Source organism: Modestobacter sp. VKM Ac-2986, assembly GCF_026967795.1.
GTDB lineage: Bacteria > Actinomycetota > Actinomycetes > Mycobacteriales > Geodermatophilaceae > Modestobacter.
In genome coordinates this window covers 485,028-539,923 of the sequence record NZ_JAPVBH010000001.1, presented here as the reverse complement: position 1 = coordinate 539,923, position 54,896 = coordinate 485,028, and the positions used below count along the sequence as shown (strand labels likewise).

The window sequence follows — 54,896 nt, the reverse complement described above, 5'->3', positions numbered from 1 at the left end:
GGCTGGGCACCGCCCCCATGTGCCCGACGAAGAACTTGGTCAGGCGCGGGTCGGGGCGACTGAGCTCCAGCCGGACCGTCAGCGGGTCGACGACCACCACGTTCTCGATGGCGTCGAGGTTGCTGTAGGGCGTGTCCTCGGCCGTGCGGCCGTAGTCGAGCCACTTCTTGACCGCCTCGGCGTCGTAGTCCTCGCCATCGGTGAACTTCACGCCGGGCCGGAGGTCGAAACGCAGCGTCTGGGCGTCCTCCCACTCCCACGACTCGGCCATGCCGGGGCGTTCGACACCCTGGGCGTCGCGCTCGATGAGGGCGCCGTAGATCGCGTGCATGTGTGCGCTGACCTGGGCCCCGGCGTTGGCGTACATGGGGTCGAACGTCTCGGGCGCGTAGGCGTAACCGATCGACACCGTGCTCGGCGCCCCCGCGGCGTCCGCGCCTGCGCCCCCGCCACAGGCTGCCGTCATCATCAGCAACCCCGCCGACACGGCTGCTCCGACGCCACGAAGGGCTCGGTTCAGCGGTGATGAACTCGTCGTTGACTTCATCCTCGTCCTCTTTCCGGCGGCGCCGTGAGAGCGCCGAGTGGGCAGTGTGTGTGGTCGAACCGTGCGCGGTGGGGTCTGCGCCCGAGGCGTCGCTCGGGCTCTCGCGGCGTCCCTCGTGATGTGAACTGTATCACCGTGTGCAACGGCGTTGCATGTAGTGAGACGCGCTATTCCGGCGATGCCGCGAGGACGTCCGCGACAGCGCGGACGACCAGGGCGAACGAGACGGCACCCGGGTCGCTCGTCCCGACCGAGCTGGCGCCGTGCGTACGCGCACGCCCCAGCCGGGCCGGGTAGCCGGCCGTCCTCCTGGCGCCGTGATCGGCGGCGGTCGCAGCGGCGTCCCAGGCAGCGGTCATCGGCGCGTCGCCGGCGACGGCCGCCTGCAGCGCCTCGGCGAAGGGCACGAGCGCATCGACCATGGTCTTGTCACCCGGGCGCGCTCCGCCCCGGGCCTGGACGGACTCGCGGAACGCCGCCACCGCGGCCAGCAGGTCCGGCCCGCCGAGCAGACGTTCGTCGCCCACGACCTGCCCCGCCTCCCGCAGCGCAGCCCCCCAGAGCGCGCCGGAGGTCCCGCCACCGACGTCGGACCACGCCTGGCCCGCCACGGCGAGCACGCTGCCGGCGCCGGCGCCGGCAGCCACCGCGTCCTGTGCGGCACGCAGCGCAGCGGTGATCCCCCGGGCCATCCCGGCACCGTGGTCCCCGTCGCCGGCGACTGCGTCGAGCTCACCGAGGGCCGACTCCTCCGCCAGCACCGCTGCCCGGGCGCCGGCCAGCGCCCCGACCAACCGGACCGCCACCGCGTGGGACGCCGGCGACCCTGCCGACACCGACCCCGCCGGCGACTCCTGCGGCTGCAGCACCCGGCGGGGAGCAGCGGCAGCAGCGGGCCCACGGGAGAACGCCGGCGTGTCCGCACCGGCCAGCCAGCCCGACTCGAGCTCGTCGTCGAGGTACATCAGCGACACCGAGAGACCGGCCATGTCCAGACTGGTGACCAGTTCACCGACGACCGGCGCGACGAGGACCATCCCCGCCTGCTCCAGCCGTACCGCGACGCGGGCGAAGACCACGTGGAGCTCGTCGTACTTCGTGGCACCGAGGCCGTTGACCAGGACGGCGACCCGCCGCCCCGCCTCGGGCGGGCGCTCGTCGAACAACCCGTCCACCACCAGGTCCGCGACCTCGTCGGCCGAGCCGAGCGGGCGCTGGGCGATGCCCGGCTCGCCGTGGATCCCCAGGCCCACCGCCACCTGCCCGGCGGGCACCTCGAAGAGCGGACGGTCGGCCCCGGGCAGGGTGCACCCGGAGAAGGCGACCCCGAACGAGCGTGTCGCCTCGTTGGCCCGGCGGGCGATCCGCTCGACCTCGTCCAGCGAACAGCCGCGCTCGGCGGCCGCACCGACCACCTTGACCACCAGGAAGCTGCCGGCGATGCCACGCCGCTGCGCGTGCTCGCCGTCGCCACCTGAGGCGATGTCGTCGGTGACGGCCACCATGCGGGCCGGCACCCCGTCGGCGTCCAGCACGTCCCGCGCGGCACCGAAGTGCAGGATGTCGCCGGCGTAGTTGATGGGGAGGAACAGCACGCCCCCACCCGACTCCGCGGCCCTGGCGACGGAGAGCACCTGCGTCTCCGCCGGGGACGCGAACACGTTGCCGCAGGCGGCCCCGTGCCCCAGGCCCGGCCCGATCCACCCCGCGAAGGCAGGGAAGTGCCCGGACCCGCCCCCCAGCACGATCGCCACCTGCCCGCGGGCCGGCTCACCGGCGCGGACCACCCCGCCGGGCACCGCGAGCACGTGGTCGGGGTGCGCTCCGGCGAAGCCGCTGAGAGCCTGGGCGGCGAACTCCACCGGCTCATTGACCAGTCGCGTCATCGCCCACTCCCGGTGGCCGCAGCGTCGTGCAGCTCTGCCTGCTCGTCCATGTCCACTCCTCGGTCTCTGCGCACGGGCCGGTCAGTGGCCGGCGGGGAGGCCGTTGGTGGGCGGCGTGTCCGGATGGGTCCCGATGCGGTGGTCCCGGTTCATCGCCGCCAGCCGCGCGTGCTCGTCCTCGGTCAGCGTGAAGTCCAGGACGTCGAGGTTCTGCCGGATGCGGTCGGGGTTCGAGGACTTGGGGATCACCACGTGGCCCAGGTCCAGGTGCCAGCGCAGGACGACCTGGGCCGGGCTCTTGCCGTGCCGGACGCCGATCTCGGCGAGCACCGGCTCGTCCAGCAGCTTCCCCTGCCCGAGCGGGCTCCAGGCCTCGGTGACGATGGCGTGCGCCTGGTGGTAGGCGCGCAGTTCGTGCTGCTGCATCCAGGGGTGCAGCTCGATCTGGTTGAGCACCGGCTGCTCGTCGAACTCGGCACGGAGCAGCTCCAGGTGCTTGACCAGGAAGTTCGACACCCCGATCGACCGCGCCCGGCCCTGCCGCTTGATCTCCGACAGCGCACGCCAGGTGTCCTGGATCCGGCCGAGGTGGGCCATCGGCCAGTGGACGAGGTACAGGTCCACGTGGTCGACGCCGAGCCGGGTGACGCTCTTGTCGAAGGCCGCGAGCGTCTCCTCGTAGCCGTGGTCGGTGTTCCAGACCTTCGTGGTGAGGAAGACGTCCTCCCGGTCGACCCCCGACTCGCGGATCCCCCGCCCCACCCCCTCCTCGTTGCCGTAGACGGCGGCCGTGTCGATGGACCGGTAACCGGCCTCGAGGGCAGACCGCACGGAGGCTGCGGCATCGTCGGAGGCGACGCGCAGCACGCCCAGCCCCACCCTGGGGATGGACCGGCCGTCGGCGAGCGCGACCGTCGTGGGGTCCGCCGCGCCGACCGGCGCAGAGGTGTCGGGTGTGACGTTGATGGACATAGGAGAGGTGCTCCCCGAGGTAGGTGGACGGCGCTGTCCCCCGACGAGATGTTGCATCGCATGCAACACCGTCCCGTCTGGTAGATTCGGACCGTAGCGACGCCTCCTCGGTGGTGTCAATCACGTCCGTTCGAGCGGAGGACTCGTGACAGCACTCGAAGTCGCGGACAACGAGAAGCCCGGCCCGCAGACGGCGAACATGCTGCTCAGGGGTCTGGCCGTGCTCGAGTCGGTCGCCCGGTCCGGCAGCCGGCGGGGCGTGAGCGTGACCGAGGTGTCCCTGGACACCGGCCTGGAGAAGTCCACGGCCTCTCGGATCCTGTCGATCCTGCGGGACGCCGGCTACCTACGGCAGGACGGCTACCGGCGCTACCGGCTGACCGCCCGGCTCAGCCAGCTCTCGGTCGGCTACTCCGACATCGAGGACCTGCTGGCGGTCGCCCGGCCACACCTGGAGGCGCTGCACGAGAAGTTCGACGAGGAGGTGCACCTCGCCGTGCTCGACGGCGGGTACATGGTGTTCGTCGACTACATCCCCTCCTCCCAGGTCGTGCGCTCGACCCTGTCCACGACGCAGCGGCTCGTGCACGAGACCGCCGCCGGCCGGGCCGCCCTGTGCCTGCTCGACCGGGAGGCGCGCCACCACGCGCTCGAGCTCTCCTCCGCCGGTGGGGACGTGCAGCTCTCGGACGCCGACATCGACCGGATCATGAGCGAGCTCGACGAGGCCCGCGACCGCGGCTGGGCCGGGTTCGACGCCAACGACGGGGTCACACGGTTCGCCGCCCCGATCGTGGACTCCGAGGGGTCACCCATCGCCGCGATGTGCATCTCCGGGCCGACGTACCGGGTCGTGCCCAGACAGGAGCAGTTCGCCACCGCGGTGATGGCCGCAGCACAGGCGGTCAGCGGCGCGATGTGAGACGGGCGGTCGACGGACCCGATGCCGGCGCGGAGGCCGCGGGGCGGAGAGCCGGCCGGTCTCAGCCGGGCCAGACCGCTTCGACCACCCGCTCGCTGGCGTGCCCGTCCTCCAGCGCGCACCAGCGTGCGACGAAGCGCGCGTGGTCGTCCGCGTGTGCCGCAGCCACGCCCGGCAGGTCGAGCAGCACCTCGGTCAGCGAACCCTGGTCGAGCACGACCGGCCCGGGCGCGCCGGTGCGCAGGTCGAAGGTGAAGCCACGGAGCCGGCCCTCGTAGTGCTCCAGGTCGTAGGTGAACAGCACGATCGGCTTGCCCGTCACCGCGAAGTCGAACATCGACGACGAGTAGTCGGTGACCAGCACGTCGGCGGCCAGGTACAGCTCGGCGATGTCCGGGTGCCCGGACACGTCGCGCACCCGCCCACTGCTGGCCGGCCGCTGCTGGTGCCCCATGTAGTGGTGCAGCCGCAGCAGCAGGACGGCGTCGTCGCCGAGCCGCCCGGCCAGCGCCGCGACGTCCAGCCCGAGCGAGGCCTCGGCGCCCGGCGCCGCCTCGTCGTCCCGGTAGGTGGGGGCATAGAGGACCGCGGTCGTGCCCTCGGTGATGCCGAGCGCCGCCCGCACCCGTGCCCGGTGCGCGTCCCGGTCGGGGGCGAGCAGGACGTCGTTGCGCGGGTAGCCGATCTCCAGGAGCGCACCGGTGTACCCGAAGGCCGAGCGCAGCAGCCGGGTCCCCTCGCCGCCCGGGGTGACCAGCCAGTCCCAGCGGGCGATGTCATCGTCGAGGACGGCCATCACGTCGTCCGGGGGCACCGAGGTGGCGTCGCGGTGGATCCGCTTCAACGGCGTGCCGTGCCAGGTCTGCAGGTACCGCGCACCGGGCGGCTTGCGCCACTCGTCGAGCTGGATGTGCGTGTTGGCCACCAGGACGTCGGCGGACTCCAGCGCCGCCACGGCGGCCGGGGTCCCGATCGGCACGGTCACCGCGTCGGCGGGGAAGGCCGCGGCGTGCCGCGGGTCGGCGAGCCACACGTGCTCCTCGCCGCCCCCGCGCGCCCGCAGCGCCTCGTACAGCGCGCGCGGGTTGTCGGAGTACCGGCCGTTGAACGAGTTCCACACGACCCTCATCGGGAGCCCTCCTCGTCGGGCACGAGCCAGGCGGCGGTGTCGACCGGCAGGACGCCGTCCGGCGCGGGACCGGAGGCGAGCACGACGCGCCGCCCGGCCGGCAGCGGCACGTCGTCCGGGCCGAAGTTCACCCACACGACCGTCGTCCCCCGGGCGAAGGCGAGCACGCCGTCGGGGGCCTCGTGCCACACCAGCGGCCCGGCCATCAGCTCGTGGCGCAGGCCGAGGGCACAGCGGTAGAGCGCCAGCGTCGAGTCCGGGTCCTGCTCCTGCGCGGCCGCGGTGAGCGGTCCCCAGCCCGGCGGCTGCGGCAGCCAGGGCTCGGGGGCACCAGGCGGGGAGAAGCCGTACGGCGGCCGGTCCCCCGACCAGGGCAGCGGCACGCGGGACCCGTCGCGGCCGGGGTCCCGGCCGCCGGAACGGGTGTGGATCGGGTCGAGCCGGCGCTCGGTGGGGATGTCCTCGACCTCCTCGAGGCCGAGCTCCTCCCCCTCGTAGACGTAGACCAGCCCGGGGAGCGCCGTGGTGAGCAGGGCGGCCGCCCGCGCCCGGGTCCGGCCCAGCGCGAGGTCGGGCTCCTCGGTGCCCCAGCGGGCCCGCTCGGACTCGTTGGACCCGCGCTCGGGCCACTGGGTGCGGGCGTAGCGGGTCACCTGCCGGACCACGTCGTGGTTGGTCAGCGCCCAGGCGCTCGGGGCACCGGTGAGCGCGGCGGTGGCCAGCCCGCGCTCGACGACCCGGCGCCACGGCCCCTCCCGCCAGGTCACGTGCAGCGGCTCGAACTCGAAGGCCATGTGCAGCTCGTCGGACCGCAGGTACAGCGGCAGCCGCTCGGGCCGAGCCACCCACGCCTCGGCCACGAAGACCCGCGGCGGGTCGTAGGAGTCCGCGACCTCGCGCCACTCCCGGTAGACCTCGTGCACCTCGTCCTGGTCCCAGCCCGGGTGCTCCTCGGTGCGCCGGTCCCTGCCCAGGGCGTCGGGCAGGCCGGCCTCCTTGACCAGCCCGTGGGCGACGTCGACCCGGAAGCCGTCGACGCCGCGGTCGAACCAGAACCGCAGGACGTCGACGAACTCGGCGCGGACCTCGGGGTTGCGCCAGTCGAGGTCGGGTTGCTCGGGGGCGAAGGAGTGCAGGTACCACTCCCCCGGCCGGCCGTCGGCGTCCGTGGTGCGGGTCCACGACGGCCCGCCGAAGCAGCTCTCCCAGTCGTTGGGCGGCAGCGCACCGCCCTCCCCCCGGCCCGGCCGGAACAGGTACCGGGCCCGCGCCCGGGCGTCGCCGGCCAGCGCGGCCCGGAACCAGGCGTGGGCGTCGGAGGTGTGGTTCGGGACGATGTCCACCAGCACCCGCAGGCCGAGCGCGTGCGCCTCCTGGACGAACGCCTCGGCCTGCCCGAGCCCGCCCAGCACGGCGTCGACGTCCCGGTAGTCGGCCACGTCGTAGCCGTTGTCGACCATCGGCGAGGGGTACCAGGGGGTCACCCAGACCGCGTCGACGCCGAGCTCGGCCAGGTACGGCAGCCGGGCGCGCAGCCCGGCGAGGTCGCCGACCCCGTCCCCGCCCCCGTCCGCGAAGCTGCGGGGCAGGACCTGGTAGACCGCTGCGGTCCGCCACCAGGGGGCAGGGGTCGACGACGACACGTCAGCAGTCGACCTTGTAGAGGTACTCCTGGACCTCGGGGGTCGCGACGTTCTCCGGGGTCGCGAAGACGAACGGCACCGTCTGGTTGCGCTCGACCTCCTCGTCCTTGGACAGGGCCACCGCGGCGTCGACGCCCAGGGCGCCCTCGCGGTACGGGTACTGCACGACGATGCCGTCGACGGCGCCGTCCTCCAGCGCCTGGATGATCGGCTCGGAGGTGTCGTAGCCGACGACCTTCACGTCGCCGGTGCGACCGGCCTCGCGCACACCGGTGATCGCGCCCTCGGTGCTGTTGGTGGCCATCGTGTAGATGCCCTTGAGGTTCGGGTTCGACGAGGCCGCACCGGAGGCGATGGAGGCCGCGGTGGCGGTGGCGTTCTCGTCGTACTGCACGCCGAGGTAGGTGATGCCCGGGAAGGCCTTGAGGCCCTCCGCGAAGCCCTGCTCGCGCAGCTCGCCGATCGGGTTGCCCGGCGTCTGGTTGATCGCCAGCACCTCGCCCTGGCCGTTGAGCAGCTTGCCGAGGTTCTCCGCGGCGAGCCGCCCGCCCTCGAGGTTGTCGGACTGGATGTTCGCGCTGCCGATCGAGGTGTCCTCGAGGTCGCCGTCGATGGTGATGATGTCGACGCCGGCGTCCTTGGCCTCGGTCAGCGGCACGGCCATCGCGGTCGCGTCGGTCACCGAGATCATCAGCGCGTCCGGGGCGTTGGCGACGATGGCGTTGACCACCGAGGTCTGCGCGGCCACGTCGAAGGTCGGCGAGCCCTGGACGCTGAAGTCGACGCCGAGCTCGGCCGCGCGGTCGCGACCGCCGCAGCCGACGGTGCTGTAGAAGGGGTTGCCGGTCAGGCCGGGCACGTAGACGACGGACAGGGCCTCGCCGCCACCGTCTCCGGCGGCGGCGCCGGTCTCCTCCCCGCCACCACCACAGGCGGCGAGGACGAGCGCGGACGCGGCGAGGACGGCGGCCATGGGAGTGCGGTGCACGGGGGCTCCAGTTGTTCGAAGGGGGACGTGCGGGGAGGTCAGGCCTGGTTGCGCCGGCGGCGCTTGAGCTGGTCGAGGTAGACGGCCACCACCAGGACGATGCCGATGGCGACCTCCTGCCAGAACGGCTGGACGTTGAGCTGGATGAAGCCGTTGTTGAGCACGGTCGGGATGGCCATGCCGATCACCGTGCCGATCACCGTGCCGACCCCGCCGAAGAGGCTGGTGCCACCCAGGACGACGCCGGTGATGACCTCGAGCCCGTCGCTGGTGTGCCCGCTGATCGTGGTGGTGGCGAAACGGGTCAGGGACAGCAGCCCGGCCAGCCCGGCCAGCATGCCGTTGAGCGTGTAGAGCCAGAAGGTGTGCCGGTCGACGTCGACGCCGGCCCGCCGGGCGGACTCCTCGTTGCTGCCGATGAGCTGGGTGTGCCGCCCGAACCGGGTCTGGGACAGCACGAACCCGCCGATCAGCGCGACCAGCGCGGCGACCCACACCAGCCAGCTGACGCCCAGGGGGCGGTCGGTGGCGACGCTGATCATCGCCTTGGGCACGGTGCGCACGTCGGTGCCGTTGCTGATCAGGAGTGCCGCACCCAGGGCCGCGCCCATGGAGCCCAGCGTGGTGATCAGGGCGGGCACCTTGAGCTTGGAGATCACCAGCCCGTTGATCGCGCCCCACGCGGCACCGGCGAGCAGCGCGGTGATCGCGCCGAGCAGCACGGTGCCCGCGCCGTCACCGCCCTGGGACTCCATGACCTTGGCGGCGCACACGCCGGAGAACACGAGCACCGAGCCGATGGAGATGTCGAACCCGGCGGCGACCAGCACGAAGGTCGCGCCGACGGCCATGACCAGCAGCACGGCCATGTCGGTGAGCACGTTGCGCAGCGTCACCGGCGTAGGGAAGGAGTCGGGCGCGGCGAAGGAGAACACCAGCACCAGGACCAGCAGGACGGCGGTCATGTAGGCGGGCGAGGAGTTGAGGAGCCGCCGCCCGCGCCGGCCCTTCGCGGTGGTGCCGGTGCGCGCGGCGTCCGGGGCCTTGGCCGGGTCGATGGCGGTCACTGGTGGTCTCCCAGGGTCTCGTCCCGCACGTCCAGCGCGCCGGTCATGGCGCCGACGAGCTGCTCGACGGTGGCCGTCCTGGCCTCGAGGTCGGCGACCCGCCGGCCCAGGCGGAGCACCTGGACGCTGTCGGCGGCCTCGAGCACCTCGGGCATGTTGTGGGTGATCAGGACGACGGCGACGCCGGTGCTCGCCACGCGGCGCACGAGCTCGATGACCTTGCCGGTCTGGCGCACGCCGAGCGCGGCGGTGGGCTCGTCCATGATCACCACCCGCTTGGCCCACATGACCGCGCGGCAGATCGCCACGCTTTGGCGCTGACCGCCCGAGAGTGCCCCGACGGGTGCGTCGAGGTCCTTGACGTCGGTGCCCATGGAGGTGAACGCCTCTTCGGCGCGGGCCCGCATCGTCTTCTTGTCCAGCATCCCGAGGCGGCCGGCCAGGCCCGGGCGCAGCAGCTCCCGTCCGGCGAAGGCGTTCTCGGCCGGCCCGAGCTCGGGGGCGAGCGCCAGGTCCTGGTAGACGGTCTCGATGCCGAGCTCGCGGGCGCGGGTGGGGGAGGCCATGTGCACCGGCTTCCCGTCGATCAGCACCTCGCCGCCGTCGCGCTGCAGAGCCCCCGACAGGATCTTGATCAGCGTGCTCTTGCCGGCACCGTTGTCGCCGATCAGCGCGGTGACCTGGCCCGCGCGGGCGGTGAAGTCGACCTCGCGCAGGACGTCGACGTGGCCGAAGGACTTCACCACGCCGCGGGCCTCGAGGACGATGCTCATGCGGAGAGCGCGTGGGGACGATGGGGCGGTGTCACGGAGGGGCCTCCAGGCAGGGCGAGGTACGTGCTCGGGGTGGCACCGGTCAGCCGACCGTAGCGGCTGGGGACGCCCGGGCAGCGCCGAGCACCCGGCTCCGCACCGGTCGGCAGAAGTATGTCGTAGACAACCGAACGCCTCCGCCCGAGGGTCCACACAGTGGGACGGCCCACCCGGACGACGCGGGGCCCACGGGTCCGCACGGTCGGCGCACCGCCCGACGTCGCAGGTCAGGACGCCGTCGGAGCCGGGCTGCGGCACGGGCGACCGTGGGCGAGGGTGGTCCGGTGAGCTCCCTCCCCACCGTGCGGTCCCTGCCGACGGCCGACCTCGGCGTCACCGAGCGGGCGACCCTGCGCCGCTTCCTGGTCGAGGCCTACGGCGGCCGGTTCGGCGACGAGTCCTGGGCGCACGCCCTCGGCGGGGTGCACGTGCTGGCCACCGTCGACGGCGAGCTGGCCGGGCACGCCGCGGTCGTCCAGCGGCAGCTCGTCACCGGCGGGCACACCCTGCGCACCGGGTTCGTCGAGGCGGTCGCCACCGCTGCCGCGCTGCGCCGCCGCGGGGTGGGCAACGCGGTGATGGCCGAGGTCGAGCGACTGGTGACCGGCGGCCACGAACTCGGCGCGCTGTCGGCCAGCGAGGACGGCCGCGGGCTCTACGCGGCGCGGGGCTGGACGCCGTGGCCCGGTCCGCTGGCCGCGCTCACCCCGGACGGCGTCGTCCCGACCCCGGACGAGGAGGTGTTCGTGCTGTCCACCCCGGCGACACCGGCAGGGCTGGACACCACCGGCCGGCTGGTCTGCGACTGGCGGCGCGGCGAGCTCTGGTGAGCCGCCCGCCCGAGCGAGGACCCTGCTGGCCGTGAACGAGCCCGGGCACGCCCCGGCACTGACGCCGGGCCGCGCCGTCCACGCACCGCGAGGCACGTGGACGGCGCGAGTCGTTCAGGCTGCCTTCTTGGGGACCATCCCGTGCGGGTCGATGACGTACTTCTTGGCCGCGCCGGAGTCGAACTCGGCGTAGCCCTGCGGCGCCTCGTCCAGCGAGATGGTGGTGGCGTTGACCGCCTTAGCGATCTGCACCTTGTCGTGCAGGATCGCCATCATCAGCTGCCGGTTGTAGCGCATCACCGGGCACTGGCCGGTCGTGAACGAGATCGACTTGGCCCACCCGGTGCCCAGCGACAGCGACAGCGCACCGACCTTGGCCGCCTCGTCGATGCCACCCGGGTCACCGGTGACGTAGAGCCCGGGGATGCCGATCGACCCACCGGCGGCGGTGATCTCCATCAGCGAGTTCAGCACCGTCGCCGGGGCCTCCTTGCCCGCGCCCTCGCCGTGCCCGCGCGCCTCGAAGCCCACCGCGTCGACCGCCGCATCGACCTCGGGCACACCCAGGATCTGCTCGATCTGGTCCTGCGGGGCGCCCTTGGACACGTCGACGGTCTCGCAGCCGAAGCTGCGGGCCTGGGCCAGCCGGTCCTCGTTGAGGTCGGACACGATGACCACCGCGGCACCCAGCAGCTGGGCGCCGACCGCCGCGGCGAGCCCGACGGGGCCGGCGCCGGCGATGTAGACCGTCGACCCGGGCTTCACGCCCGCGGTGACCGCGCCGTGGAAGCCGGTCGGGAAGATGTCCGACAGCATCGTCAGGTCCAGCACCTTCTCCAGGGCCTGGTCCCGGTCGGGGAACTTCAGAAGGTTCCAGTCGGCGTAGGGCACCGTGACGTACTCGGCCTGCCCACCGACCCAGCCGCCCATGTCCACGTAGCCGTAGGCGGCGCCGGGACGGGCCGGGTTCACGTTCAGGCAGATGCCGGTCTTGCCCTCCTTGCAGTTGCGACAGCGCCCGCAGGCGATGTTGAACGGCACGGAGCAGATGTCCCCGACCTCGATGAACTCGACGTCGGGGCCCTTCTCGACGACCTCGCCGAGGATCTCGTGGCCCAGCACCAGGTTCGGCGGCGCCGTCGTGCGGCCACGGACCATGTGCTGGTCGCTGCCGCAGATGTTGGTGGTGACCACCTTGAGGATCACGCCGTGGTTGAGCTTGCGGCCCACGTTCGCCGGGTTGACGCCCGGGCCGTCCAGCAGTTCCAGTTTCGGGTAGTCGGTCTCGTGGACCTCGACCTTGCCCGGCTCGATGTACGCAACGCCTCTGTTGCCAGCCATCTGTGAGCTCCTCTGTCCTGGGAACGCCGCCGGGCCGGGGAACTCACCCGGCGGGTGCATGCGCCGGAGGGCATGTGGGCCCGAGTGTGCCCCTGATCACCCCGGCGCGCGCCCGGGCCGGACCTGTGAGTTCAGGCGGGCAGCAGGAGGGTGGCGTACAGCGTCAGGCCGGGCCCGAAGGCCAGCGCGACGACCGGGCCGTCGACGTCCCCCAGCTCCTCCAGGACCAGCAGCACCGTCGCCGAGGAGCAGTTGCCGTGCCGGGCCAGCACCCGGCGCGAGGCGCCCATCTGGTCCTCGGCCAGGCCGAGGGTGTCCCGGACGACGTCGAGGATGCGCGGCCCGCCCGGGTGCACGGCCCAGCCGGCGACGTCCTCGATCCGCAGACCCGCGGTGGCCAGCAGCTCCTCCACCACGCCACCGACGTGCCGGCCCAGCACGTCGGGGACCCGCGGCGAGAGCCCCATCAGGAAGCCCAGGTCGGTGACGTCCCAGGTCATGTGGTCGGCGGTGGCCGGGTCGGTGCGGGCGACGGTGGCCGCGATCCGGCGTCCGCGCCCGGCACCGGGCTCGATGACGACCGCGGCGGAGGCGTCGCTGAACAGCGAGTGCGTCACGACCTGCTCCAGCTCCGGCAGCGCGGGCTGCACGTGCAGGCTGGTGAGCTCCAGGCACAGCAGCACCGCGGGCCGCGACCGGGCGGTCACGAAGTCACCGACCGCACCGAGCCCGGGGAGGGCGGCGTAGCAGCCCATGTGCCCGACCAGCAGCCGCTGCGTGTCCAGGGACATGCCCAGGTCGCTGGCCAGCCGGATGTCCAGGCCCGGGGTGGCGTAGCCGGTGCAGGTGGCGACGGCGAACAGCCCGACGTCGCCCGGCGCGAGACCCGCGCCGTCCAGCGCGCCGGCGACGGCCTGCTTGCCCAGCGGCACCGCCTCGGTGATGTAGCGCTCCATCCGGGCCCCGGTGCCCCACTGGGTCAGGTCCTCGTCGCCCGGGTAGGCCACCGCGTGCCGGCTCGTGACGCCGGCGGCCATGAAGACGCGCTCGGCCGCGCGCACGCCGTCGTACTGCGCGGCGAAGAAGTCGTCCCAGACGTCACGCTGCTGGTAGACGGCCGGGAGCGCGTGCCCCGCGCCGGTGATCACCGCTGCGCTCATGGCCCGACCGTACGTGCGGGGCCGGAGGTGTGCCGCTCGGTCGTGCCCCGCCTGGTGCCGTAGCCGGCGAACAGGACCCCGGTGTAGGACATGGGCCGCATGCGGACGACGTCGCGCCGGCCGCGCCGCCAGCCCACCAGGTCCCGCACGGAGGGGCGCAGCCCCACCAGCCGCAGGTCGAGCCCGGCCCGGTCGGCGGCGGCCAGCAGCTCGCGCCGGTCGACGAACAGCGCCGGGTCGTGGATGCCCGGCGGCGGCCCACCGGGCATCCGCTCGGCGATCGTCACCGCGACCACCCCGGCCAGCCGCGTGCCGGCGATCGAGTCGATCACCAGCACCCCACCGGGCCGCAGCAGCCGGGCGCACTCGGCCAGCACCTGGCCGGGGTCCTCGACGTGCTCCAGGATCTCCCCGGCGGTGACGACGTCGGCGCACCCGTCGGCGAGCGGGACGGCGAGCACCGACCCGCGCACGACGGTCACCCCGTGCTCGCGGGCGGTGCACAGGCCGGCCAGCCCGATGTCGACCCCGACGTGCCGGTAGCCGAGCCGGGCCACGTGCGGGGCCATCAGCCCGCCCCCGCAGGCCAGGTCGACCAGCAGCGCCCCCGGCCGGGCCGGGGGGACGTGCTCGGCACGGGAGGCGGCGATCCAGTGCAGCATCGCGAAGCCGCCCGTCGGCTCCCACCACTGGTCGGCCAGCTGGTCGTACTGGGCGGGGTCGTTGGGGCGCACCCGGCGGACGCTACTTCTTCAGCGGGTCGTGGCCCCAGTTCATGAGGCTGTACCGCCACTTCGAGGTCTCGACGTCCTCGTGCTCGGGCTCCTGGGCCAGGTGCCGCTGCACGTAGCCGTGCACCTTGCGCATGTGCGCCAGGTCGTCGTCGCTGAGGTCGGCCTTCTTGGTGTGCAGCAGCTCGACGATGCGGCGCCCGGACTCGTGGCCGGTGGACTCCGACGCGCCGTCCTTCTTCTGCCCGACCGACTGCGACTCCTCGGTGGCCAGCCACTTCTCCAGCTCACCGGCGGTCATGTTCACCGCCTCGCCGAACTCGCGCCGGATCGTGTCGCTGTCTGTGTCCGCTCCGGACATGTCCGTCCTCCGTGGTGTCTGGCCGTGTGGTCCCCGGGTACCGCGGGGGCATGCTCGGGAAACCGGCGGCCGGGGGCCGCGTGCCGCACGGCCGCCTGGACGGCGAGCTGGTGCAGCGCACCGCCGAGCGCCGGGGCGAGAGCCCCGACCAGGTGCTCGACCGCAACCTCGGCGAGCTGCTGCAGGAGCTGCGGGTGGCCTTCACCGGCGTCCAGCTGCTGTTCGCCTTCCTGCTGACCCTGCCGTTCCAGGCCCGCTTCGACCGACTCGACGACGTCGGGCTCACCGTCTACACGGTCACCCTGCTGTCGACGGCGCTGGCCACGCTGACCCTCATCGCGCCGGTGTCCTTCCACCGCCTGGTGTTCCGGCGTCAGCAGAAGGCCGCCCTGGTCGCGGTGGCCGACCGGCTGCTGCTCACCGGGCTGGCACTGCTCCTGCTGGCGATCACCAGCGCCACGCTGCTCGTGCTCGACGTGGCGCTGGGCCGGCCGTCGGCGGTGGCCGGCGCCGTGGTCGTGGCGGTCTTCGGCGTCGTGCTCTGGTACGTGCTGCCGTTCCGGCAGCGCCGCCTGGGCCCCACCCCGGACCCTGCCGGGGACGCTGCGGTGCGCCCGTAGGCTCCGCGCCCGTGGTGATCACCAGGAGGCCCCCGTGTCCGTGACCGTGGTCGGCAGCCTCAACGAGGACGTCGTGGTGACCGTCGACCGCCTGCCCGGGCGGGGCGAGACCGTGGTGGGCTCGGCCGTGGCCGTGCTGCCCGGCGGCAAGGGCGCCAACCAGGCCGCCGCGGCCGGCCGACTGGGCGCAGGCGTGCACATGGTCGGCCGGGTGGGCGCCGACCCCGCGGCGGGCCGGCAGCTGGCCGCGCTGGCCGAGTCCGGGGTCAACGTGGGCCGGGTGCAGCGCACCGACGGCGTCCCGACCGGGACGGCGACCATCCCGGTGGAGGCCGCCGGGGGCGAGAACCTGATCGTGGTGGTGCCCGGGGCCAACGCCCGGCTCACCGCCACCGACGTCGACGTCGAGTCGGTGCACCGGGCCGGCGTGCTGCTGCTGCAGCTGGAGGTCCCGATGGCCACCGTGCAGGCCGCAGCCGTCGCGACCCGGGGCACCGTGGTGCTCAACCCCGCCCCGCCCCAGCCGCTGCCCGCCGAGCTGCTGGCCCGGGTCGACGTCCTGGTGCCCAACGAGCACGAGCTGGTCCGGCTGGCCGGCGCCGAGCCCGGCGCACGCACCCCGGCCGATGTGGCCGACCTCGCCCGGGGGCTGGCGCCGTCGGTGGTGGTCACCCTGGGCGCGCGGGGTGCGCTGGTCGTCACCGGCGACGGGCTGCCGCTGCTGCAGGCCCCGCCGCCGGTCACCCCGGTCGACACCACCGGCGCCGGCGACTGCTTCTGCGGTGCGCTGAGCAGCGCACTCGACCGCGGCCTCCCCCTGCCCGACGCGGTGCGCTACGCGGTCACCGCGGCCGCGCTGTCGACCACCGGCCCCGGCGCCCGCGGCGCGCTGCCCGACGACGACGCGGTCCGTGCGCTGCTGTCCCGGACCCCGCAGGCGGTTCCGGTCAGCTGATGGTTGCCGGTCGGCGGCCCGGGGCAGGAGGGCGCACATGACCGAGACCACAGGACGTACCCCGCACCCCGAGGAGCCCGCCGAGGGCCAGCCGACGTCGGACGACGTCACCGAGACCGGGCGCACCCCGCACCCGGGTCAGCCCGCCGAGGGCGCCGAGGCCGCCACCGAGGGGGTCGACCCCGAGAACCGGATCAGCGGCGTCTGACGTCCCGTTCCCCCGCCGGGGCCGCCGTCGGTGACGCCGGCCCCGGGGTCGTCGGCTCCGGCGCCGGCGGCTCGTACGTTGCCGGCTCCGGCACGGCGGGACCTGCCGGGTCCGGTGCCGGCGGGTGCGCGGCGCGGCGCGGCGGGGCGGTCGGCGGCCGCACCGACGTCCGCCGGGGTCCGGGCCGCCCGACGACGGGGAGCCGCGCCGGGTCGACGGCGCGGCCGGCGGCCGGTCGCTGGTCCGGGCCGGGTGTGGTCACCGCTGCACCGTCCCACGCGGCCGGCCCGAGGGCGAGCGTGCGGCCCCGGTCGGCGGCCTCCCCCTGCTCCGGCTGTCCGCTCCAGATGATTCGTGATAGACGTCTCATCACCCGATGGGGTCCGGGAGCCCGGAGCGGTATCGCTCACGGTGACGAGCGGGAAAGGTGGAGCCCATGCCACAGGACCAGGACAACCGGCCGAACGACGACACCACCAGCCGCCCGGTCGAGGCCGAGCAGCCCACGGCGGGTGCGGTGTCGCGGATGCTGGCCAACCCCCGCCGCACGCGTCGCGCCTGACCCACCCGTCCGGCCGGCCCCACGGCCACCGTGGCCCCCTCCGCACGGTGGCCCGGGACAGGTCGCCGGACCGTCCCACCCGCCCCACGGAACACCTGAAACCCCAGGTCACACCACCTGTACCGGTGACGGTGCGCAGTCGGTCCGACACGTCGGCGTGCCGCGAACCCCTCCGTCACGAGGTGCTGCACGATCGCCTGCGTGACTGCCGCCGCACTGCCTCTGCACCTCACCGAGGACGCCGCCCCGGCCCGCCGTTCGCGCGCCGAGCGCCAGGAGATCGTCCTGGACACCGCCGAGCGTCTGTTCTCCGCCCGCAGCTCACGCAGCGTCGGCATGGACGAGCTCGTCCGGGAGACCGGGCTGGGCAAGATGACCGTCTACCGGCTCTTCAAGAGCAAGGACGACCTGGTCGGCGCCTACCTCTCGCGCAAGGCGGCGACCGTGCTGTCGGCCATCGACGCCGAGCTGATCCGGCTGCAGGACGACCCCCGCGCCGCGCTGCTGTCGGTGGTCGACGCCGTCGAGCGGGACGTCACCCGCGCCGGCTTCCGCGGCTGCCCCTTCACCAACGTCAGCAGCGAGTACGACGACCCGCAGCACCCGGCCCGCAGCGCGGCCGCCGACTACAAGTACGAGCTGCACATGCGGCTGCTCGCGCTGGCCGGTGAGCTGGTGCCCGACGCCGCCGAGGACCTCGCCGCCCAGGTGCACCTGGTCATCGACGGCATGCAGCTCTCCGGCGGGCTGCTGGGCCCCGACGGCCCGGCTGCGCACGGCCGCCGGCTCGCCGAGCGGCTCGTCGACGACGCCGTCGCCGGCCGCTCCTGACGGACCCCGCTGCCCCCACCACCCGCGCTCGCCGTGGGGCCGACGGGCATGACGGCGGTGCTGCCCCCACGATGGGCACGTGACCGACCGCTCCCGCCCCGACCTCGACGACGACGTCGTCTCCGCCCTCGGCAAGCTGTCGGAGGCCCTGGAGACCGTCGAGCAGGCCCGCGGTCTGCTGTACGGGTTCCACCAGCTCACCGGCAAGGCCGACCGGCTGCTGCAGGAGGCCGTCGAGGGGTTCCGCGCCACGGGGGAGACCGAGCTCGCCGACCAACTGGACCGTGACCTCGTCGGCCGCAACGTGATCGCCGACCGGTGGACCTTCCAGGTCGTGGAGGACTTCGACGCCGGCTACTGGTCCGCCTTCCGCGCTGCCGACCAGCAGGCCCGCGACCAGCTCTCCGGCGGCGACCGGCACGTGCTGGAGGCGCGGATGAAGCAGCGCGAGCGCACCGTCGGCCACCCCGCCCACGAGGCCGGCCCCGCCCTGGACTGACCGCCGACGCATGGCCCGCCCCCTCCCCGGGCAAGGCACGGACGACGACGTCCACCGCGAGGAGAGCGCCATGACCGAGACCGGCGGCAGCGGCCGCATCCAGCAGGACATCCTGACCGCCTCGGGCACCGGGGACAACGGCGACAGCGGCACCGACTCTTTCAGCGACGTCCCGCTCACCGCCGACGAGGCGATCGAGCGCGACGAGGCCTCCGGCGACCAGCCGGCCCGGACGTCGGCGCAGCCCGAGCTCGACGAGCGCGCCGCCAACTCGCTCGACCACTGACCCACCAGGAGGAGCGACCATGACCGAAGGCAGCGGCACCGGCTACGGAGAGCCCCTCGACGACGGGAACACGCCGTCCGAGGGGAACATGATCGACGGCACGCCCGGCGAGGACCGGCCCGACGGCGGCGAGCAGGACACCGTCCTGGTCACCGACGACGAGGCGCAGCGCGACGACGACGTCACCCGCCCCGGCAACTCCGCGGGCTGAGGAAGGACCCCCTCCCCCGGTTAGGCTCGTCGGGTGCTGCTGACCGCTGCCCCGACGGCCCTGGCCGAGGCGGAGTGGACGGCGCGGGAGGCCGCGTACCAGCAGCGGATGGACACCTGGGTCCTCCCGCACCAGGAGCGCCGCCGTACCGGGGTCGCCCACCCGGTGCTGGACTTCCTCTTCACCTACTACTCCGAGTCGCCCGGCCGGCTGCGGCGCTGGCACCCCGGCGTGGGCACCGTCCTGCTGGGCGAGGCCGCCCGCGAGCGGCTGACCTGGCCGCTGTACGCAGAGGTCGACGTCCGCACCGGGGACGGCGGCGTCGTCCCCGGTGTCGGGGTGGACCTGCCGGCGTTCCTGGCCAAGCGGCGGGCCGCGGCGGGCTGGGTCGAGGGCCTGCTGGGCGCCACCGCGAGCCGGGCCGGGCAGTTCGGCTGCTTCGGCATGCACGAGTGGGCGATGCTCTACCGCCCCGAGCCCGGCGACGTGCGCCACGAGCTGCCGCTGCGGCTGGGCCAGGACGGCACCGACGCCGTGGTCGAGGCGCACAAGGTGCAGTGCAGCCACATCGACGCGTTCCGCTTCTTCACCCGGGCCGGCGTGCCGCGCAACGCGCTGCGGCCCACTCGGGAGACCCAGCAGGAGCTGGAGCAGCCTGGCTGCCTGCACGCCACGATGGACCTCTACAAGTGGGCCTACAAGCTCAGCCCGGCCACCCCCGGCGAGCTGCTGGCCGACTGCTTCGCCCTGGCCGCCGACGTCCGCGAGCTGGACATGCGGGCCTCCCCCTACGACCTCTCCGCCCACGGGTACGCCCCCGTCGCCGTGGAGACGCCGGAGGGCAAGGCTGCCTACGTCGCGGCCCAGCGCGGCTTCGCCGCCCGCGGCGCGGTCCTGCGGGAGCGGCTGCTGGCCGTCTGCCGCGACCTGCTCGACGCCGGCTGAGGCCCTACGGTCGGGAGCGTGAGCACCGACCGCTGGCTGCACCTGGACGGCACGGCCAACACCCGCGACCTGGGCGGCCTGCCCACCACCGACGGCGGGACGACGGCGTCCGGGCAGGTGCTGCGCAGCGACAACCTGCAGGACCTCAGCCCCGCCGACGTGCACCGGCTGGTGGCGGAGGTCGGCGTCACCGAGGTGGTCGACCTGCGCACCACCGCGGAGATCCTGCTGGAGGGCCGTGGCCCGCTGCGGGACGTCGCCGCGGTGACCCACCGCCACTTCGGACTGCTGCCCGAGCGTGGGCACCGCACCGACGTGTTCGCCGCCGAGCTCGACGACGAGGAGCTGCGGGCGCAGCTGCCCGCCGGCTGGGGCGAGTCGGTGCTGCCGCGCCAGGTGGGCCCCGGCGACGAGGCCGAGCCGCCCGCCGTCCGGTCCTACCTCGGCTACCTCACCGACGGCACCGACCAGGTGGTGGGCGCGCTGCGGTCGCTGGCCACCGGTGGCCCCGGCGCGGCGGTCGTGCACTGCGCCGCCGGCAAGGACCGCACCGGCGTCGTCTGCGCGCTGGCCCTGGCGGTGGCCGGGGTGGACCACGAGACGATCGTCGCCGACTACGCGCTGACCGCCGAGGTCATCGACGGGGTGGTGGCCCGGCTGGCCGCCACCGACACCTACGCCGAGGACATGGCCCGCCCCGTCGAGCAGCACACCCCGCGGGCGGAGACGATGCGCCGGGTGCTGGAGCTGGTCGACCAGCGGTGGGGCGGTCCGCTGGGCTGGCTCGAGCAGCACGGCTTCGGCCCCGACGACCAGGCCGCGCTCCGCGCCCGTCTCCGCTGACCCCACCGCCGGCAGCGCCCGCTCCACCGACGTCCGCCTCGTCCGGCCGGCTCTTGCGGTGTTGCGCGCGCTCCTGCGCAGCTACGAGGACGCAGGAGCGGGGGGAAGACCGCACGAGCGGGCCACGGCAGGGGCGGGCGCGGCCGGCGCGACGGGCGCGCGGCAGGGCCCGGACAGCAGAGGACCCCGGCTCCCGCTGGGAGTCCGGGGTCACAGTGCGTACCTGTGCTCGCCCTCAGGGGAGGGCGACGGCGTTCAGCGCAGGATGTTGGTGAACTGGGTGCTGTTCGCCATGGTCAGCAGCTCGTCCCGCATCGCGGGGCTGCTCGTGCGTGCGACGGCCTGGGCCAGGGCGCGGCGCGTACGCGACGCCTGCCGACGCTGACGCCAGCTGGTGGTCACGCTGCTCATGTCACTGCCTTCTTCCGGTGGTCCCGAGTGGTTGTTACGCCTGTATTAAAGCAGGCACAACGGCTTCTATTCCAACGGATCGAAGGGCGTGTCGCTGAAGTGGCCGACGGATCGATCACCCCGAGGAGTGAAGCGCCATGGATCCGTCATCCGCACGACACCTGCACAGCCGGCCCGTCACCCGGTGGACGCACGAGAGCCCCGCCGGTCTCCATCGACCGGCGGGGCTCTCGTCTCGAGCGGACCCGACCCAGGGTGGCCAGCGACACAGCGCCGGCGGTGGCGGGCTCAGGACTCGGCGAGCGCCTCCCGGGCCGCGGTCCGTGCGGACTGCGGGTCGGCCGCGGCCAGCGCGGCCTCGGCGGCACGCTGGCAGGCGGCCAGGTCCACGGTGGCGAGCCGGGCACCGACCCCGGCGATCGAGGGCGTGGCGCAGGACAGCGAGCTGATCCCCATGCCCACCAGCACGCAGGCCAGCAGCGGGTCCGCCGCGGCCTCGCCGCAGACGCCGACCGGCTTGCCCACCCGCTGCCCGGCGGCGGCGGTGGCCGCCACGAGCGCCAGCAGGGCCGGCTGCCAGGGGTCGGTGAGGTCGGCCAGGTCGGCGCTGAGCCGGTCGGCGGCCAGCGTGTACTGCGAGAGGTCGTTGGTCCCGATGGACAGGAAGTCCAGGTGCTCGAGGAACCGGTCGGCGAGCACCGCGACGGAGGGCACCTCGACCATGACCCCGGGCTTGAGCCCGCGCTCGCGCACCTGGGCGGCGAACTCCGCGGCCTCGGTCACGGTGGCGACCATCGGCGCCATGACCCACGGGCTGGACCCGGTCTCCTGCGCGGCCTGCGCGATCGCGTCGAGCTGCCGGACGAGCATGCCGGGGTCGCGACGGGAGGTGCGCAGCCCGCGCACGCCCAGCGCCGGGTTGGCCTCGTCCGGCGGGGTGGCGAACGGCAGCGGCTTGTCCGAGCCGGCGTCCAGCGTGCGCACCACGACCTTGCCGTCGGGGAAGGCGGCGAAGACCCCGGAGTAGATCTCCACCTGGTCGGGCGCCGAGGGCTCCTCGGTGCGGCCGAAGAACGCGAGCTCGGTGCGCAGCAGCCCGACCCCCTCGCCCGCCGCCGCGGCGGCGGCACGCGCCCCGGCGCCGTCCTGGACGTTGGCCAGCACCTGCACCGGGTGGCCGTCGCGGGTCGCGCCCGGACCGCGGTACCCGGCCAGTGCGAGCGCGGCGGTCTGCGCGGCCGCCACCTGCTGCTGCGCCTCGTCGGGGTCGGGGTCGACGGTGACGGTGCCGTGGTCGCCGTCGACCAGCACCAGCGCGCCCTCCGGGACGTCGTCCAGGCCGACGACCGCCACGACGCAGGGGAGTCCGAGCTGGCGGGCGATGATGGCCGTGTGGCTGGTGGCCCCGCCGAAGCGGGTGGCCAGCGCGATGATCCGGGTGGGGTCGAGCCCGGCGGTGTCGGCGGGGGCCAGGTCGTCGGCCAGCAGGACCGACGGCGTCTCCGGCGAGGGCACCCCCGGCTCCCCCTGGCCGGTCAGCTCGGCCACGATGCGGTCGCGGATGTCCCGCACGTCGGTGGCCCGCTCGGCCATGACGCCGCCCAGCCCGGAGAACAGCTCGACGAACTGCTCGGCCGCGCCCACGGTGGCGACCTCGGCGGTGGCCCCGGTGAGGATCCGCTGCTCGACGGTCGACAGCAGGCCGCGGTCGCGGGCCAGCTGGGCGGTGGTGTTGAGGACCTCGGCGCTCACCCCGGTGGCGGCGGCGGCCCGCTCGGCCAGCCGCTCCGCGACCGCCCCGGCCGCCGCGCTGAACCGGTCCCGCTCGGCGGGACGGTCGGCCTCCGCCACCTCGGGCCCGGGCGCGGCCGGCAGCTCGACGGTGCCGACGGGGCGCACGACCGGGCCGAAGGCGACACCGGGGACCACCGGGGTGCCGCTCAGTACGGTCGGGCCACCGAGCACCGGCCCGGCGGTCGCGGTGGAGGAGAGGGACGACATCGAGGACCTCGCGTTCGAGTAGGGGCCACGGGGCGGGCTGCCGCGGCGGGACACGCTCCCGGTGCACCCCCGGGCCTGCTGGTGACCAGGCTCACGTGCAAGTCTTGACTTGTCAATTGATCGCAGATAAAACAACGGACAACCAGCCTCAAGACCACATGATCGGGCATGTCCCGGGCACGCGTCCGCCGCCCATCCCACCAGCCGACCTCATCACCACACCACCCGGGAAGGTGTCCGTGTACGCAGAGGAACGCCAGCAGGCCATCGTCGGGCTGGTCACCCAGCGCGGGCGGGTCGCGGTCACCGCGGTCGCCGAGCGCTTCGGGGTGACCACCGAGACGGTGCGCCGGGACCTCGCCGTCCTCGAGCAGGTGGGCATGCTCCGCCGCGTGCACGGTGGCGCGGTCCCCGTCGGCGCGCTGACCGTCGTCGAGCCCGGCCTGGGCGAGCGCCGCAACACCCGCACCGACGCCAAGCGCCGGATCGCGGCGTGCGCGCTGCAGTTCGTCCCCGGCGGGCACGGCAGCCTGGTCCTGGACGGCGGCAGCACCACCGCCGCGCTGGCCGAGGTGCTGCCCGGCGACCGCGACCTGCTCGCCGTCACCAACTCGGTGCCGATCGGCGCGCGGCTGGCCGGGGTGGCCGGCATCACCCTGCACCTGCTCGGCGGCCGGGTCCGCGGCGTCACCCAGTCCGCGGTCGGCGAGTCCACCGTCCACGCGCTCGCCGACCTGCGCGCCGACGTGGTCTTCCTGGGCACCAACGGGATCAGCGCCCAGCACGGCTGCTCCACCCCCGACGAGGCCGAGGCCTCGGTCAAGCGGGCCATGGCCCGGGCCGGCCAGCGGGTGGTCGTCCTGGCCGACAGCAGCAAGCTCGGCCGCGAGCACCTGGTGCGGTTCGCCGGGCTGGAGGAGGTCGACGTGCTGGTCACCGACGACGAGGCCGACCCCTCCCTGGTCGCCGACCTCGAGGCGCAGGGGATCGAGGTGCTGCAGGCATGACGACCTCCTCCGGCCCGCAGGTGGTCACGCTGACCGCCAACCCGAGCCTCGACCGCACGCTGACCCTGCCCGGCCCCCTGCACCGGGGCGGCGTCGCCCGGCTCGCGGCCAGCACCACCGAGCCCGGCGGCAAGGGCGTCAACGTGGCCCGCGCCGTGGCCGCGGCCGGCGTCGACGTCCTGGCCGTGCTGCCGGCGGCGACCGACGACCCGTTCGTGCGGGAGCTCACCGCGATCGGGCTGCCCCCGGCCGTCGTCCCGGTGCCCTCGCCGGTGCGCACCAACTACACGCTCACCGAGCCCGACGGCACCACCACCAAGCTCAACGAGCCCGGCGCCGCCCTGGACGACGACGTCCGCACGGCGCTGGGCTCGTTGTTGACCGCCGCCGCCGGCACCGCACGCTGGGTGGCGCTGTCCGGCTCGCTGCCCAAGGGCACCCCGGTCGACTGGTACGCCCAGCTGGTGCGCCAGCTGCGGGCCACCGGCGTCCGGATCGCGGTGGACACCTCCGAGGCCCCGCTGCTCGCGCTGATGGCGGCCGGGCCCGAGGCGGCCCCGGACCTGGTGAAGCCGAACACCGAGGAGCTGGCGCAGCTGGCCGGCACCACCGAGGCCGCGCTGCTCGCCGACCCCGGCGCCGTCCGGGCCGCCGTCGACGACCTGCACCGCCGCGGGGTCGCCGAGGTCCTGCTCACCCTCGGCGCCGACGGCGCGATGCTGTCCACCGCCGCCGGGTGCTGGTCGGCCGCGCCGCCACCGACGACGGTGCGCAGCACGGTCGGGGCCGGGGACTCCAGCCTCGCCGGCTACGTGCTCGCCGACCTGGCCGGCGCTGCACCGGAGCAGCGGCTGGCCACCGCGGTCGCCTACGGGTCGGCCGCCGCGGGGCTGCCCGGCTCCGCCGTCCCGCGCCCCGACCAGGCCGATCCCAGCGCCGTCTCTGTCCAGCCGACTGCCTGAGCCGGGAGCACACTCGGTCCAGCACGTCCTGTCCACCAGCTCAGCGCCGAGCTACCGGGGGTCACATCCGATGTCCACGCTCATCACGACCGACCTGGTGGCGCTCGACGCCGACCTGGGCACCGACAAGACCGCGGTGGTGCACCGGCTGGCCGCACTCGTCGCCGGGGCCGGCCGGGCCACCGGCGCCGACGCCCTGGCCCAGGACGCGCTGGCCCGGGAGGCGAAGGCGCCCACCGGGCTGGCCGGGGGCATCGCCATCCCGCACTGCCGGTCGGCGGCGGTCACGCAGGCCTCGCTGGCCTTCGCCCGGCTCGCGCCGCCGGTCGGCTTCGGCGCACCCGACGGGCCGGCGGACCTGGTCTTCCTGATCGCCGCCCCCGAGCACGGCGACGCCGACCACCTCACCCTGCTCACCGCCCTGGCGCGGGCCCTCGTCCGGCCGGAGTTCGTCGCCTCGCTGCGGGCGGCCCGCACCGCGGGCGAGGTGGTCGACCTGGTGCAGGACGTGGTCTCCCCCGCTCCCGCGCCCACCGCGGCCGGGGTCGGGGCCGGGGCCGGCGCCACCGCGACGACGTCCGGCGCCACCCCGCCGGCCGCGACGGGCACCGGGAACACCCGCAGCCTGGTCGCGGTCAGCGCCTGCCCGACCGGGATCGCGCACACCTACATGGCCGCCGACAAGCTGGCCGCCGCGGCGAAGGAGATGGGCGTCGACCTGCAGGTGGAGACGCAGGGCTCGTCGGGCTCCACCCCGCTGGACCCCGGCGTGATCAGCCGGGCCGGCGCGGTCATCTTCGCCGTCGACGTGGGCGTCCGGGACCGGGACCGGTTCGCCGGGAAGCCCCTGGTGCAGTCGGGCACCAAGCGCGCGATGAACGAGCCCGAGGTGATGATCCGCGAGGCGCTCGCGGCGGCCGACGACCCGGACGCCCGGCGGGTGCCGGGTGCGGCCGGCGACGGCGGACGGGCGGCCGACACCGGTGACCGCCCCGGTGCCGGCTCGGAGGTCCGCCGCTGGCTGCTCACCGGGGTCAGCTACATGATCCCGTTCGTCGCCGCCGGCGGACTGTTGATCGCCCTGGGCTTCCTCTTCGGCGGCTACCAGATCGTCAACCCCGACCCGAGCACCGACGGCGCACAGAGCTTCGCGCTGAACTGGGCGCTCAACAACACCTTCTTCGACCTGCCCACCACCGCTCCGCTCGAGGGGCTCAACGACGGCTTCTGGGGCTATCTGGGTGCGCTGTGCACCGTGCTCGGCCAGGCCGCGTTCGGCTTCCTGGTGCCCGCACTGGCCGGCTACATCGCCTACGCCATCGCCGACCGGCCGGGCATCGTCCCCGGCTTCGTCGTGGGTGCGGTGTCGCTGACCGTCGGGGCCGGCTTCCTGGGCGGCGTGGTCGGCGGCATCATCGCGGGCTTCGCCGCGAAGTGGATCGCCGGCTGGGCACTGCCGGCGTTCGCCCGCGGGCTGCAGCCGGTGGTGATCATCCCGCTGCTCGCCACGCTCATCTCCAGCGGCCTGATGCTGGTCGTGCTGGGCCGGCCGCTGGCCGCCGCACTGACCGGGCTGGGCAACTTCCTCACCGGGCTCACCGGCAGCTCGATCATCGTGCTCGGGTTGATCCTGGGCCTGATGATGTGCTTCGACCTCGGTGGCCCGGTGAACAAGGCCGCCTACGTCTTCGCCACCACCGGCATCGGCGTCGCCGACCCGACACCGGCGAACCTGCAGATCATGGCCATGGTGATGGGTGCGGGGATGGTCCCGCCGCTGGCCATGGCGATGTCCACCGCGGTCCGGTCCCGGCTGTACACCCCGGCCGAGCGGGACCAGGGCAAGGCCGCGTGGTTGCTCGGCGCCTCGTTCATCTCCGAGGGCGCCATCCCCTTCGCCGCCGCCGACCCGCTGCGGGTCATCCCCTCGATGATGCTGGGCGGTGCCACCACGGGAGCGCTCATCGGGGCCTTCGGCACCGAGCTGCGCGCCCCGCACGGCGGCGTCTTCGTCTTCTTCGCGATGAACAGCTTCTGGTTGTTCCTGCTCGCCGTGCTGATCGGCGCGATCGTCGGTGGGCTGGCCGTCACGGTGGCCAAGGGCATCGGCCGACCGTCCGGCAGCACCCCGGGTGCCGCGTCGGAGGAGGCCATGGCCGGCGGTGCAGCCCCCGCGCGCACTGCCGGGGCTGCCGCCCGCACCGCTTCCTGAGACGATGATCGTCAGCTCGCCCTCTCCAGAAAGCAGGCACCGATGCCCTCGAAGACCGTGACCGTCGGCTCCGCCGTCGGTCTGCACGCCCGCCCGGCCGCACTGATCGCCGAGGCCGTCGGCCAGTCCGGGGTGCCCGTGACGCTGGCGACCCCCGGCGGCAACCCGGTCGACGCCGGCTCGCCCCTGATGATCATGACGCTCGGCGCCAAGCAGGGCACCGACGTCGTGGTCAGCTCCGACGACGAGGCCGTGCTGTCCAAGATCGCCGACATGGTGGCCAGCGACCTCGACGCCGACTGACCTCGGGCCCCGTCCACGCCGCCCTCTCGGGAGCGGCCACCGGACCGGCGGGGTGCGCACGACGGCGCCCGTCCTCCACGAGGACGGGCGCCGTCGTCGTCTGTCGGGTCAGCCCCGCGCCGGGCTCCAGCGGGCCGATCCCAGCACCTCCGGACGGTGGGCGGTCCGCTCAGCGTGCCGCGAGCAGGGCGGCGGCGAGGCTCCCCCGCACCGGCAGGCCGGGCAGCAACAGCATCTGCGCCAGGTGGTAGGCGTCGGGCTGACCGGTCCAGGTGCCGGAGCCGACCTCGCCGGTGGGGGTCAGCTCGTGGTGCCAGCTGCCGGTCGAGGGGTCCAGGAACAGCCGGTCGCCCAGCTCCGCCCAGGTGCGCTGCAGCGTCGCCGTCCGCGGGTCGCCGGTCACCGCGTACCGCACGGCCGCGGCGGCGACGGCCTCGCAGAGCACCCAGTGCATCCGGGCGCCCACCACCGGGGCGTCGTCCCAGTCCAGCGTGTACGGGAAGCCCTCGTGCCCGTCGGCGGCCCAGCCGCGCTCGGCGGCGGCGACGAAGAGCCGGTCGGCGTCGGCGGTCAGCCAGCCCGGGGCGTGCTCCCCCAGCGCGGCCGCCAGGTGCAGGCACAGCCGCGACCACTCGAACTGGTGCCCGACGGTGACGCCGTAGGGCCGGAACGGGTCGGCGGGGCGGTCCCGGTTGAGGTCCGGCAGCGGCTCCCAGTCGCGCGTGAAGTGCTCCGGCAGCCGCCAGTCCCGCTCGCGGGTCCAGCCGTGCACGACCCGCTCGGTCGCGCGCAGGGTGTGCGTGCGCAGCCGGGCCGCCGTGCCGGGGTCGGTGGGGGCCAGCGCGTCGGCCGCGGCCAGCATCGCCTCGACGCCGTGCATGTTGGCGTTGGCGCCGCGGTAGTCCTCGCCGACCGCCCAGGTGCGGTCGAAGGACTCCCGGGCCAGGCCCTGCTCGTCGTCCCAGAACCGGCCCTCCCAGACGGCCAGCGCCTCGTCGAGCAGCGCCCGCCCGCCCTCGACGCCGGCCGCGGTCGCGGTCGCACCGGCCAGCACGACGAACGCGTGCACGTAGGCGGCCTTGGTGTCGTCGCCGGTGCTCGACCGCCAACCGCCGTGCTCGGCGTCGTGCAGCGGGCCGGTGCGCAGCGCGGCGACGCCGTGCGCGGCGAGCCCGGTGGCGCCGGGGTGGCCCAGCAGCGACCCCAGCGCGAAGACGTGCGTCATCCGCGTGCTGATCCAGGTCTCGACCGGGCGGTCGAGCAGCTCGCCGTCGTCCCCCAGCCAGCCGAAGCCACCGGGCACCGCCGAGCGGGCGGCGAACGCGAGCAGGGGCGCCAGCTGGGTCTGCATGGTCAGAACGTAAGAGCAGTGCCCGGGTCGTGCAGCAGGGCGCCGACGTCGGCGAGGAACCGCGAGCCCAGCTCGCCGTCGATGACGCGGTGGTCGAAGGACAGCGCGAGCGTGGTCACCTGCCGCGGCACGACCCTGCCCTTGTGCACCCAGGGCATCGCGCGGACCGCGCCGAAGGCCAGGATCGCCGACTCGCCGGGGTTGAGCAGCGGCGTGCCGGTGTCGACGCCGAAGACGCCCACGTTGGTGATCGTGATCGTGCCGCCGCTCATGTCGGCGGGCGTGGTGCGGCCGGCCCGCGCGGTGGCGGTCAGGTCCGCGAGCGCCGTGGCCAGCTCGGGCAGGGTGAGCGCACCGGCGTCCTTGACGTTGGGCACGACCAGCCCGCGCGGGGTGGCCGCGGCGATGCCCAGGTTGACCCGGTGCTTCACCACGATCTCCTGCGCCGCCTCGTCCCAGGAGCTGTTCACCATCGGGTGCCGCCTCGCGGCCAGCAGCAGCGCCTTGGCCACGAACAGCAGCGGGCTGACCTTGACCCCGGCGAGCTCGGGACGGGCCATCAGCCGCTGCCGCAGCTTCATCGTGCGGGTGACGTCGACGGTGAGGAACTCGGTGACGTGCGGCGCGGTGAACGCGCTGGCCACCATGGCCGCGGCGGTGTGCTTCCGCACGCCCCGGACCGGGATCCGCGTCTCGTCCGGCGCGACCTCGGTGCGCCCCGCGGCGGCGCCGGCCGGCGCACGGACGGCGTCCACGTCGGCGCGGGTGATCACCCCGCCCGGACCGGTGCCGGTGACCGTGGCCAGGTCCACCCCGACGTCCCGGGCGTACTTGCGCACCGGCGGCTTGGCCAGCGGGCGCAGCGGACCCGAGCCCGGCACCGTCGAGGTCGGCGCGGCGGCCTGGGTGTCGGCGACGGTGGCGCGCGCCTCGGCGGCCCGCCCGGCCTCCAGGCCGCCGTGGCGGACCGGCTTGACCGTCACGTCGGGCGCGCTGGTGAGCAGTGGCGGACGCTCGGTGCCGCTGCCGTAGTCGGCCTCCGGGAGCACCTGCGGGGTCGCCGACCGGCGCGGACGGCGGGTCGCCTCGGTGGTGCGCGGCCCGTAGCCGACCAGGACGGCGGTGCGCTCCGGAGGAGCCGGAGCGTCGCCAGCTCGGCTGCCCCCACCCTCCCCACCGACGTCGATGGTGATGATCGGCGCGCCGACGTCGACCGTCGTCCCGGCCTCGAAGAGCAGGTCGGTCACGGTGCCGGCGTAGGGGCTGGGCAGCTCGACGGCGGCCTTGGCCGTCTCGACCTCGCACAGCGGCTGGTTGACCGTGACGGTGTCGCCCACCGCGACCAGCCAGGTGAGGATGTCGCCCTCGGTGAGCCCCTCACCGATGTCGGGCAGGGCGAACTGGCGCAGGTCGGCCATCAGAACCCCAGCGATCGGTCGACGGCGTCGAGGACGCGGTCGAGGTCGGGGAGGTAGTCCTCCTCCAGCTTGGCCGGCGGGTACGGGGTGTCGTACCCGCCGACGCGCAGCACCGGCGCCTCCAGGGAGTGGAAGCAGGCCTCGGTCACCCGGGCGGCGATCTCCGCGCCCAGGCCCAGGGTCACCGGCGCCTCGTGCACCACGACGCAGCGGCCGGTGCGTCGGACGGAGTCGTACACCGGGTCCAGGTCCAGCGGAGAGAGCGCGTGCAGGTCGACGACCTCCAGCGACCTGCCCTCACCGGCGGCGACCTCGGCGGCCTGCAGCGCCGTCTTCACCATGGGGCCGTAGGCCAGCACGGTGACGTCGTCGCCGCCGCGGACGACCCGGGAGCCGAACAGCGGGCCGGGCGTGGCGTCGGGGTCGACGACGCCCTTCTCCCAGTACCGCCGCTTGGGCTCGAGGAAGACGACCGGGTCGGGGTGGGCGATGGCCTGCTGGATGCCCCAGTAGGCGTCGGCCGGGGTGCTGACCGCGACGACCTTGAGGCCCGCGGTGTGCGCGAAGTAGGCCTCCGGGCTCTCGCTGTGGTGCTCGACCGCGCCGATGCCGCCGCCGAAGGGGATGCGGATGACGATCGGCATCGGCAGCCGGCCCCGCGAGCGGGCGTGCAGCTTGGCCACCTGGGTGACGATCTGGTTGTAGGCGGGGAAGACGAACCCGTCGAACTGGATCTCGCAGACCGGCCGGTAGCCGCGCATGGCCAGCCCCACGGCGGTGCCGAGGATCCCGGCCTCGCCCAGCGGGGTGTCGACCACGCGCTGTTCGCCGAAGTCCTTCTGCAGGCCGTCGGTGATCCGGAAGACCCCGCCGAGGCGACCGATGTCCTCGCCCATGAGCACGACCTTGGCGTCGTCCTCCATGGCGCGGCGCAGGCCGAGGTTGAGCGCCTTGCCGAGGGTGGTCGTGTCGGCCATGTCAGGCCTCCTCGAACGAGGCGTGGTACGCCACGAACTCGGCGCGCTGCTGCGCGAGCTCGGGCGTGGTCTCGGCGTAGACGTGGTCGAAGATCTCCGTGCCGGCGGGCTCGGGCATCCCCCGGGTGCCGGTGCGGATCCGCACGGCCAGCTCGTCGCCCTCGGCGTCCACGGCGTCGAAGAAGTCGCGGTCGGCGACGCCGGTGCGCGACAGGTGCGCCTTGAGCCGGGCGATCGGGTCGCGCAGCGCCCATTCCTCCAGCTCGCCGGCCAGCCGGTAGCGGCTCGGGTCGTCGGAGGTGGTGTGCGCGCCCATCCGGTAGGTGAACGCCTCGATGAAGGTGGGGCCCGACCCCTCGCGGGCGGCGGCGAGCGCGGCCCGGGTCACGGCCAGGACGGCGAGGACGTCGTTGCCGTCGACCCGGACGCCGGGGAAGCCGAAGCCCGACGCCCGCTGGTACAGCGGCACCCGGGACTGTCGCTCGATCGGCGCGCTGATGGCGTACTGGTTGTTCTGGCAGAAGAAGACGACGGGCGCGGCGAAGGTGGCCGCCCAGATCATCGCCTCGTTGACCTCGCCCTGGCTGGTGGCGCCGTCACCGAGGAAGGCCAGCGCCGCGGCGTCCGCGCCGTCGCGCTGCAGGCCCATCGCGTAGCCGGTGGCGTGCAGGGTCTGCGCCCCGATCACCACGGTGTAGAGGTTGAAGCCGGTCGCCACCGGGTCCCAGCCGCCCTGGTCGACGCCGCGGAACATGCTGATCACGTGCAGCGGGTCGACCTCGCGGGTCCAGGCGACCCCGTGCTCGCGGTAGGTCGGGAAGGCCATGTCCCCAGCGGCCATCGCCCGGCCGGCCCCGACCTGGGCGGCCTCCTGGCCCTGAAGCGAGGCCCACAGCCCCAGCTCGCCCTGCCGCTGCAGCGCGGTCGCCTCGACGTCCCAGCGGCGCACCAGGACGAGGTCGCGGTAGAGGGCGCGCAGCTCCTCGGCGGAGACGTCCAGGGCGTAGTCGGGGTGCTCGACCCGCTCGCCCTCGGGGGTCAGCAGCTGCACCAGGTCGGGCTGGGCGGGGAGGTGGGGGGCACCGTCCCCCGGTACCGGGTCGACCAGCTCCGTGGTCCGGGACAGCACGCTCACAGGGGTCTCTCCTCGCCGTCTCGCGCCAGGGACGCCGGATGTCCTGTGGCTGGGACCGGCACCGCACTGGTTGTGGTGCAGCTCACCATTCTGGCACGCCGACCGTCCATCAGGAGATCATCGACTGGTCGTTCTGCGCAACCACCGTGCCCTGTGGTGCGCATCGCGGCCTTACTAGGACGTCCACGCATGTCAGACTGAGCAACGTGACCGCCCGGCTGGACGCCACCGACGCACGGCTCGTCCTCGCCCTGTCCGAGGACCCGCGGTCCACGGTGCTGGCCCTCGCCCAGCGGCTGGGCCTGGCCCGCAACACGGTGCAGGCCCGGCTGGCCCGGCTGGAGTCCGCCGGCGTCCTGGACCCCTTCGAGCGCCGGGTCCGCCCCGAGGCGCTGGGCTACCGGCTCGGTGCCTACATCACGGTGCAGGTGGTCCAGCGCGGCCTCGACGACGTCGCCGCGTCCCTGGCCGCCATCCCCGAGGTGCTCGAGGTGGTCGGGCTGTCCGGGGTCATGGACCTGCTGGTGCAGGTGGTGGCCGTCGACGCCGACGACCTGTGGCGGATCACCGAGCAGGTGCTGGCCGTCCCCGGCGTCCAGCGCACCGACACGAACCTCGCGATGCGCCGGTTCGTCGACCACCGGATGACCCCGCTGCTGGAACGCGCCGCCGACACCGCCCGCGCCGGGGACTGACCCCCTCAGCGCGGCCGGCGGATCCGCACCGGCCCGTGGGCGGTCGCGACGTCGACCACCTCGCCGCGCTGGGTGACCTCGGCCCGGCCGGCCGCCACCAGCCGGCCCGCCGCCGCCCGCGCCGCGGGCATCAGCTCCCGCCAGCCCTCGGGGTCGACCGCCCGGGCGGCCTCCGACGGGCAGATGGTGGTGCCCGGACGGCGCTGGTCGAGCAGCTCGTCGATGGTCCGCTCCAGCACCCCGTCGACGTCGTCCACCCCGCGAGCCTGCCCCGCCGCGCGCCGGCGCGCAGCAGGTGCTGGCGCGACCGCACCCGGGAGGAGGAGGCTGCGCCGCGTGCGCCGCCTGGTGGTCCTCGTGCTCGGTGCCCTCGTGCTGCTGACCGCCGGCTGGGTCGTGGCCCCTGCGGCGTGGGCCTGCAGCTGCGTGCCGGCGTCGACGGCCGAGCAGGTCGCGCGCGCCGACGTCGTCTTCACCGGCACGCTCGTGTCCCGGGAGGTGCTGCCGCCCGCGCCGGGGACGTGGACCAGCGAGGCCCCGGCCGTGCACGTCTTCGCCGTGCAGACCCTGCTCAAGGGGACGGCGTCCGCGCAGCAGGAGGTGGTCTCCGCCGACTCCTCGGCCTCCTGCGGGCTCGCGTTGAGCGGGGACGGACCGTTCCTGGTCCACGCCACCGACCCGCCGGAGGGCCCGGAGGGGCGGCTGACCGCGACGCTGTGCGGCGGCACCGCACCCGCCGACGCCGAGCTGGTCGCGGACGTGCAGGCGCTGGCCGGCGGCGACCCTCCCGACCGCACGCTCGACGTGCCCGCCGGCACCTACGAGGACCCGTCCGCGACCACCTTCCTGCTCCTGCTCGGCGGCCTCCTCGCGCTCACGCTGCTGGTCGGGGGACTCGCCGCGCGGGAGGGCCGGCGCGCCGACCGCCGCGCGCTCACCGTCGTGGTCCTGACCCGCGACTGACCGCACCGTTTGCCCGGCGCCACGCCCCGGGTAGGCGGCGGTCATGGCTCAGCAGACCGTCCTCGGGACCATCGGCAAGGGGAAGCGCGGCATCAGCACGTGGGGCTGGGTGCTGCGCGGCGCGGCCGCCGGCGCCGCGGGGACGACGGCGCTCAACGCGGTCACCTACCTGGACATGACGTTCCGCGGCCGGGGCACCAGCTCCACGCCGGAGCAGACCGTCGAGGCGCTCGCGGAGAAGGTGCACGTGCAGGTCCCCGGGGACGAGGAGACGCGCTCCAACCGGGTGCAGGGGCTCGGCCCGCTGACCGGTCTGGCCGCCGGCATCGGCGCCGGGGTGCTCGCCGGCCTGGCCCGGGCCGCGGGGTTCCGGCCCATGTTGCTGGTCGGCACGCTGCAGAGCACGCTCACCGTCCTCCTCGGCTCCAACGGGCCGATGACCGCCCTCGGCATCACCGACCCCCGCACCTGGTCGACCACCGACTGGGTCAGCGACGTCGTCCCGCACGCGGCCTACGGCGTCGTCACCCACGCCACCCTGGCCGCCTTCGACCGTCCCTGACGGAGGACCCCCTGCCCCCCACCACTCGCACACTCGTGGCGGGGCCCTGCAGGGGGGCCGATGGGCGAGACTGACGGCGTGGACGAGATCACCACCGAGGCCGAGCTGCGCGAGCTGCTGGGCGAGCCGGCGCCGCGGGCCGCGACCAAGGACCGTCCGTGCCTGGACGAGATCGACCGGCAGTGGCTGGCCGCCTCCCCGTTCTGCCTGGTGGCCACCTCGGCCGCCGACGGCAGCTGCGACGTCTCCCCGAAGGGCGACCCGCCCGGGTTCACCGTCGTCCTCGACGACCGGACGATCGCGCTGCCCGAGCGGTCCGGGAACCGCCGCGCCGACGGGTTCCGCAACGTGCTGACCAACCCGCACGTGGGGCTGGTCCACCTGGTGCCCGGGCGCACCGACACCCTCCGGGTGCAGGGCCGGGCCCGGCTGGTGCGCGACGCGGACCTGCTGGACCGGATGGTGGTCCGCGGCAGCCGGCCGCTGCTGGCGATGGTGGTGGAGATCGAGTCGGTCTTCTTCCACTGCGCGAAGGCGTTCCTGCGCTCGCAGCTGTGGGACCCGGCGACCTGGCACCCGGAGGAGCTGCCCTCCCGCGCCCGTATCGCCCACGCGCAGGAGGCCGCCGCGACCCCGCTGGCCGAGCTCGAGCAGTACTACGGCGAGAGCTACCGGCAGGGCCTCTACCCCGCCGGTTGACCGGCCAGCGACGCGGTGACCGCCGCCTCGACGTGCAGCCGGGTGGTGGGGAAGACCGGGACCGGGCTGTCGGCCGCGCCGACGAGCAGCTCGATCTCGGTGCAGCCGAGGACCACGCCCTGGGCACCGGCCTCGACGAGCCGCCGGACCACCCCGCGGTAGACCTCCCGTGACTCCTCGCGGACCACGCCCAGGCACAGCTCGTCGTAGATGACCCGGTGCACCTCGGCCCGGTCGTCGGCCGGCGGGACCAGGACCCGCAGCCCGTGCCCGGCCAGCCGGTCGCGGTAGAAGTCCTGCTCCATCGTGAACGCGGTGCCCAGCAGCCCGACGGTGTCCAGACCGGCGGCGGTCACCGCGTCCGCGGTCGCGTCGGCCAGGTGCAGCAGCGGGATCCCCACCGCGGCCTGCACCTGGTCGGCCACCTTGTGCATCGTGTTGGTGCAGATGAGCAGCAGCTCGGCACCGGCGGCCTCGAGCCCCCGGGCGGCCTCCGCCAGCAGGTCACCGGCCTGCGCCCACTCACCGGCGACCTGCAGCCGCTCGACCTCGGCGAAGTCCAGCGAGGCGAGCACGCACCGGGCGGAGTGCAGGCCGCCCAGCCGCTCGCGCACCAGCTCGTTGGCCAGCCGGTAGTACTGGGCGCTGGACTCCCAGCTCATCCCACCGAGCATCCCGATCACCCGCTGCCTGGCCACGGCGGTCATGACAGCAGCTGCCAGCCGCCCTCGTCCACCCCTCCGGGCACCGGCGCCTCGGGGTCGTAGGGCGTGCGGGTGAACACGAAGGTGGCCAGGTCGAGGTGGTCCGGGGCGATCCGCAGGGTCTCCCCGGCGTAGTAGCCGTCCAGCCCGACCCACGTGCCGTCCGGGCGCGGGGCGAACCGGCTGGCCCGCCCGCCGCGGCCGGGCAACGGGCCCAGGTGCAGCAGACCGCCGGCCTGGGCGCGCAGCACGTGCGGTGCCGGACCCCAGAACCAGACGCCGAGCAGGTCCAGCGGCAGCGGCGGGGCCGACGGCGTCCACGCCTCGACCACGCGCGGCTCGGCGGCGCGCAGATCGGCCAGCAGCCCGGGCACCAGCGGGTCGAGGCCGCTGGTGGTGTTGGCCAGGGTGACCGCACCGGCCTGCTCGACCCGGTCGACGAAGACCCCGGCGAGGAAGCCCGGCATCGACCCGCCGTGCCCGACCAGGACGTGCCCGTCGACGCGGAGGACCTGCAGGCCCAGGCCGTAGGCCGACCAGCCGGGGGCGGAGGGGTCGACGCCGGCGGGCACCGTCATCTCCTCCAGGGTCGCCGGTGACAGCACGTCCCCGGTGTCCCCGAGCAGGAGGACGCTGAGCCGGGCCAGGTCGGCCAGCGTCGCCCACAGCTGCCCGGCCGCGGCCATCACCCCGGCGTCGTGCTCGGGCTCGGGCAGCACCACGTCGGCCCACGGGTGCACCGCCGCCCCCGTCGCCGCCCGCCCGCTGGGCCGGGGCGTCGTCCGGGTCATGCCCAGCGGGCTGAGCACCTCGTCCCGGACGACGTCCTCCCACGGGCGCTGCCGGTGCCGGGCGACCAGCTCGCCGAGCAGGCCGTAGCCGAGGTTGGAGTAGTGGAAGCGCCGCGCGGCCCCGAGGACGACGTCGTCCCCGGTCAGCCGCAGGTCCTCCAGGGAGCCGCCGGGCACCCGCTCCCACCAGCCGCCGGGGCTCTCCGACCCGGCCCCGGCCAGGTGGGACAGCAGCTGGCCGACGGTGCGGTCGCCGAGCGGGGTGCCGGGGACGTGCTGGTCGAGGAGGTCGTCGAGCCCGAGCCGGCCCTCGTCGCGCAACCGCATCACGACCAGCGCGGTGACCGTCTTGCTGATCGAGCCGAGCCGGTACTGGACGTCGTCGTGCGGCTCGGCGACGTCACCGCGCCCGGTGGACCAGGCCAGTCCGCCGTCCCGGACGACGCCGGCGAGCAGGCTGGGCGCCCGGCCGTCGCGCTGCACCCGCGCGGTGCGGGCCAGCAGGGTGCGGGCGGTGGACGGGAGCACCGGTTCGACCATGTGCGGAGGCTAGCCAGCCGAGGGGGTCCGGGTCTCCTGCGCGGGCAGCCGGCCGGTGCGCTGCGCCCAGCGCTCGAACCAGACGGTGCACAGCGGCGGCACCGAGGCCGCCAGCGCCAGGACGGCGGTCTGCGGCGTCCAGCGGAGCACCCGCCAGGCCAGCAGGGCGACCGCGACGTAGACGACGAACACCGCGCCGTGCACCGGCCCGGCCAGCTGGACGCCGACCTCGGAGGTCTTGAGCACCCACTTCACGAACATCCCGGCCAGCAGGAGCACCCAGGTCACCGCCTCGGCGACGGCGACGACGCGGAACACGCGGGCGACGGTGCGCGGATCGGTCAGTGCGGCGGGCACGGGACTCCTCGGGTCGTGCGGTCGGTGGTGCCCATCCTGCCCGGGTTCCCTGTGCGCCCCGGACGCACCGGTGCCCCGGTCGCCGAGAGGCGGCCGGGGCACCGGGGTCGTGCTGGCTGCGTCAGCCGACGCGGCGCATGGCGGTGATGGCGCCCACCGCGTCGATGGGGGCGACCTTGACCACGTCACCGGACGTCGGGGCGTGGACCATCTGGCCGTTCCCGATGTAGATGCCGATGTGGTACACGGGGCTGCCGAAGGCGATCAGGTCGCCGGGCTGCAGGTCGCCGCGGGAGACCGCGCGACCGGACGCCGCCTGCTGGCTGCTGCTGCGCGGGAGGCTGACCCCGGCGGCGGCGTAGGCGTACTTGACCAGCCCGGAGCAGTCGAAGGAGCCCGGGCCGTTGCCGCCCCACACGTAGGGCTTGCCACGCTGGGCCATCGCGGTGGCGACGGCAGCCTGGCCGGAACCACTGCCACCACCGGCCGGCGCGGCGGCCGCGACCGGTGCCGGGGCAGCAGCGGCGGCCGCGGGTGCGGACGCGGCGGCGGGCGCCGGGGCGGCGGCGGACCGGGTGGCGCGGGAGGCAGCCGGCGCCCGGCGCTCGGCCGGCGCGCTGGAGGTCGCAGCAGCAGCAGCCTGCTCGGCGGCAGCGGCCTCGGCGGCGGCCTGCTGGGCGCGGGCGGCCGCGGCAGCGGCGGCGGCCTGCTCCTCGGCGAGCCGGCGGGCCCGCTCCTGCTCCTCGGCGGTCAGCCGCTCGAAGTCGGCCTTGTAGGCGGCGATCTGCGCCTCGAGGTCGGCCTGCTTGCGGGCCACCTCCTCGACCTGCGCCTGCGCGGCGACGGCCGCGGCGTCGGCGGCGGCCTTGGCCTGGGCGGCGGTCTGGGTGGCCTGCTGGGCCGCCCCGAGGACCTCGTTGTTGTGGTCGGCGATGGTGTCCAGCGTGCCGACGCGGTCGATCATCTCGTCGGCGGAGGAGCTGGTCAGCATGGCCTGCAGGGTGTCCAGCCGGTCGCCGGTGTAGGCGCTGCGGGCCACCTCGGTGACCTTGTCCTGCGCGGTGCCCACCGCGGCGTCGGCCTGGACGACGGCGGCGGCGGCCTGTGCGGCGGCCTGCTGCTGCGCGGCCAGCGCGTCGGTGGCCTGGTGGACCTTCTCGGTGACGACCTCGAGGTCGTTGCCCCGGGCGGCGACGAGGGCCGCGGCCTCCTGGGAGGTGGTGGGCGTTTCAGGTGCGGCCCACGCGGGAAGGGAGGTGAGGGAGACGACACCGGCAGCGGCCAGCGAGATCAGGACGGCGGCCGTGGAACGGCGGCGGGCAGAGCTGAGCGAACTCGCCATGTGAGGCGGGTTTTTCCTTTCTTCCACTGGCCGCCTACCGAGTTAGCTGACGGGTTCGGGCGGGAAGACGCCCGGCACCACACGGCCCGTACGGGTCGCGCGGAGCTTCACCCCAGTGCTGCGGTGGGTCCCCGGTCCACTGGCCCGCAGTGCTGCACGGGCCGCTGTGGTTCGGCGGCGGTCCAGGCGGTCGCTCCCCGGGAGGGGGCTGAGGTGCCCGTCCGGACCGTCGCCCACCGTAAGCGTGTGACGAGGAGATGACAAACGGTCGGACGCAATTTGTGGAGAAACTCCTGGCGTGTGCTGGGACACGCTCACCGAGCGTGACAGGCTCGCCGGGTGCACGGCCTGGGACGGCGGGAGTTCTGCCTCGTGCTGCTGCGCCGGATGGCCGACTCGCGACCTGACCTGGTCCTCGACGCGCTCCCCCGGCTGTCCGCGGACCGCGCGCAGGCCCGTGAGGCGCACCGCCGCTGGCAGGCCCTGCGGCACTCGTCCCCCGGCGTGTCGTGGCACAGCGCCGTCCTGGGTCCGCCCGAGGAGTGTGAGGAGCGCCGCTACGGCGACGTGCCCCTCGCGGTGCGCCGGTGGCCGCTGCCGCTGTGGCCGCACCTGCGCTGGGAGGTGGTCTCGGTGGACCGGGGCCCGGTCCTGACCGAGCAGCTGGTCCGCGCCGCCGGCTCCCCGGTGCCCGCCGCCACCCCGGACGGACTGCGGGTCTGGGAGCACGTGGTCGGGGACGTGGCCGTGCTGCCCGGCGCGCAGGGCGTCGACCCCGGCGTCACCTCCCGCTGGGAGGTGCACCTGCCCGGGCTGCGGGCGCAGTTCGTCTGGGGGCTGCTGCAGCAGGTGCAGCCCCGCCCGCGATGATCGGTGCCGTGCCGAGCCTCTCCCCCGCCGCCTGGGACGACCCGGTCGTCCAGCAGCTGACCACCGCCCAGCAGGACGAACTGCGCACCCGGTACGAGGGCAAGGGCGAGCCGGGCGTCCCCCCGTCGGCCGACGACGTCGCCGTCGTCCTGGTCGTCCGGGACGACGACGGGACGCCGGTCGGCTGCGGCGCGCTGCGGGCGCTGGAGCCCGGCGCGGCGGAGGTGAAGCGGATGTACGTCGTCCCGGCCGCCCGGGGCCGGGGGATCTCCCGGCTGGTCCTGTCCGGGCTGGAGGCCGAGGCGCTGTCCCGCGGCTGGACCACGCTGCGGCTGGAGACCGGGCCCCGCCAGCCGGAGGCGATCGGGCTGTACACCGCGGCCGGGTACTCCCCGGTCGGCGCCTTCGGTCACTACCTCGGCGAGGACGCCGTGGGCTCGCTGTTCTTCGCCCGGTCCCTGACCTGAGGCGACCCCGACCGGGCGCGATCGGGCCGGACCTGATCACATGAGCGGGTGCAGGTGGCGAAGGAGGCGCGCGGCCTGCTGGTGACGATGCGGGACCGGCTGCGGGGCCGGGACACCGCGCTGATCGCCGCCGGGCTGACCTTCTACGCCGGGATCGCCGTCGTCCCGGCGCTCGTCCTCTCGCTCGGCCTGACCAGCTGGGTCGCCGGCGCCGACCAGGTGCGCACCCTCACCGGGCAGCTGGCGTCGGTCCTGCCGGCCGAGCTGGGCGCCCCGACCGCGGTGGCCCGGCTCGCCGAGGCCGGCACCGGGCTGAGCCTGCTCGGTGCGGTGCTCACGCTGCTGCCCATCTCCCTCTACGGCGAGGGGGTGCGCCGGGCGCTGCTGCGCTTCAGCCCGGCGCACGACCGGTTCACCGCCTGGCGCGGCCGGCTGGCGTCGCTGCCGCTGCTGGTGCTCGCACCGCTGCTGCTGTACCCGCTGCTGCTCGTCGCGCGGCTGCTGGCCCGGCTCGCCGACACACCGGGGTTCAGTGCGTCCCTCGGCGGGTTCGCGGCCGGCTACTACTCGGTGCTGTTCGCCCTCACCCTGCCGCTGGTGTGGGTGTTCCGGGTGGTCGCGGCCGGGCGGCTGCGGTGGCGGGCGGTCGTGGTCGGCGCGCTGTTCACCGCCGGCTCGCTGTCGGGCTTCCTGCAGGGCTTCGTGCTGTTCCTGGCCCTGCCGCTGGACCTGGGCGCACCGTTCGGCGGGCTCACGGTCGTCGGCGGGGTGGTCGCCGTCGGCTTCTGGCTGTTCCTGCTGCAGTTCGTGCTGATCGGCGGGTGGCTGTTCACCGAGGCGATCGACGAGCGGCTGCGCCGGGGAGCGCCCGCGCTCAGTCGCTGAGCGGGTGCTCCTCGATCAGCCGGTCGCGCTGCTCGGCGACGTCGTAGCCGGGCTCGGGCAGCCGCGGGTCCAGGTCGGTGAGGGTGTCCAGCAGCAGCCGGCCCACGGCCCAGTTGCGGTACCACTTTCGGTCGGCCGGCACGACGTACCAGGGCGCGGCGTCGGTGCTGGTGCGCTCCAGGACCGTCTCGTACGCGCGCTGGTAGTCCGACCACAGGGCGCGGTCGTCGAGGTCGGCGGGGTCGAACTTCCAGCGCTTGGCCGAGTCGTCGAGCCGGGCGAGCAGTCGCTGCTTCTGCTCCCACGGGGAGATGTGCAGCAGCACCTTGACCAGGGTCACGCCGTCGTCGACGAGGTGCTGCTCGAACCGCACGATCTCCCGGTACCGCCGCTCGATCACCGGCGGCGGGGCCAGCTGCCGGACCCGGCCGGCCAGCACGTCCTCGTAGTGCGAGCGGTCGAACACGCCGAGCAGACCGGGCCGGGGGACGGCGCGCCGCACGCGCCAGAGGAACCCGTGCCGCAGCTCCTCCGGCGTCGGCCGACCGAACCCGGTGACCGCCACGCCCTGCGGCTGGACCGCGCCCACGACGTGCCGGACGACGCCGCCCTTGCCGCTGGTGTCCATGCCCTGCAGGACGAGCAGCACCCGCCGCTGCCCGCCGGTGACGCCCTCGGCGTAGAGCCGCTCCTGCAGCTCCGCCAGCCGGCGTCCCTCGGCGGCGGCCACCTCCCGGGTGTGCTCCTTGTCCCCGGGCACCAGCGGGGTCGACCGCGGGTCGATCTCGCGCAGCCGGACCGGGGCCGCAGGAGCACGCAGCGTCTCGCGCAGGGAGGGGGCCATGCCCGCCAGCCTAGGGACGCCGGTCCCGCGCGGCGTGCACCGAGGGGAGCACGGCCGCCGCCAGCAGCTGCACCACCACCAGCCCGCCGAACAGGGCTCCGGCCTGCGGGGAGCCCTGCCGGCCGAGCAGCACCGCGGCACCACCGAGCACGAGCAGCTGGACGGCCAGCCGGCGGCCCGGCGAGGCGCGGTCGGCCCGGGGTGCCGCGAACCGGGCCCACAGCACGCCCGCGGCCACCGGCAGCGCCACGGCCAGCACGACGCCGGGCAGCGCGCCGCCGCCCAGCCGGTACCCGCCCCAGGCCAGGACCCCGACCGCGACCAGCTCCAGGACGAACGCCAACACCGCGACGGCCCAGGCCGCTCCGGTCCGCACGGGCTCGCTCAGCCGGCGAGCTGGTCGGGCAGCGGCTCGCGGTGGAGGACGACGAGGCTGCTCACCGCCCGGGTGAGGACGACGTAGAGCCGGTGCAGCCCGCGCGGCTCGGCGGCCACGATCGCGGCGGGCTCGACCACCACCACGTGGTCGAACTCCAGGCCCTTGACCAGCGTCGCCGGCACCACCGCGACCCGGGCCGGCTCCGACCCGTCGTCGGACAGCGCGGCGACGTCCAGCCCGGCCGCGGTCAGCATCGCCACCAGCTCGGGCACCGCGGCGTCCGCGCAGACCACACCGGTCGAGCCCTCCGTCGCCGCCAGCTCCGCCACCACCGCGGCCAGCGGCCCGGCCAGCGTGCCGACCGGGCGCAGCTGCAGCGCGCCGGGGTCCCGGCGGACGGCGGTCGCCGCGCCCAGCCCCGGCGCGATCGTCGGCAGCAGCCGGTTGGCGAGGTCGAGCACCTCCCCGGGCACCCGGTAGCCGCGGGTCAGCGGGCGCACCGAGGTCCCCGGACGGCCCAGGGCGGCCAGCGTCTGCGCCCAGTCCTGCGCCGACCAGGGACTGGTGGCCTGGGCCAGGTCACCGAGCACCGTCAGCGACCCCGCGCCCAGCCGGCGGGCGACCGCGCGGCACTCCATCGGGGAGAGGTCCTGGGCCTCGTCGACCACCACGTGCCCGTAGCCCGGCGTCCGCTCCAGCATCCCGGCGACCTCGTCGACCAGCACCGCGTCGGCGAGGGTCCACCGCGCGCTCCTGACCGACCGGGGCAGCACCGGCCACCGCAGCAGCGCCTGCTCCTCCTCGGTGAGCACCCCGCGGGCGGCCCGGGCCAGCGCCTCGGGGTCGGTGAACAGCGACGCGACCAGCCCGGCGGCGTCCACGGCGGGCCAGACGGCGTCACAGAAGGCGCGGACCTCGGCGCTGCGGGCGGTGCGGCGGGTCTCGGCGTCGGTGGGGCTGCCCCCGCCGGCCTCCTTGAGCCGGCGCGCGTACTCGGCCAGCGACATCGCCAGCCGTTCCCGGCCCGCGGCGTAGTGCACCAGCTGGGCCTCGTCGACGCCGCTGGTGCCGGCCCGGCGCAGGTCGTCGACGAAGCGCTTGAGCCGCTCCTCACCGATCCGGTACTTCTTGCCGGACAGGCTGACCTGCACCGAGTCCACCGGCTTGCTGATCCCGCCCCACAGCGCCCGGCGCAGCACCTCGGCCATCCGCGGGTCGCCCTTGAGGACGGCGACGTCGGGTGCGTCCTGCGCGCGGACGGTGACCCGGGCGGTCAGGTCGGCGACGGTGGCCTGGTCGACCTCCACCTCCCCGAGTGCGGGGAGCACCTGCTCGATGTAGCGCAGGAACGCCTTGTTCGGGCCGACGACGAGCACGCCGGTGCGGGCCAGTTGGTCGCCGTGCGTGTAGAGCAGGTACGCCGCCCGGTGCAGGCCGACGGCGGTCTTGCCGGTGCCCGGCGCCCCCTGCACGCAGATCGACTCGGTCAGCGGCGCCCGGACGATGTCGTCCTGGTCGGGCTGGATGGTGGCGACGATGTCGCGCATCGGGCCGCTGCGGGGCCGCTCGATCTCCGCCCGCAGGAGCTGTCCCCCACCGCCGTCGTCCTCGCCCTCGGCCAGCCGCTCGTCCTCGTAGCTGGTGAGCTCGCCGGCGGCGAAGCCGAACCGGCGACGGCGGGCCACGCCCTGGGGGTCGGCGGCGCTGGCCTGGTAGAACGGCCGGCTCATCGGCGCCCGCCAGTCGATGACCACCGGGTCGCCGGCGTCGTCCCGGACGTGCCGACGGCCGATGTGGAAGGTCTCCGGCGCCCCGTCCGGCCCGGCCTCGGCGGTGCCGTCGGTGCGGCCGAAGAAGACCGGCACGCCGGGGTCGGCGGCCAGGGAGAGCAGCCGCTGGGCGCGGGCGGCACCGAGGCGCTCGGAGGCCCAGGCGTCGACGCCGGCGTCGGTCACCGAGACCGCCGCGGTGCGCATCTGGCCCAGGCAGACGGCCGCGCGGGCCAGGTGCGCGCGCTCGGCGGCGAGGACGGGGTCGGGGACGGTGGTCTCGGGTGCGGCGGGAGGAGACACGGTCGGAGGACGCTACGCGGCCCCACCCCGTCGCTCAACCGACATCTGCCCGACGCGCGGTCCGATGTGTAGACGGGGCGATTCCGGATCAATCACAGGCATGGCCAGTGACCCGACTCCGCCCCCAGTCATCGGGGCCACCGCAGACGACCGGAACGGACGGCCGGTGGGCACGATCACCACGGTCTTCCTCGACGACGTGACCGGTCAGCCCACGTGGGTGGGTCTGACCAGCGGTCAGCACGCTGCCCCGCAGAGCGACGAGGTGCCGGTGATCGCGCCGGTGACGGGCAGCGAGCTGTCCGACGGGCGGCTGCGGCTGACCGTCTCGGCCGACGCGGTGCAGTCCGCGCCCCGGATCGCCCAGCCCGACCGGCTCACCCCGGCCGAGGAGACGATGCTGCGGGAGCACTACCGCGGCACGTCGACCCAGGGCACGTCCGCCGGGCTGGTCGACGACCACGCGGCCCACGACCTCCCGCGCACCGCCGTCGGCACGCTCGACGACACCGGCATGACCCTGTCGGAGGAGCAGATCCGGGTCGACACGGTCGTGGAGCCGTGGACCCGGGCGGTGCTGCGCATCGAGGAGTTCACCGAGGAGGTCATGGTCCCGGTGACCGTGACCCGGCAGCGCGCCCGGATCGACCACCTCCCGATCACCGCGCACACCGGGGGCACGACCGGCGGCCTGCCCGACGGCGACGTCCGCAGCAGCGACCGGTCGACGAGCACCAGCGGCTGGGTGACGCTCTACACCGAGGAGCCCCAGGTCACGATGCAGCGCGTGCCGGTCGAGCGGGTGCGCCTGGCCACGTCCTGGGTCACCGAGGACTCCGTCGTGACCGACCAGGTGCGCCGCGAGCACGTCGAACTGACCACCTCCGACACCGTCTGAACCGAGGCGGGCCGCTCTGAGGCCCGGCGTCCACGCCGGGCCTCAGAGCCGGTGGGTCAGCGGCGGAGCAGACGCGGCGACAGCAGCCCCAGCACCGTCGTGGCCGCCCCGACCGTCACCGCACGCACCGGGTGCAGCGTCGCGGCGACCGTCCAACTGCCCTTCCGGTGCCAGCCCACGTGGGAGCCGCGCTCCTGCCCGCCGTACCCGGCGTGCCAGAGGGCGCTGTCGGCGCGCGGGACGGCCTCCCTGTTCGGGTCGAGCTGGGTCGGCCACATGTACCAGGACATGATCCAGTCGACCGTCCGCGGGACCAGGGCACCGGCGAGCTGCACGGCCTTGGCCTGCGCGCCGACGTAGACGTCGCGGACCGGCTGCGCAGCCGCCCCCAAGATCGCCTCGGCCACCGCCTCCGGCGGGTAGATCATCCCGCGGTGCGCCGGCTGAGCCTCGGTGTAGGCCTGCGCGTGCTCGTTGTACGGGGTGTCGATGCGGCCCGGGTGGACGAGCGTGACCGAGATCGGGTCCCCCTCGTGCCGCAGCTCCACCCGCAGCGCATCGGTGAAGCCGTGCACCGCGTGCTTCGCGCTGGCGTAGGTCGACTGGATCGGGGTGGAGCGGTCGCCGAACAGGCTGCCGACGTTGACGATCGCACCGGCCTCCCCGCGGGCCCGGTAGTGCTCGACCGCCTGGAGGCAGCCGTACACGACGCCCCAGTAGACGGTGTCGAAGACCCGGTGCATGTCCTCGATCGAGACCTCCGGGATCTCCCCGAAGATCGAGACGCCGGCGTTGTTCACCCAGGTGTCGAACCGGCCGAACTCGGCGATCGCGGCGGCGGCGATCCGGGCGACGTCCTCCTGCCTGCCGACGTCGGCGACCACGGCCACCGCCCGCCCACCCTGGCCACGGACCTCCGCGACCAGCTGGGTGAGGGCGTCGGCGTTGCGGGCGGCCACGACGACCGCAGCGCCACGCTGGGCGGCCATGCGGGCGGTGACCAGCCCGATGCCGCTGGAGGCACCGGTGATCACCACGACCTGCTGGTCGATCGGACGGAGGGGGACGGACACGGGCAGCTCCTGAGGACGCGCCGGCCGGGCCGGCAGCGGGGCGCCTGTGCTGAGCACCGTCCACTGGCTGCCCCGGACCACCGTGGGCGACACCTCAGCCGGCGGCGCGTCCGCCCGACCACCAGTCCAGCGCCGTGGTGACCAGCTCCGGGGTGACCACGTGGCCGCCGTCGAACGGGTGCCAGCGGACGTCGTAGCCGTCGTCCCGCAGCTGTGCCGCGACCCGGCGTCCGCAGCGGTCGATCGGGAGCACGCGGTCGTCGGTGCCGTGGCCGATCCAGAAGTGCGGCCGCCCGAACCGGCCCGGGGCCGCGACGAAACCCGGGGAGAAGGCCAGCACGGCGTCGGCCAGGTCGCCGTTGGCCACGCCGAGGCTGAGGGCGTACGAGGCGCCGTCGGAGAAGCCGCCGAGCGCCACCCGGCTCACCGCACAGCCGGCGAACACCGCGTCCAGCGCGGCGTCCAGGACGGCGACGTCCCGCCCCAGCCCGCCCGCGATGAGGTCCCAGGTGGCGGCGGCCGAGGTCGGCGCGAGCACCAGCGCCCCGCGGGCGGTGGCCAGGTCGCCGACGGCGGCCAGCGCGTCGGCGGCCGAGCCCCCGGCACCGTGCAGGAACACCAGCAGCGGGCGGGGCACCGGGTCGCCGGGCGGGACGGCCAGCAGCACCTCCGCCCCGAGGTCGAGCCGGGTCACCCCGGGCGGGGGCGGCGCCGCGGTGCGGACGTCGTGCGGGCGGCTGTCGAGGCGGCCGTCCGCCGCGCGGGAGGTGGACATGACCGCTCCCTACCCCGTTCCTGCAGTCCCAGCGGTGCGTTCTCGGCGCGGTGGGACTCCGCTACGGGCGGTCGGCGGGCTCGACGACGTGCACCCGGACGGCGCGGAACTGGTCCGGGGTCTCCAGCAGCACCGCCTTGGTGGGCTCGCCGACGTCCAGCGCGGGCAGCGGGGGCAGGGCCGCCAACGCGCGCAGCCGCGGGTCGCTGAGCACCTCGGCGACCATCCCCCGGTCCCCGCCGCAGGCCAGCCCCACGGCGGCCGCGGCGTGCGGCAGCAGCACCCGCGCGGCGGTGTCGACGGCGTGGCTGACCACGGCGTCGGCCTGGTTGCCCCGGCGTCGGGCGAACCGCTGCTGCGACTGGCCGCCGGCAGCCGTGCGGCCCTGCACCTGCCGGGCGTCGACCTTGGACACGACCAGCTCCGCCCCGTCGAACACCCCGACCGCCCACCGCCCGCGCCGGACCAGCAGGACCGCGGTGCGCCGGGGCGTCCGCGCGGCGGCGAGGAAGTCGGTGAGCGGGGCGGGGCCAGGTGTCCAGCCGTAGGGGGCGGTCAGCCGCACCGTCGTGGTGTCGGCGCAGGTCAACGCGAGCTCCGCGCCGTCCACCTGGACGTCGAAGGCCCCGTGCCGCTGCGCCACGCCGTCCAGCCACCGGTCCAGCCGCTCCGGGACGACGCCGAGCACCCGTCCTCCGCCGGGACCGGGCCGGGGACGGGTCACCGGCTGCGGATGGTCAGCAGCCGGTCGAGGACGTCGCCGGTGCGCAGCCCGTCGTGCTCGAACTCGTTGGTGACCCAGGCGCGCACGTTGCCCACCGCCTCCGCGGTCTCCAGCGACAGCCCGGCGTCGACGTACATGTCGTCGAGGTAGACCGCCGCGTCGACCGGGACGTCGTTGGCCGCCAGCCGCACCGGGTCGTAGAGGGCGGGGAACTCCTCGACCTCGGCGAGCGCCCGGGCCGCCGGGCCGAACGCCCGCAGCGACGCGATCTCCTCGAACATCCAGGGGAACACCATCTCGCCGGTGAACGGCAGCGGCCGGACCGAGGGGTCGAACGCGACCGGGCGCTCGGCCTCCGCGGCCCAGCCGGTCGCGCCCGGCCCGCCGGCGTAGATGACCTCCTGCAGCGTCATGTACAGCGGGTTGTCCCAGTAGGAGGTGCGCCGGGCGACCTCGTCGAGGAAGCCGTCGGCGAGCTCCCCGTCCTCGTCGAGGGCCTCGTCGACCAGCCAGTGCAGCTCCTCCGGCCCGGACTGCGTGCCGAGGGCGTGACCGAGGGTCTGCAGGCGCCGCACGGTCAGCCGGTCGCCGTCGGGCAGCAGCACCGGGGCGGCGTCCAGCCGGTCGGCCACCGCGGCGAGCCGCGCGGCGTCGGCGGGGTACCGCTCGTGGAACCGCCGGGTCTTCGCCGCCACCCGCGGCCAGGTGCGGCGGTAGACCTCCCGGGCGTCGGCGTGCAGGCCGGCCAGCCCACCGGTGACCAGACAGCGCTCCAGCCCCTCGGGCGCCTGCGACAGGTAGGTCAGCGTGACGAACCCGCCGTAGCTCTGGCCCAGCGTCGTCCAGCGGCGGCCGCCGTAGACCGTCGTCCGCAGGTGCTCGGCGTCGGCGACGACCGAGTCGGCACGGAAGGCCAGCAGGTGCCGGGCCGCGGCGGCGGGGTCGGGGAACCGGCTGATCGAGCGGCCGGTGACGCGGGAGCTGCGGCCGGTGCCGCGCTGGTCGAGCAGCACCATCCGGAAGTCGCGCAGCGCCCGGGCGACCCAGCCGCCACGGGTGGGCCGGGGCGACTTCCCGCCCGGGCCGCCCTGCAGGAACAGCAGCAGCGGCAGGTCGTCGTCCCGGCGGTCGGGGGCGACCAGCTCGCGGGCGAAGACGGTGGTCGTGCCGGCGTCGGGCTCCGACCAGTGCAGCGGCACCGTGACCTCGTGCTCCCGGACGACGGCGCCGGGGACCTCGTAGCCGGTCACCGGGCCAGCGCCGGGGTGGCGGCGTGCTCGGCCGGGACGTGCAGCACCTTCTGCCCCAGCCCGACGGCGACCGCGGCCACCCCGGCGGCGACCGTGGCGACGGCGAAGCTGGCGTTGGCGCCGACGGAGTCCACGGTCTGCCCGGCGGCCGAGGCGCCGACCGCGACGCCGAGGGCGAGGGCGGTGCCGATCCAGGTGAACGCCTCGGTCACCGCGGAGCGGGGCACCAGCACCTCGGCCAGGGTGAAGGCGCTGATCAGGGCCGGGGAGACGGCGATGCCGGCGATCACGACCAGCGGCAGCATCAGCCAGTAGCCGGTGGCGAACAGCAGCGGCACGGTCAGCACCGTCAGCGCGACCAGCACGCCGACCAGACGGTGCCGCAGCGGCACCTGCCAGTGCACCGTGCCCCAGGCGATGCCCGCGCCCATCGACCCCGCGGCCAGGCCGGCGATGAGCAGGCCGGACAGCGAGCGGTACCCGACCTCGTCGGCGAAGGCGACGAGGGAGATCTCCAGCGTGCCCAGGATGGCGCCGACCGCGGCACCGACGACGAACAGCACCCGCAGGCCCGGCACCCGCATCGCCGAGGCGCCGCTGCGGTGCTCGCGCTCGGTCGGGGGCGGGTCGGTGCGCCGCTGGGCGACGAACAGCAGGGTGCCGACAGCGGCCAGCGTGAAGGCGGTGACGACGCCGGAGGTCGTGTGCCCGGTGGTGGACAGGAAGGTGACCAGGACCGGGCCGACGATGAAGACGAACTCGTCGACGACGGACTCCATGGCCAGCGCGGTGGGCAGCCGGGGTGTGCCGCGCAGCAGGTGGGTCCAGCGCACCCGGATCATCGAGGAGACCGGCGGGAGGCTGGCCCCGGTGAGCGCCGCGGTGGCGAAGACCGTCCACAGCGGCCAGCCCTCCCGCACCGCGACGAGGAACCCGGCGCCCGACACCACGAAGACGGCCAGCACCGTCAGCAGCACCCGCCGCTGGCCGTTGGCGTCGGCCAGCCGGCCCACGACCGGACCGGAGATCGCCGCGGCGACGGCACCGGCCGCGGCGACCGCCCCGCCCAGCCCGTAGGACCCGGTCTCGGACTGCACCAGCAGCACGCTGCCCAGGCCCACCATCGACAGCGGCAGCCGGCCGATGAAGGCCGCCAGCACCATGGGCAGGGCGTGCGGCGTCCGCAGCACGTGCAGGTACGGGTTGGGCACGGGCGGACTGGCCTCCGTCAGCGGGATGGACGCCTCGTCACGCTAACCGAACGGACTGTGACCCGCGGGACGAACGGCGGCGGGGACGGCGCCCGTCTCACCCCGCTCCGAGGCGGCTGCGCAGCGTCTCGAGCTCGTCGGACATCACGCTGGGCAGCTTCTCGCCGAAGGTGGCGAACCACTCGGCGATCTGCGGGAGCTCGGCCCGCCACTCGTCGGCGTCCACGCGGAGCGCCTGCTGCACCTGCTCCCGGGTGAGGTCCAGCCCGGACACGTCGAGGGAGTCCGGGGTGGGCACATGCCCGATCGGGGTCTCCTCGGCCGCCGCGGTGCCCTCGAGGCGCTCGACGACCCACTTGAGCACCCGGCTGTTCTCCCCGAACCCCGGCCACAGGAAGCCGCCGTCGGCGTCCCGGCGGAACCAGTTGACGTAGAAGATGCGCGGCAGCCGGGCGGCGTCGTGCGCCTTGCCGGTCTCGACCCAGTGCCCCACGTAGTCGCCGGCGTGGTAGCCGATGAAGGGCAGCATCGCGAACGGGTCGCGGCGGACGACGCCGACGGCGCCGGTGGCCGCCGCCGTGGTCTCCGAGGACAGCGTGGCGCCCATGAAGACGCCGTGGTTCCAGTCCCGGGACTCGGTGACCAGCGGGACGGTGGTCTTGCGGCGGCCACCGAACAGGATCGCCGAGATCGGCACGCCCCGCGGGTCGTCGTACTCCGGCGCCAGCACCGGGCACTGGGTGATCGGGGTGCAGAACCGGCTGTTCGGGTGGCTGGACAGCTCGCCGGAGTCCGGCGTCCAGTCCCGGCCGCGCCAGTCGGTGAGGTGCGCCGGCGGCTCCTCGGTCATCCCCTCCCACCACACGTCGCCGTCGTCGGTGCGGGCCACGTTGGTGAAGACGGAGTTGCCGTGGGCGATGGTGCGCATCGCGTTCGGGTTGGTGTCCCAGCCGGTGCCCGGGGCCACGCCGAACAGGCCGTGCTCGGGGTTGAGGGCGTAGAGCCGGCCGTCCTCGCCGAAGCGCATCCAGGCGATGTCGTCGCCGAGGGTCTGCACCTCCCAGCCGGGGATCGTCGGCTCGAGCATGGCCAGGTTCGTCTTGCCGCAGGCGCTGGGGAAGGCTGCGGCCACGTAGTGGGTCCGGCCCTCCGGGTTGGTGAGCTTGAGGATCAGCATGTGCTCGGCCAGCCAGCCCTCGTCCCGGGCCATCACCGAGGCGATCCGCAGCGAGTAGCACTTCTTGCCCAGCAGGGCGTTGCCGCCGTACCCGGAGCCATAGGACCAGATGGCCCGCTCCTCGGGGAACTGGACGATGTACTTGGTGTCGCTGCAGGGCCACGGGACGTCGGCCTGCCCGGGCTCCAGCGGCGCGCCCAGGGAGTGCAGCGCCGGGACGAACCGGGCGTCGGTGCCCATCGCCTCCAGCACCCGGGTGCCGATGCGGGCCATCACGCGCATCGAGACCACCACGTACTCGGAGTCGGTGATCTCCACGCCGAACATCGGGTCGGCGGCCTCGACCGGGCCCATGCAGAACGGGATGACGTACATCGTCCGGCCACGCATGCAGCCGGAGTACAGCTCGGTCATCAGCGCCTTCATCTCGCCCGGGTCCCGCCAGTTGTTGGTGGGCCCGGCGTCGGCCTCGTCGACCGAGCAGATGAAGGTGCGGTCCTCGACCCGGGCGACGTCGCTGGGGTCGGAGTTGCAGGAGAACGAGTTCGGCGTGGCCGTCAGCCGGGTGAAGGTGCCGGCGTCGACGAGTCGGGTCGTGAGCCGGTCCCACTCCTCGTCGCTGCCGTCGACCCAGACCACCTGGTCCGGCGTGGTCAGCGCGGCGACCTCGGTGACCCAGGCGCGCAGCCGGGCGTGGGCGGTGGGGGCTTCGGTCAGGGCGGGCATCACGGCGTCTCCTGGGGGGCGGCAGCACGACTTGCACCGGCGGTGGTCCCCCGGCCGCCACGCTGCGGCCGGGGGATCGGGTCAATCTACCGACGAACGTGCATACGTCCAGGACGTCTTGTCGGATGTGACGCACATCGCCCGGGGAAGCCCGGCACCTGCCGGCCCGTTCACCCCGGCGTGACGACTCCCCAGCTGCTCCAGCCCCTGACCCTGCGCGGGGTGACCCTGCCCAACCGCCTGGCGGTCGCCCCGATGTGCCAGTACTGCGTCACCGACGGCGTCGTCGGCGACTACCACCTGGTGCACCTGGGCCGCTTCGCCCTCGGCGGGTTCGGGCTGGTGATGGTCGAGGCGACCGGGGTGACCGCCGACGGCCGGATCAGCCCCGGGGACGTCGGCCTGTGGGACGACGGACAGGTCCCCGGCCTGGCCCGCATCGCGGCCTTCCTGCGCGCGCACGGCAGCGTGCCGGCGATCCAGCTCGCCCACGCCGGCGGCAAGGCCAACACGCTGCGCCCCTGGGACGGCAACGGTCAGGTGACCGCCGAGAACGCCCGGCCCGGCGACGAGCCGTGGACGCCGGTGGCCGCCAGCGCCGTGCCGATGGGCGAGGGCTGGAGCGCGCCGCACCCGCTCACCGTCGAGGAGATGGCCGGCGTCCGCGAGGCGTTCGTCGCCGCCGCCCGGCGCGCGCTCACCGCCGGCTTCCAGGTCGCCGAGGTGCACGCCGCCCACGGCTACCTGCTCAACCAGTTCCTCTCCCCGCTCACCAACCGCCGGGACGACGAGTACGGCGGCTCGCGGGAGAACCGGATGCGCTTCCCGCTCGAGGTCGTGGCCGCCGTCCGCGCGGTGTGGCCCGAGGACCTGCCGCTGGTCGTGCGCGTCTCCGCCGTCGACGCCACGGCCGAGGGGACGACGCTGGCGGACACCATCGCCTTCGCCCGCGCGCTGAAGACGCTGGGCGTGGACGCGATCGACGTCTCCGGTGGCGGGATCGGCGGGGGCTGGGAGCACCCGCTCGGCTACGGCTACCAGGTGCCCTTCGCCGCGGCGATCCGCGAGCAGGCCGGCATCCCGACCATGGCCGTGGGCCTGGTCGTCGACCCGCAGCAGGCCGAGGCGGTCGTGGCCACCGGCCAGGCCGACCTGGTCGCCGTCGCCCGCGAGGCGCAGGACGACCCGAACTTCGCCGTCCACGCAGCCCGGGCGCTGACCGGCGGCTACGACACCTACCCGGTGCAGGCCGGCCCGCGGCTGGCCTCCCGCGAGCGGCTGATGGAGCGGCTCGGCCCGTGGACCGGGCCGGACCCGGTCCGGGTCGAGCAGCCCGCCGCCCAGGCCTGAGCCACCGGACCGACCGTCGGGCCGCGTTCCGGCGCGGCTCGACGGTCGGCGGGGCGGCTCAGCCCCGCCCGTAGGCCGGGCCGACCTCGGCGAGGAAGTCCTCCCAGGCCGGGGGCACCGGGCCTCCGGCGACCTCCGCGTCCAGCTTGTCCAGGTACCAGTGCCAGCCGAGTGCGTAGTCGACGACGTCGGTGCCCGGGGGGAAGAGCTGGGTGAACGTCAGCACCGCCTCGTCGCCCTCCTGGTCGAGGTCGAGATCCACCCGCCAGCCGCCCTCGGTGTCCCACTCGACCACCAGCCGGACCGGAGCGGCGCACGCGACGACCCGCAGCGGCTCACCCACCACCTGCTCCTCGTGGGTCATGGTGAAGGTGCCCGCGCCCCCCGGCTCCCGCACCCCGTCGTAGGTACCGATCCAGCGGGGCAGCCGGTCCGGCCCCGTGAGCGCGGCCCAGACGTCGGCGACCGGCAGCGGCCACCGGCGCCGGAACCGCAGCCGCACCCCCTCGGCCAGCTCGTCGACCTCACCCGTCCGCTCGTCGCCTGTCATCGCCGTCCTCCTGTGCCGGGTGCCCCAGCCTGGCCTCCGGCGGGGCGGTTCGCCAGGGCCCGGCGCGGGCAACGTCGGCCCATGACCGTCACCGACCCCGACACCCCGGACCCGCTGAACGACCCCCGCACCCTGCAGGCCGACCCCGGCGCGCTGGGCGAGGGCGAGGACCTCGCCTCCACGGAGGACGACGAGGTCTCGACCGGCGAGGACGAGCTGGCCAGCTCGCGCACCGAGGCCGACGAGGCCGGCGGCGGGGACGTCACCGGCGGGTTCGCCGGCGCGATCGGCGAGGCGCCGACCGCCGACCGGACCTGAGACGGACCGGTCCGTTTCCGCCCGGCGATCGGCGGGAACGTGACCGGGCACACGCGCCCGGAGGCCCAGCCCCGGCCCGGTGGGCGCCTGTCGTGAGGAGCACCCATGGCCACCGGTGAGACCGGCTTCGCCGACGTCACGTTCGACCTCATCTCCGTGCAGTACCACTCGCTCAAGGCCGGGCACGACTACGGCCAGTACGTCCGGGACGCCGAGAACGCCGGCCTGGACGACGTCGCCTCGTTCTTCCGCGAGGTGATGGAGCAGGACAGCCAGCGCGCGAAGCGGGCCCACGACCTGTTGCGCCAGCTGGCCGGCACCGAGGCCGGCGGCCCGGCCACGAGCTGACCCGCCTGCGGGAGGACACCTGGCAGGCCGGCGGCCCGGCCACGGGCTGACCCGCCTGCGGGAGGACACCCGGCGCACAGTCGAGGGCTGCCCCCACCTGGGGGCAGCCCTCGACTGCCTCCGGGTCCACTGCCTCCGGGTCCACTGCCCCCAGGTCCACTGCCCCCAGGTCCACTGCCCCCAGGTCCACTGCCCCCAGG

At 74.9% G+C, this 54,896-nt stretch carries 60 protein-coding genes and 1 riboswitch (1 of these 61 only partly in view); of the genes, 27 read left to right on the top strand and 33 right to left on the bottom strand.

The annotated features are described in order from the left end of the window. From O2W14_RS02590 to O2W14_RS02580, 3 genes are all read right to left on the bottom strand, one after another. On the bottom strand, positions 1-466 hold the 5' portion of the coding sequence (locus O2W14_RS02590; RefSeq protein ID WP_269174532.1) for an ABC transporter substrate-binding protein. The gene continues 1,013 nt to the left of window position 1, outside the view; 466 of the gene's 1,479 nt are visible here — the first part of the coding sequence; the start codon lies at positions 464-466; the stop codon falls past the left edge of the window. A gap of 248 nt (positions 467-714) precedes the next feature. Next, positions 715-2,433: a dihydroxyacetone kinase family protein gene (locus O2W14_RS02585; RefSeq protein ID WP_269174531.1), complete on the bottom strand. Its 1,719-nt coding sequence runs from the start codon at positions 2,431-2,433 to the stop codon at positions 715-717. An 81-nt stretch (positions 2,434-2,514) separates the two neighbouring features. Further along, the gene (locus tag O2W14_RS02580) at positions 2,515-3,405 is read right to left on the bottom strand and encodes an aldo/keto reductase (RefSeq protein ID WP_269174530.1); all 891 of its coding nucleotides are present in this window, start codon (positions 3,403-3,405) and stop codon (positions 2,515-2,517) included. 145 nt (positions 3,406-3,550) lie between these two features. On the opposite strand from O2W14_RS02580, the gene O2W14_RS02575 reads away from it, so the two are divergent. Next, on the top strand, positions 3,551-4,327 hold the full coding sequence (locus tag O2W14_RS02575; protein WP_269174529.1) for an IclR family transcriptional regulator: 777 nt from the start codon (positions 3,551-3,553) through the stop codon (positions 4,325-4,327). A 61-nt stretch (positions 4,328-4,388) separates the two neighbouring features. Here the strand turns inward: O2W14_RS02575 and O2W14_RS02570 are convergent, their stop codons facing one another. Genes O2W14_RS02570 through O2W14_RS02550 form a run of 5 tightly spaced genes read right to left on the bottom strand, consistent with a single transcriptional unit; the run spans position 4,389 to position 9,927 of the window. Beyond that, a complete protein-coding gene (locus O2W14_RS02570; protein WP_269174528.1) occupies positions 4,389-5,456 on the bottom strand; it encodes a CDP-glycerol glycerophosphotransferase family protein in 1,068 nt (355 codons plus the stop codon). After that, a complete protein-coding gene (locus tag O2W14_RS02565) occupies positions 5,453-7,099 on the bottom strand; it encodes a glycoside hydrolase family 13 protein (protein ID WP_269174527.1) in 1,647 nt (548 codons plus the stop codon). Before O2W14_RS02565 ends, O2W14_RS02570 begins: the two co-directional genes overlap by 4 nt. Position 7,100: 1 nt before the next feature. Continuing rightward, positions 7,101-8,087: an ABC transporter substrate-binding protein gene (locus tag O2W14_RS02560; RefSeq protein WP_269174526.1), complete on the bottom strand. Its 987-nt coding sequence runs from the start codon at positions 8,085-8,087 to the stop codon at positions 7,101-7,103. 38 nt (positions 8,088-8,125) lie between these two features. Next, positions 8,126-9,154 carry an ABC transporter permease gene (locus O2W14_RS02555; RefSeq protein ID WP_269174525.1) on the bottom strand — a complete coding sequence of 343 codons (1,029 nt, stop codon included), beginning with the start codon at positions 9,152-9,154 and terminating at the stop codon, positions 8,126-8,128. Next, complete coding sequence (locus tag O2W14_RS02550) at positions 9,151-9,927, bottom strand: ATP-binding cassette domain-containing protein (protein ID WP_269174524.1); 777 nt, start codon at positions 9,925-9,927, stop codon at positions 9,151-9,153. Before O2W14_RS02550 ends, O2W14_RS02555 begins: the two co-directional genes overlap by 4 nt. Before the next feature lie 323 nt (positions 9,928-10,250). On the opposite strand from O2W14_RS02550, the gene O2W14_RS02545 reads away from it, so the two are divergent. Then, the gene (locus tag O2W14_RS02545) at positions 10,251-10,796 is read left to right on the top strand and encodes a GNAT family N-acetyltransferase (RefSeq protein WP_269174523.1); all 546 of its coding nucleotides are present in this window, start codon (positions 10,251-10,253) and stop codon (positions 10,794-10,796) included. Between the two features lie 114 nt (positions 10,797-10,910). Here the strand turns inward: O2W14_RS02545 and fdhA are convergent, their stop codons facing one another. The 4 genes from fdhA to O2W14_RS02525 form a co-directional block, all read right to left on the bottom strand. After that, positions 10,911-12,137 carry a formaldehyde dehydrogenase, glutathione-independent gene (gene fdhA / locus O2W14_RS02540; RefSeq protein ID WP_269174522.1) on the bottom strand — a complete coding sequence of 409 codons (1,227 nt, stop codon included), beginning with the start codon at positions 12,135-12,137 and terminating at the stop codon, positions 10,911-10,913. A 131-nt stretch (positions 12,138-12,268) separates the two neighbouring features. After that, positions 12,269-13,297 carry a type III polyketide synthase gene (locus tag O2W14_RS02535; RefSeq protein WP_269174521.1) on the bottom strand — a complete coding sequence of 343 codons (1,029 nt, stop codon included), beginning with the start codon at positions 13,295-13,297 and terminating at the stop codon, positions 12,269-12,271. After that, positions 13,294-14,031: a methyltransferase domain-containing protein gene (locus tag O2W14_RS02530; protein WP_269174520.1), complete on the bottom strand. Its 738-nt coding sequence runs from the start codon at positions 14,029-14,031 to the stop codon at positions 13,294-13,296. The genes O2W14_RS02535 and O2W14_RS02530 overlap by 4 nt, the downstream gene beginning before the upstream one ends. A gap of 10 nt (positions 14,032-14,041) precedes the next feature. Further along, complete coding sequence (locus O2W14_RS02525) at positions 14,042-14,389, bottom strand: DUF3140 domain-containing protein (RefSeq protein ID WP_269174519.1); 348 nt, start codon at positions 14,387-14,389, stop codon at positions 14,042-14,044. Positions 14,390-14,439: 50 nt separating this feature from the next. Between O2W14_RS02525 and O2W14_RS02520 the strand changes: the two genes are divergently transcribed. The 10 genes from O2W14_RS02520 (at position 14,440) to O2W14_RS02475 (ending at position 20,349) form a co-directional block, all read left to right on the top strand. Continuing rightward, positions 14,440-15,009: a DUF6328 family protein gene (locus O2W14_RS02520; RefSeq protein WP_269174518.1), complete on the top strand. Its 570-nt coding sequence runs from the start codon at positions 14,440-14,442 to the stop codon at positions 15,007-15,009. Positions 15,010-15,043: 34 nt separating this feature from the next. Next, positions 15,044-15,964: a ribokinase gene (locus O2W14_RS02515; RefSeq protein WP_269174517.1), complete on the top strand. Its 921-nt coding sequence runs from the start codon at positions 15,044-15,046 to the stop codon at positions 15,962-15,964. Between the two features lie 37 nt (positions 15,965-16,001). Next, a complete protein-coding gene (locus tag O2W14_RS02510; RefSeq protein WP_269174516.1) occupies positions 16,002-16,172 on the top strand; it encodes a hypothetical protein in 171 nt (56 codons plus the stop codon). 436 nt (positions 16,173-16,608) lie between these two features. Next, positions 16,609-16,734 carry a hypothetical protein gene (locus tag O2W14_RS02505; RefSeq protein ID WP_269174515.1) on the top strand — a complete coding sequence of 42 codons (126 nt, stop codon included), beginning with the start codon at positions 16,609-16,611 and terminating at the stop codon, positions 16,732-16,734. Between the two features lie 201 nt (positions 16,735-16,935). Further along, the gene (locus tag O2W14_RS02500; RefSeq protein WP_269174514.1) at positions 16,936-17,565 is read left to right on the top strand and encodes a TetR/AcrR family transcriptional regulator; all 630 of its coding nucleotides are present in this window, start codon (positions 16,936-16,938) and stop codon (positions 17,563-17,565) included. A 79-nt stretch (positions 17,566-17,644) separates the two neighbouring features. Next, the gene (locus O2W14_RS02495) at positions 17,645-18,064 is read left to right on the top strand and encodes a hypothetical protein (RefSeq protein ID WP_269174513.1); all 420 of its coding nucleotides are present in this window, start codon (positions 17,645-17,647) and stop codon (positions 18,062-18,064) included. Positions 18,065-18,134: 70 nt separating this feature from the next. Continuing rightward, positions 18,135-18,350 carry a hypothetical protein gene (locus O2W14_RS02490; protein WP_269174512.1) on the top strand — a complete coding sequence of 72 codons (216 nt, stop codon included), beginning with the start codon at positions 18,135-18,137 and terminating at the stop codon, positions 18,348-18,350. A gap of 19 nt (positions 18,351-18,369) precedes the next feature. Then, entirely contained in the window at positions 18,370-18,561 is a 192-nt protein-coding gene (locus O2W14_RS02485; RefSeq protein WP_269174511.1) for a hypothetical protein, read from the top strand. Positions 18,562-18,594: 33 nt separating this feature from the next. Further along, positions 18,595-19,506: a 3-methyladenine DNA glycosylase gene (locus O2W14_RS02480; RefSeq protein WP_269174510.1), complete on the top strand. Its 912-nt coding sequence runs from the start codon at positions 18,595-18,597 to the stop codon at positions 19,504-19,506. 18 nt (positions 19,507-19,524) lie between these two features. Further along, positions 19,525-20,349 carry a tyrosine-protein phosphatase gene (locus O2W14_RS02475; protein WP_269174509.1) on the top strand — a complete coding sequence of 275 codons (825 nt, stop codon included), beginning with the start codon at positions 19,525-19,527 and terminating at the stop codon, positions 20,347-20,349. 255 nt (positions 20,350-20,604) lie between these two features. Here the strand turns inward: O2W14_RS02475 and O2W14_RS02470 are convergent, their stop codons facing one another. Together O2W14_RS02470 and O2W14_RS02465 are read right to left on the bottom strand one after the other, a co-directional pair. After that, positions 20,605-20,760, bottom strand: a complete 156-nt coding sequence (locus tag O2W14_RS02470; protein ID WP_269174508.1) for a hypothetical protein — start codon at positions 20,758-20,760, stop codon at positions 20,605-20,607. A gap of 288 nt (positions 20,761-21,048) precedes the next feature. Further along, entirely contained in the window at positions 21,049-22,761 is a 1,713-nt protein-coding gene (locus O2W14_RS02465; protein ID WP_269174507.1) for a putative PEP-binding protein, read from the bottom strand. 239 nt (positions 22,762-23,000) lie between these two features. Here O2W14_RS02465 and O2W14_RS02460 point away from each other — a divergent pair, with 239 nt between their 5' ends. The 4 genes from O2W14_RS02460 to O2W14_RS02445 all read left to right on the top strand — a co-directional run bounded on the left by O2W14_RS02460 (position 23,001) and on the right by O2W14_RS02445 (position 27,245). Continuing rightward, positions 23,001-23,768: a DeoR/GlpR family DNA-binding transcription regulator gene (locus tag O2W14_RS02460; RefSeq protein WP_269174506.1), complete on the top strand. Its 768-nt coding sequence runs from the start codon at positions 23,001-23,003 to the stop codon at positions 23,766-23,768. Next, on the top strand, positions 23,765-24,730 hold the full coding sequence (locus tag O2W14_RS02455) for a 1-phosphofructokinase family hexose kinase (RefSeq protein ID WP_269174505.1): 966 nt from the start codon (positions 23,765-23,767) through the stop codon (positions 24,728-24,730). Before O2W14_RS02460 ends, O2W14_RS02455 begins: the two co-directional genes overlap by 4 nt. Before the next feature lie 70 nt (positions 24,731-24,800). Continuing rightward, positions 24,801-26,942: a PTS fructose transporter subunit IIABC gene (locus O2W14_RS02450; protein ID WP_269174504.1), complete on the top strand. Its 2,142-nt coding sequence runs from the start codon at positions 24,801-24,803 to the stop codon at positions 26,940-26,942. A 42-nt stretch (positions 26,943-26,984) separates the two neighbouring features. Continuing rightward, positions 26,985-27,245, top strand: a complete 261-nt coding sequence (locus O2W14_RS02445; RefSeq protein WP_269174503.1) for an HPr family phosphocarrier protein — start codon at positions 26,985-26,987, stop codon at positions 27,243-27,245. Positions 27,246-27,414: 169 nt separating this feature from the next. On the opposite strand, the gene O2W14_RS02440 is transcribed toward O2W14_RS02445, so the two are convergent. Genes O2W14_RS02440 through pdhA form a run of 4 tightly spaced genes read right to left on the bottom strand, consistent with a single transcriptional unit; the run spans position 27,415 to position 32,126 of the window. Beyond that, complete coding sequence (locus O2W14_RS02440) at positions 27,415-28,596, bottom strand: AGE family epimerase/isomerase (RefSeq protein ID WP_269174502.1); 1,182 nt, start codon at positions 28,594-28,596, stop codon at positions 27,415-27,417. 2 nt (positions 28,597-28,598) lie between these two features. Beyond that, positions 28,599-30,014, bottom strand: a complete 1,416-nt coding sequence (locus O2W14_RS02435) for a dihydrolipoamide acetyltransferase family protein (RefSeq protein WP_269174501.1) — start codon at positions 30,012-30,014, stop codon at positions 28,599-28,601. Next, positions 30,014-30,991 carry an alpha-ketoacid dehydrogenase subunit beta gene (locus O2W14_RS02430; protein ID WP_269174500.1) on the bottom strand — a complete coding sequence of 326 codons (978 nt, stop codon included), beginning with the start codon at positions 30,989-30,991 and terminating at the stop codon, positions 30,014-30,016. Before O2W14_RS02430 ends, O2W14_RS02435 begins: the two co-directional genes overlap by 1 nt. Position 30,992: 1 nt before the next feature. Next, positions 30,993-32,126 carry a pyruvate dehydrogenase (acetyl-transferring) E1 component subunit alpha gene (gene pdhA / locus O2W14_RS02425; protein ID WP_269174499.1) on the bottom strand — a complete coding sequence of 378 codons (1,134 nt, stop codon included), beginning with the start codon at positions 32,124-32,126 and terminating at the stop codon, positions 30,993-30,995. Positions 32,127-32,332: 206 nt separating this feature from the next. Between pdhA and O2W14_RS02420 the strand changes: the two genes are divergently transcribed. Further along, positions 32,333-32,821: an Lrp/AsnC family transcriptional regulator gene (locus tag O2W14_RS02420; protein ID WP_269174498.1), complete on the top strand. Its 489-nt coding sequence runs from the start codon at positions 32,333-32,335 to the stop codon at positions 32,819-32,821. A gap of 5 nt (positions 32,822-32,826) precedes the next feature. Here O2W14_RS02420 and O2W14_RS02415 read toward each other — a convergent pair whose 3' ends face one another. Next, entirely contained in the window at positions 32,827-33,078 is a 252-nt protein-coding gene (locus tag O2W14_RS02415; RefSeq protein ID WP_269174497.1) for a DUF3253 domain-containing protein, read from the bottom strand. A gap of 79 nt (positions 33,079-33,157) precedes the next feature. On the opposite strand from O2W14_RS02415, the gene O2W14_RS02410 reads away from it, so the two are divergent. From O2W14_RS02410 to O2W14_RS02400, 3 genes are read left to right on the top strand one after another with little or no spacing between them, the layout of a single operon-like run. After that, positions 33,158-33,784 carry a hypothetical protein gene (locus tag O2W14_RS02410; RefSeq protein ID WP_269174496.1) on the top strand — a complete coding sequence of 209 codons (627 nt, stop codon included), beginning with the start codon at positions 33,158-33,160 and terminating at the stop codon, positions 33,782-33,784. 43 nt (positions 33,785-33,827) lie between these two features. Continuing rightward, positions 33,828-34,346, top strand: coding sequence for a hypothetical protein (locus O2W14_RS02405; RefSeq protein ID WP_269174495.1), 519 nt, complete (start codon positions 33,828-33,830; stop codon positions 34,344-34,346). Between the two features lie 60 nt (positions 34,347-34,406). Then, complete coding sequence (locus O2W14_RS02400) at positions 34,407-35,045, top strand: pyridoxamine 5'-phosphate oxidase family protein (protein ID WP_269174494.1); 639 nt, start codon at positions 34,407-34,409, stop codon at positions 35,043-35,045. On the opposite strand, the gene O2W14_RS02395 is transcribed toward O2W14_RS02400, so the two are convergent. From O2W14_RS02395 to O2W14_RS02380, 4 genes are all read right to left on the bottom strand, one after another. Beyond that, positions 35,030-35,752, bottom strand: coding sequence for an aspartate/glutamate racemase family protein (locus O2W14_RS02395; protein WP_269174493.1), 723 nt, complete (start codon positions 35,750-35,752; stop codon positions 35,030-35,032). The genes O2W14_RS02400 and O2W14_RS02395 overlap by 16 nt on opposite strands. Further along, a complete protein-coding gene (locus O2W14_RS02390; protein ID WP_269174492.1) occupies positions 35,749-37,080 on the bottom strand; it encodes a serine hydrolase domain-containing protein in 1,332 nt (443 codons plus the stop codon). Before O2W14_RS02390 ends, O2W14_RS02395 begins: the two co-directional genes overlap by 4 nt. 9 nt (positions 37,081-37,089) lie before the next feature. Continuing rightward, positions 37,090-37,437, bottom strand: a complete 348-nt coding sequence (locus O2W14_RS02385; protein ID WP_269174491.1) for a DUF3817 domain-containing protein — start codon at positions 37,435-37,437, stop codon at positions 37,090-37,092. Between the two features lie 121 nt (positions 37,438-37,558). Beyond that, on the bottom strand, positions 37,559-38,779 hold the full coding sequence (locus tag O2W14_RS02380; RefSeq protein ID WP_269174490.1) for a C40 family peptidase: 1,221 nt from the start codon (positions 38,777-38,779) through the stop codon (positions 37,559-37,561). Positions 38,780-38,795: 16 nt separating this feature from the next. After that, a riboswitch (cyclic di-AMP (ydaO/yuaA leader) is annotated at positions 38,796-38,966 on the bottom strand. Positions 38,967-39,118: 152 nt separating this feature from the next. On the opposite strand from O2W14_RS02380, the gene O2W14_RS02375 reads away from it, so the two are divergent. The 3 genes from O2W14_RS02375 to O2W14_RS02365 are packed head-to-tail and all read left to right on the top strand — an operon-like array spanning position 39,119 to position 41,001. Further along, entirely contained in the window at positions 39,119-39,649 is a 531-nt protein-coding gene (locus tag O2W14_RS02375; protein WP_269174489.1) for a hypothetical protein, read from the top strand. 8 nt (positions 39,650-39,657) lie between these two features. Further along, a complete protein-coding gene (locus O2W14_RS02370) occupies positions 39,658-40,116 on the top strand; it encodes a GNAT family N-acetyltransferase (RefSeq protein ID WP_269174488.1) in 459 nt (152 codons plus the stop codon). Between the two features lie 48 nt (positions 40,117-40,164). Beyond that, a complete protein-coding gene (locus O2W14_RS02365; protein ID WP_269174487.1) occupies positions 40,165-41,001 on the top strand; it encodes a YhjD/YihY/BrkB family envelope integrity protein in 837 nt (278 codons plus the stop codon). Here the strand turns inward: O2W14_RS02365 and O2W14_RS02360 are convergent. Genes O2W14_RS02360 through O2W14_RS02350 form a run of 3 tightly spaced genes read right to left on the bottom strand, consistent with a single transcriptional unit; the run spans position 40,991 to position 44,296 of the window. Further along, a complete protein-coding gene (locus tag O2W14_RS02360; RefSeq protein ID WP_269174486.1) occupies positions 40,991-41,845 on the bottom strand; it encodes a PPK2 family polyphosphate kinase in 855 nt (284 codons plus the stop codon). The genes O2W14_RS02365 and O2W14_RS02360 overlap by 11 nt on opposite strands. Before the next feature lie 10 nt (positions 41,846-41,855). Further along, positions 41,856-42,221, bottom strand: coding sequence for a YrdB family protein (locus tag O2W14_RS02355; RefSeq protein ID WP_269174485.1), 366 nt, complete (start codon positions 42,219-42,221; stop codon positions 41,856-41,858). An 8-nt stretch (positions 42,222-42,229) separates the two neighbouring features. Beyond that, a complete protein-coding gene (locus O2W14_RS02350) occupies positions 42,230-44,296 on the bottom strand; it encodes a HelD family protein (RefSeq protein ID WP_269174484.1) in 2,067 nt (688 codons plus the stop codon). A 166-nt stretch (positions 44,297-44,462) separates the two neighbouring features. On the opposite strand from O2W14_RS02350, the gene O2W14_RS02345 reads away from it, so the two are divergent. Next, on the top strand, positions 44,463-45,194 hold the full coding sequence (locus O2W14_RS02345; protein ID WP_269174483.1) for a YsnF/AvaK domain-containing protein: 732 nt from the start codon (positions 44,463-44,465) through the stop codon (positions 45,192-45,194). Between the two features lie 56 nt (positions 45,195-45,250). On the opposite strand, the gene O2W14_RS02340 is transcribed toward O2W14_RS02345, so the two are convergent. The 6 genes from O2W14_RS02340 to O2W14_RS02315 form a co-directional block, all read right to left on the bottom strand. After that, positions 45,251-46,267: an SDR family oxidoreductase gene (locus tag O2W14_RS02340; protein WP_269174482.1), complete on the bottom strand. Its 1,017-nt coding sequence runs from the start codon at positions 46,265-46,267 to the stop codon at positions 45,251-45,253. 94 nt (positions 46,268-46,361) lie between these two features. Then, complete coding sequence (locus tag O2W14_RS02335; RefSeq protein WP_269174481.1) at positions 46,362-47,042, bottom strand: alpha/beta hydrolase; 681 nt, start codon at positions 47,040-47,042, stop codon at positions 46,362-46,364. A gap of 61 nt (positions 47,043-47,103) precedes the next feature. After that, positions 47,104-47,730, bottom strand: coding sequence for an acVLRF1 family peptidyl-tRNA hydrolase (locus O2W14_RS02330; RefSeq protein ID WP_269174480.1), 627 nt, complete (start codon positions 47,728-47,730; stop codon positions 47,104-47,106). A 32-nt stretch (positions 47,731-47,762) separates the two neighbouring features. Beyond that, a complete protein-coding gene (locus O2W14_RS02325) occupies positions 47,763-49,016 on the bottom strand; it encodes an alpha/beta fold hydrolase (RefSeq protein ID WP_269174479.1) in 1,254 nt (417 codons plus the stop codon). Further along, on the bottom strand, positions 49,013-50,227 hold the full coding sequence (locus O2W14_RS02320) for an MFS transporter (protein WP_269174478.1): 1,215 nt from the start codon (positions 50,225-50,227) through the stop codon (positions 49,013-49,015). The genes O2W14_RS02325 and O2W14_RS02320 overlap by 4 nt, the downstream gene beginning before the upstream one ends. A 97-nt stretch (positions 50,228-50,324) precedes the next feature. Next, a complete protein-coding gene (locus O2W14_RS02315; RefSeq protein ID WP_269174477.1) occupies positions 50,325-52,130 on the bottom strand; it encodes a phosphoenolpyruvate carboxykinase (GTP) in 1,806 nt (601 codons plus the stop codon). Between the two features lie 180 nt (positions 52,131-52,310). Between O2W14_RS02315 and O2W14_RS02310 the strand changes: the two genes are divergently transcribed. Further along, on the top strand, positions 52,311-53,480 hold the full coding sequence (locus tag O2W14_RS02310; RefSeq protein WP_269174476.1) for an NADH:flavin oxidoreductase/NADH oxidase: 1,170 nt from the start codon (positions 52,311-52,313) through the stop codon (positions 53,478-53,480). Between the two features lie 58 nt (positions 53,481-53,538). On the opposite strand, the gene O2W14_RS02305 is transcribed toward O2W14_RS02310, so the two are convergent. Next, a complete protein-coding gene (locus O2W14_RS02305; RefSeq protein WP_269174475.1) occupies positions 53,539-54,030 on the bottom strand; it encodes an SRPBCC domain-containing protein in 492 nt (163 codons plus the stop codon). Positions 54,031-54,111: 81 nt separating this feature from the next. On the opposite strand from O2W14_RS02305, the gene O2W14_RS02300 reads away from it, so the two are divergent. Further along, entirely contained in the window at positions 54,112-54,348 is a 237-nt protein-coding gene (locus tag O2W14_RS02300; RefSeq protein WP_269174474.1) for a hypothetical protein, read from the top strand. 105 nt (positions 54,349-54,453) lie between these two features. Beyond that, positions 54,454-54,696, top strand: coding sequence for an acyl carrier protein (locus tag O2W14_RS02295; RefSeq protein ID WP_269174473.1), 243 nt, complete (start codon positions 54,454-54,456; stop codon positions 54,694-54,696). Positions 54,697-54,896 lie beyond the last annotated feature (200 nt).

Coding starts and splice junctions, on each gene's coding strand:
- O2W14_RS02485 (WP_269174511.1), top strand. CDS start 18,370: ATGACCGAAGGCAGCGGCACCGGCTACGGAGAGCCCCTCGACGACGGG.
- O2W14_RS02390 (WP_269174492.1), bottom strand. CDS start 37,080: ATGGTCGAACCGGTGCTCCCGTCCACCGCCCGCACCCTGCTGGCCCGC.
- O2W14_RS02440 (WP_269174502.1), bottom strand. CDS start 28,596: ATGCAGACCCAGCTGGCGCCCCTGCTCGCGTTCGCCGCCCGCTCGGCG.
- O2W14_RS02470 (WP_269174508.1), bottom strand. CDS start 20,760: ATGAGCAGCGTGACCACCAGCTGGCGTCAGCGTCGGCAGGCGTCGCGT.
- O2W14_RS02430 (WP_269174500.1), bottom strand. CDS start 30,991: ATGGCCGACACGACCACCCTCGGCAAGGCGCTCAACCTCGGCCTGCGC.
- O2W14_RS02305 (WP_269174475.1), bottom strand. CDS start 54,030: ATGACAGGCGACGAGCGGACGGGTGAGGTCGACGAGCTGGCCGAGGGG.
- O2W14_RS02450 (WP_269174504.1), top strand. CDS start 24,801: ATGTCCACGCTCATCACGACCGACCTGGTGGCGCTCGACGCCGACCTG.
- fdhA (WP_269174522.1), bottom strand. CDS start 12,137: ATGGCTGGCAACAGAGGCGTTGCGTACATCGAGCCGGGCAAGGTCGAG.
- O2W14_RS02525 (WP_269174519.1), bottom strand. CDS start 14,389: ATGTCCGGAGCGGACACAGACAGCGACACGATCCGGCGCGAGTTCGGC.
- O2W14_RS02435 (WP_269174501.1), bottom strand. CDS start 30,014: ATGGCCGACCTGCGCCAGTTCGCCCTGCCCGACATCGGTGAGGGGCTC.
- O2W14_RS02550 (WP_269174524.1), bottom strand. CDS start 9,927: ATGAGCATCGTCCTCGAGGCCCGCGGCGTGGTGAAGTCCTTCGGCCAC.
- O2W14_RS02315 (WP_269174477.1), bottom strand. CDS start 52,130: ATGCCCGCCCTGACCGAAGCCCCCACCGCCCACGCCCGGCTGCGCGCC.
- O2W14_RS02300 (WP_269174474.1), top strand. CDS start 54,112: ATGACCGTCACCGACCCCGACACCCCGGACCCGCTGAACGACCCCCGC.
- O2W14_RS02335 (WP_269174481.1), bottom strand. CDS start 47,042: ATGTCCACCTCCCGCGCGGCGGACGGCCGCCTCGACAGCCGCCCGCAC.
- O2W14_RS02510 (WP_269174516.1), top strand. CDS start 16,002: ATGACCGAGACCACAGGACGTACCCCGCACCCCGAGGAGCCCGCCGAG.
- O2W14_RS02295 (WP_269174473.1), top strand. CDS start 54,454: ATGGCCACCGGTGAGACCGGCTTCGCCGACGTCACGTTCGACCTCATC.
- O2W14_RS02520 (WP_269174518.1), top strand. CDS start 14,440: ATGCTCGGGAAACCGGCGGCCGGGGGCCGCGTGCCGCACGGCCGCCTG.
- O2W14_RS02465 (WP_269174507.1), bottom strand. CDS start 22,761: ATGTCGTCCCTCTCCTCCACCGCGACCGCCGGGCCGGTGCTCGGTGGC.
- O2W14_RS02380 (WP_269174490.1), bottom strand. CDS start 38,779: ATGGCGAGTTCGCTCAGCTCTGCCCGCCGCCGTTCCACGGCCGCCGTC.
- O2W14_RS02490 (WP_269174512.1), top strand. CDS start 18,135: ATGACCGAGACCGGCGGCAGCGGCCGCATCCAGCAGGACATCCTGACC.
- O2W14_RS02570 (WP_269174528.1), bottom strand. CDS start 5,456: ATGAGGGTCGTGTGGAACTCGTTCAACGGCCGGTACTCCGACAACCCG.
- O2W14_RS02405 (WP_269174495.1), top strand. CDS start 33,828: ATGGCTCAGCAGACCGTCCTCGGGACCATCGGCAAGGGGAAGCGCGGC.
- O2W14_RS02445 (WP_269174503.1), top strand. CDS start 26,985: ATGCCCTCGAAGACCGTGACCGTCGGCTCCGCCGTCGGTCTGCACGCC.
- O2W14_RS02360 (WP_269174486.1), bottom strand. CDS start 41,845: ATGGCCCCCTCCCTGCGCGAGACGCTGCGTGCTCCTGCGGCCCCGGTC.
- O2W14_RS02400 (WP_269174494.1), top strand. CDS start 34,407: ATGGGCGAGACTGACGGCGTGGACGAGATCACCACCGAGGCCGAGCTG.
- O2W14_RS02580 (WP_269174530.1), bottom strand. CDS start 3,405: ATGTCCATCAACGTCACACCCGACACCTCTGCGCCGGTCGGCGCGGCG.
- O2W14_RS02535 (WP_269174521.1), bottom strand. CDS start 13,297: ATGAGCGCAGCGGTGATCACCGGCGCGGGGCACGCGCTCCCGGCCGTC.
- O2W14_RS02455 (WP_269174505.1), top strand. CDS start 23,765: ATGACGACCTCCTCCGGCCCGCAGGTGGTCACGCTGACCGCCAACCCG.
- O2W14_RS02505 (WP_269174515.1), top strand. CDS start 16,609: ATGCCACAGGACCAGGACAACCGGCCGAACGACGACACCACCAGCCGC.
- O2W14_RS02585 (WP_269174531.1), bottom strand. CDS start 2,433: ATGACGCGACTGGTCAATGAGCCGGTGGAGTTCGCCGCCCAGGCTCTC.
- O2W14_RS02395 (WP_269174493.1), bottom strand. CDS start 35,752: ATGACCGCCGTGGCCAGGCAGCGGGTGATCGGGATGCTCGGTGGGATG.